At 62.1% G+C, this 57553-nt stretch carries 49 protein-coding genes, 1 tRNA gene, 1 pseudogene and 1 riboswitch (1 of these 52 cut by a window edge); of the genes and pseudogenes, 35 read left to right on the plus strand and 16 right to left on the minus strand.

Annotation, left to right across the window (positions count from 1 at the left end; genetic code table 11):
• Positions 1–322 precede the first annotated feature (322 nt).
• A complete protein-coding gene (locus ACLRGI_RS15255) occupies positions 323–823 on the plus strand; it encodes a hypothetical protein (protein WP_419202468.1) in 501 nt (166 codons plus the stop codon).
• An 85-nt stretch (positions 824–908) separates the two neighbouring features.
• On the opposite strand, the gene ACLRGI_RS15260 is transcribed toward ACLRGI_RS15255, so the two are convergent.
• On the minus strand, positions 909–1511 hold the full coding sequence (locus ACLRGI_RS15260) for a hypothetical protein (protein WP_419202469.1): 603 nt from the start codon (positions 1509–1511) through the stop codon (positions 909–911).
• A 220-nt stretch (positions 1512–1731) separates the two neighbouring features.
• On the opposite strand from ACLRGI_RS15260, the gene ACLRGI_RS15265 reads away from it, so the two are divergent.
• Positions 1732–2274: a hypothetical protein gene (locus ACLRGI_RS15265; protein WP_419202470.1), complete on the plus strand. Its 543-nt coding sequence runs from the start codon at positions 1732–1734 to the stop codon at positions 2272–2274.
• 172 nt (positions 2275–2446) lie between these two features.
• A pseudogene (locus tag ACLRGI_RS15270) lies at positions 2447–2857 on the plus strand (suppressor of fused domain protein); the annotation flags it as partial.
• Positions 2858–2974: 117 nt separating this feature from the next.
• On the opposite strand, the gene ACLRGI_RS15275 reads toward ACLRGI_RS15270, so the two are convergent.
• Complete coding sequence (locus tag ACLRGI_RS15275) at positions 2975–4048, minus strand: IS110 family RNA-guided transposase (RefSeq protein ID WP_419202471.1); 1074 nt, start codon at positions 4046–4048, stop codon at positions 2975–2977.
• A gap of 278 nt (positions 4049–4326) precedes the next feature.
• On the opposite strand from ACLRGI_RS15275, the gene ACLRGI_RS15280 reads away from it, so the two are divergent.
• Complete coding sequence (locus ACLRGI_RS15280; protein WP_419202472.1) at positions 4327–4995, plus strand: ferritin-like fold-containing protein; 669 nt, start codon at positions 4327–4329, stop codon at positions 4993–4995.
• Positions 4996–5009: 14 nt separating this feature from the next.
• Here the strand turns inward: ACLRGI_RS15280 and thiE are convergent, their stop codons facing one another.
• Entirely contained in the window at positions 5010–5681 is a 672-nt protein-coding gene (gene thiE / locus ACLRGI_RS15285) for a thiamine phosphate synthase (protein ID WP_419202473.1), read from the minus strand.
• A 27-nt stretch (positions 5682–5708) separates the two neighbouring features.
• A riboswitch (TPP riboswitch) is annotated at positions 5709–5828 on the plus strand.
• On the opposite strand from thiE, the gene thiO reads away from it, so the two are divergent.
• The 4 genes from thiO (at position 5820) to ACLRGI_RS15305 (ending at position 8508) form a co-directional block, all read left to right on the plus strand.
• Positions 5820–7091 carry a glycine oxidase ThiO gene (gene thiO, locus ACLRGI_RS15290; RefSeq protein WP_419202474.1) on the plus strand — a complete coding sequence of 424 codons (1272 nt, stop codon included), beginning with the start codon at positions 5820–5822 and terminating at the stop codon, positions 7089–7091. It overlaps the preceding riboswitch by 9 nt.
• Positions 7088–7324, plus strand: a complete 237-nt coding sequence (thiS, locus tag ACLRGI_RS15295; protein WP_419202475.1) for a sulfur carrier protein ThiS — start codon at positions 7088–7090, stop codon at positions 7322–7324. Before thiO ends, thiS begins: the two co-directional genes overlap by 4 nt.
• A gap of 3 nt (positions 7325–7327) precedes the next feature.
• Positions 7328–8140: a thiazole synthase gene (locus ACLRGI_RS15300; RefSeq protein ID WP_419202476.1), complete on the plus strand. Its 813-nt coding sequence runs from the start codon at positions 7328–7330 to the stop codon at positions 8138–8140.
• Between the two features lie 29 nt (positions 8141–8169).
• The gene (locus ACLRGI_RS15305; protein WP_419202477.1) at positions 8170–8508 is read left to right on the plus strand and encodes a 4a-hydroxytetrahydrobiopterin dehydratase; all 339 of its coding nucleotides are present in this window, start codon (positions 8170–8172) and stop codon (positions 8506–8508) included.
• A gap of 109 nt (positions 8509–8617) precedes the next feature.
• Here ACLRGI_RS15305 and ACLRGI_RS15310 read toward each other — a convergent pair whose 3' ends face one another.
• The 3 genes from ACLRGI_RS15310 to ACLRGI_RS15320 are packed head-to-tail and all read right to left on the minus strand — an operon-like array spanning position 8618 to position 9967.
• The gene (locus tag ACLRGI_RS15310; protein ID WP_419202478.1) at positions 8618–8920 is read right to left on the minus strand and encodes a hypothetical protein; all 303 of its coding nucleotides are present in this window, start codon (positions 8918–8920) and stop codon (positions 8618–8620) included.
• A 37-nt stretch (positions 8921–8957) separates the two neighbouring features.
• Positions 8958–9182, minus strand: a complete 225-nt coding sequence (locus ACLRGI_RS15315) for a DUF3107 domain-containing protein (protein WP_011775412.1) — start codon at positions 9180–9182, stop codon at positions 8958–8960.
• A gap of 50 nt (positions 9183–9232) precedes the next feature.
• Positions 9233–9967 carry a TetR/AcrR family transcriptional regulator gene (locus ACLRGI_RS15320; RefSeq protein WP_419202479.1) on the minus strand — a complete coding sequence of 245 codons (735 nt, stop codon included), beginning with the start codon at positions 9965–9967 and terminating at the stop codon, positions 9233–9235.
• 6 nt (positions 9968–9973) lie between these two features.
• On the opposite strand from ACLRGI_RS15320, the gene moeB reads away from it, so the two are divergent.
• Positions 9974–11176: a molybdopterin-synthase adenylyltransferase MoeB gene (gene moeB, locus ACLRGI_RS15325; protein ID WP_419202480.1), complete on the plus strand. Its 1203-nt coding sequence runs from the start codon at positions 9974–9976 to the stop codon at positions 11174–11176.
• Positions 11177–11190: 14 nt separating this feature from the next.
• Here moeB and ACLRGI_RS15330 read toward each other — a convergent pair whose 3' ends face one another.
• Positions 11191–12513, minus strand: coding sequence for a glutamyl-tRNA reductase (locus tag ACLRGI_RS15330; protein ID WP_419202481.1), 1323 nt, complete (start codon positions 12511–12513; stop codon positions 11191–11193).
• Between the two features lie 158 nt (positions 12514–12671).
• On the opposite strand from ACLRGI_RS15330, the gene hemE reads away from it, so the two are divergent.
• The 10 genes from hemE (at position 12672) to ACLRGI_RS15380 (ending at position 23991) form a co-directional block, all read left to right on the plus strand.
• Positions 12672–13787, plus strand: coding sequence for a uroporphyrinogen decarboxylase (gene hemE / locus ACLRGI_RS15335; RefSeq protein WP_419202482.1), 1116 nt, complete (start codon positions 12672–12674; stop codon positions 13785–13787).
• Between the two features lie 5 nt (positions 13788–13792).
• Positions 13793–15262: a protoporphyrinogen oxidase gene (gene hemG / locus ACLRGI_RS15340; RefSeq protein ID WP_419202483.1), complete on the plus strand. Its 1470-nt coding sequence runs from the start codon at positions 13793–13795 to the stop codon at positions 15260–15262.
• Positions 15263–15346: 84 nt separating this feature from the next.
• Positions 15347–16048, plus strand: a complete 702-nt coding sequence (hemQ, locus tag ACLRGI_RS15345; RefSeq protein WP_419202484.1) for a hydrogen peroxide-dependent heme synthase — start codon at positions 15347–15349, stop codon at positions 16046–16048.
• The gene (locus ACLRGI_RS15350; protein ID WP_419202485.1) at positions 16045–17268 is read left to right on the plus strand and encodes a ferrochelatase; all 1224 of its coding nucleotides are present in this window, start codon (positions 16045–16047) and stop codon (positions 17266–17268) included. Before hemQ ends, ACLRGI_RS15350 begins: the two co-directional genes overlap by 4 nt.
• Positions 17265–18263 carry a hydroxymethylbilane synthase gene (gene hemC / locus ACLRGI_RS15355; protein ID WP_419202486.1) on the plus strand — a complete coding sequence of 333 codons (999 nt, stop codon included), beginning with the start codon at positions 17265–17267 and terminating at the stop codon, positions 18261–18263. The genes ACLRGI_RS15350 and hemC overlap by 4 nt, the downstream gene beginning before the upstream one ends.
• A complete protein-coding gene (locus tag ACLRGI_RS15360; protein ID WP_419202487.1) occupies positions 18250–19128 on the plus strand; it encodes a uroporphyrinogen-III synthase in 879 nt (292 codons plus the stop codon). The genes hemC and ACLRGI_RS15360 overlap by 14 nt, the downstream gene beginning before the upstream one ends.
• The gene (gene hemB, locus ACLRGI_RS15365; protein WP_419202488.1) at positions 19125–20105 is read left to right on the plus strand and encodes a porphobilinogen synthase; all 981 of its coding nucleotides are present in this window, start codon (positions 19125–19127) and stop codon (positions 20103–20105) included. Before ACLRGI_RS15360 ends, hemB begins: the two co-directional genes overlap by 4 nt.
• On the plus strand, positions 20105–21220 hold the full coding sequence (locus tag ACLRGI_RS15370; RefSeq protein ID WP_419202489.1) for an LLM class flavin-dependent oxidoreductase: 1116 nt from the start codon (positions 20105–20107) through the stop codon (positions 21218–21220). Before hemB ends, ACLRGI_RS15370 begins: the two co-directional genes overlap by 1 nt.
• 43 nt (positions 21221–21263) lie before the next feature.
• A complete protein-coding gene (gene hemL / locus ACLRGI_RS15375; RefSeq protein WP_419202490.1) occupies positions 21264–22583 on the plus strand; it encodes a glutamate-1-semialdehyde 2,1-aminomutase in 1320 nt (439 codons plus the stop codon).
• Positions 22584–22962: 379 nt separating this feature from the next.
• Positions 22963–23991, plus strand: coding sequence for a glycoside hydrolase family 3 N-terminal domain-containing protein (locus tag ACLRGI_RS15380; RefSeq protein WP_419202491.1), 1029 nt, complete (start codon positions 22963–22965; stop codon positions 23989–23991).
• Positions 23992–24086: 95 nt separating this feature from the next.
• Here the strand turns inward: ACLRGI_RS15380 and ACLRGI_RS15385 are convergent, their stop codons facing one another.
• The 4 genes from ACLRGI_RS15385 to ACLRGI_RS15400 all read right to left on the minus strand — a co-directional run bounded on the left by ACLRGI_RS15385 (position 24087) and on the right by ACLRGI_RS15400 (position 27571).
• A complete protein-coding gene (locus tag ACLRGI_RS15385) occupies positions 24087–24824 on the minus strand; it encodes an amino acid ABC transporter ATP-binding protein (RefSeq protein WP_419202492.1) in 738 nt (245 codons plus the stop codon).
• A complete protein-coding gene (locus tag ACLRGI_RS15390) occupies positions 24821–25585 on the minus strand; it encodes an amino acid ABC transporter permease (protein ID WP_091468678.1) in 765 nt (254 codons plus the stop codon). Before ACLRGI_RS15390 ends, ACLRGI_RS15385 begins: the two co-directional genes overlap by 4 nt.
• 12 nt (positions 25586–25597) lie before the next feature.
• Positions 25598–26548 (minus strand): ABC transporter substrate-binding protein, encoded by a 951-nt coding sequence (locus ACLRGI_RS15395; RefSeq protein ID WP_419202493.1) that lies wholly within the window; start codon positions 26546–26548, stop codon positions 25598–25600.
• A 312-nt stretch (positions 26549–26860) separates the two neighbouring features.
• Positions 26861–27571, minus strand: a complete 711-nt coding sequence (locus ACLRGI_RS15400) for a 3'-5' exonuclease (RefSeq protein ID WP_014922274.1) — start codon at positions 27569–27571, stop codon at positions 26861–26863.
• Positions 27572–27637: 66 nt separating this feature from the next.
• On the opposite strand from ACLRGI_RS15400, the gene ACLRGI_RS15405 reads away from it, so the two are divergent.
• From ACLRGI_RS15405 to ACLRGI_RS15415, 3 genes are read left to right on the plus strand one after another with little or no spacing between them, the layout of a single operon-like run.
• Positions 27638–28054, plus strand: coding sequence for an MGMT family protein (locus tag ACLRGI_RS15405; RefSeq protein WP_419202494.1), 417 nt, complete (start codon positions 27638–27640; stop codon positions 28052–28054).
• Entirely contained in the window at positions 28051–31404 is a 3354-nt protein-coding gene (locus ACLRGI_RS15410) for an ATP-dependent helicase (protein WP_419202495.1), read from the plus strand. Before ACLRGI_RS15405 ends, ACLRGI_RS15410 begins: the two co-directional genes overlap by 4 nt.
• Entirely contained in the window at positions 31401–34934 is a 3534-nt protein-coding gene (locus ACLRGI_RS15415; protein ID WP_419202496.1) for an ATP-dependent helicase, read from the plus strand. Before ACLRGI_RS15410 ends, ACLRGI_RS15415 begins: the two co-directional genes overlap by 4 nt.
• An 18-nt stretch (positions 34935–34952) precedes the next feature.
• Here the strand turns inward: ACLRGI_RS15415 and ACLRGI_RS15420 are convergent, their stop codons facing one another.
• Positions 34953–36125 (minus strand): macrolide 2'-phosphotransferase, encoded by a 1173-nt coding sequence (locus tag ACLRGI_RS15420; protein ID WP_419202497.1) that lies wholly within the window; start codon positions 36123–36125, stop codon positions 34953–34955.
• A 193-nt stretch (positions 36126–36318) separates the two neighbouring features.
• Here ACLRGI_RS15420 and nudC point away from each other — a divergent pair, with 193 nt between their 5' ends.
• From nudC to ACLRGI_RS15435, 3 genes are read left to right on the plus strand one after another with little or no spacing between them, the layout of a single operon-like run.
• Positions 36319–37308, plus strand: coding sequence for an NAD(+) diphosphatase (nudC, locus tag ACLRGI_RS15425; RefSeq protein WP_419202498.1), 990 nt, complete (start codon positions 36319–36321; stop codon positions 37306–37308).
• Positions 37305–39437 carry an ATP-dependent DNA helicase UvrD2 gene (locus tag ACLRGI_RS15430; protein WP_419202499.1) on the plus strand — a complete coding sequence of 711 codons (2133 nt, stop codon included), beginning with the start codon at positions 37305–37307 and terminating at the stop codon, positions 39435–39437. The genes nudC and ACLRGI_RS15430 overlap by 4 nt, the downstream gene beginning before the upstream one ends.
• Complete coding sequence (locus ACLRGI_RS15435; protein WP_419202500.1) at positions 39437–40063, plus strand: M48 metallopeptidase family protein; 627 nt, start codon at positions 39437–39439, stop codon at positions 40061–40063. The genes ACLRGI_RS15430 and ACLRGI_RS15435 overlap by 1 nt, the downstream gene beginning before the upstream one ends.
• A 109-nt stretch (positions 40064–40172) precedes the next feature.
• On the opposite strand, the gene ACLRGI_RS15440 is transcribed toward ACLRGI_RS15435, so the two are convergent.
• Complete coding sequence (locus ACLRGI_RS15440; protein ID WP_419202501.1) at positions 40173–41636, minus strand: zinc-dependent metalloprotease; 1464 nt, start codon at positions 41634–41636, stop codon at positions 40173–40175.
• A 211-nt stretch (positions 41637–41847) separates the two neighbouring features.
• Between ACLRGI_RS15440 and ACLRGI_RS15445 the strand changes: the two genes are divergently transcribed.
• From ACLRGI_RS15445 to ACLRGI_RS15460, 4 genes are all read left to right on the plus strand, one after another.
• Positions 41848–42984: a YlbL family protein gene (locus ACLRGI_RS15445; RefSeq protein WP_419202502.1), complete on the plus strand. Its 1137-nt coding sequence runs from the start codon at positions 41848–41850 to the stop codon at positions 42982–42984.
• Between the two features lie 124 nt (positions 42985–43108).
• Entirely contained in the window at positions 43109–46105 is a 2997-nt protein-coding gene (locus ACLRGI_RS15450; RefSeq protein ID WP_419202616.1) for a UPF0182 family membrane protein, read from the plus strand.
• 131 nt (positions 46106–46236) lie between these two features.
• Positions 46237–46310: transfer RNA gene (locus ACLRGI_RS15455), tRNA-Met, on the plus strand.
• A 427-nt stretch (positions 46311–46737) separates the two neighbouring features.
• The gene (locus ACLRGI_RS15460; RefSeq protein ID WP_419202503.1) at positions 46738–47535 is read left to right on the plus strand and encodes a GntR family transcriptional regulator; all 798 of its coding nucleotides are present in this window, start codon (positions 46738–46740) and stop codon (positions 47533–47535) included.
• A gap of 152 nt (positions 47536–47687) precedes the next feature.
• On the opposite strand, the gene ACLRGI_RS15465 is transcribed toward ACLRGI_RS15460, so the two are convergent.
• Together ACLRGI_RS15465 and ACLRGI_RS15470 are read right to left on the minus strand one after the other, a co-directional pair.
• Positions 47688–48476, minus strand: a complete 789-nt coding sequence (locus ACLRGI_RS15465; RefSeq protein ID WP_419202504.1) for a PspA/IM30 family protein — start codon at positions 48474–48476, stop codon at positions 47688–47690.
• Positions 48477–48574: 98 nt separating this feature from the next.
• A complete protein-coding gene (locus ACLRGI_RS15470) occupies positions 48575–50629 on the minus strand; it encodes a TPM domain-containing protein (RefSeq protein ID WP_419202505.1) in 2055 nt (684 codons plus the stop codon).
• Between the two features lie 320 nt (positions 50630–50949).
• Between ACLRGI_RS15470 and ACLRGI_RS15475 the strand changes: the two genes are divergently transcribed.
• From ACLRGI_RS15475 to ACLRGI_RS15500, 6 genes are all read left to right on the plus strand, one after another.
• Entirely contained in the window at positions 50950–52587 is a 1638-nt protein-coding gene (locus ACLRGI_RS15475) for a S1C family serine protease (RefSeq protein WP_419202506.1), read from the plus strand.
• A gap of 245 nt (positions 52588–52832) precedes the next feature.
• The gene (locus ACLRGI_RS15480; RefSeq protein WP_419202507.1) at positions 52833–53636 is read left to right on the plus strand and encodes an electron transfer flavoprotein subunit beta/FixA family protein; all 804 of its coding nucleotides are present in this window, start codon (positions 52833–52835) and stop codon (positions 53634–53636) included.
• A gap of 14 nt (positions 53637–53650) precedes the next feature.
• Positions 53651–54604, plus strand: coding sequence for an electron transfer flavoprotein subunit alpha/FixB family protein (locus tag ACLRGI_RS15485; RefSeq protein ID WP_419202508.1), 954 nt, complete (start codon positions 53651–53653; stop codon positions 54602–54604).
• Between the two features lie 4 nt (positions 54605–54608).
• Positions 54609–55388 (plus strand): PIG-L deacetylase family protein, encoded by a 780-nt coding sequence (locus ACLRGI_RS15490; RefSeq protein WP_419202509.1) that lies wholly within the window; start codon positions 54609–54611, stop codon positions 55386–55388.
• A gap of 74 nt (positions 55389–55462) precedes the next feature.
• On the plus strand, positions 55463–56008 hold the full coding sequence (locus ACLRGI_RS15495; RefSeq protein ID WP_419202510.1) for a gluconokinase: 546 nt from the start codon (positions 55463–55465) through the stop codon (positions 56006–56008).
• Positions 56005–57408 carry a GntT/GntP/DsdX family permease gene (locus tag ACLRGI_RS15500; RefSeq protein WP_419202511.1) on the plus strand — a complete coding sequence of 468 codons (1404 nt, stop codon included), beginning with the start codon at positions 56005–56007 and terminating at the stop codon, positions 57406–57408. The genes ACLRGI_RS15495 and ACLRGI_RS15500 overlap by 4 nt, the downstream gene beginning before the upstream one ends.
• A gap of 80 nt (positions 57409–57488) precedes the next feature.
• Here ACLRGI_RS15500 and ACLRGI_RS15505 read toward each other — a convergent pair whose 3' ends face one another.
• Positions 57489–57553, minus strand: the final stretch of a protein-coding gene (locus tag ACLRGI_RS15505; protein WP_419202512.1) for an anti-sigma factor. The gene runs 769 nt beyond the window's last position; 65 of the gene's 834 nt are visible here — the last part of the coding sequence; its start codon lies off the right edge, out of view — the gene reads right to left on this strand; its stop codon occupies positions 57489–57491.

A 57553-nucleotide genomic window follows, 5' to 3' on the forward strand; every position in this document is an offset into this window, starting at 1 on the left:
CAACGGAGGATTAGAACACCGCCGCGGATCCGCTCTCGGCTTCCGGAACCTCACCAACTACATAGCCCGCTCGCTCCTGGAATCCGGCGGATTCAGACCGGAACTACACCCTCAATTCTGAAGAGCCGGATTAGTGCGTAGCATTTCACCTAGTTGTCAGGGGGACAGCTACTTACCTTGGGGGTAATAATTGAAAACTTCACATCTCCGTCGGGGCCTCTGCGCCATTGTTGCCGCGGGAACACTTTTAGTCGGTGCCGGCCTAACTCCCGCTTCCGCCGAGCCAAACAACCCCGACATCCTGGAGACATCAACTAAACCGATGAACGTCATTGGTTTTGACAAGAAGATTGCCAAACAGAATGGATACGACATCCGAAAGGATGATCGAGGCGTGGAATATACGATTCCTGAGGACACACCCCAAGGCTCCATGGAAGGGGCACGGTTTATGCCGGGGCAAGAACCGTCAGGTGAGGCTTCCAGTGGTGTCACGCCCTTCAATACGACGTATGGCGATTGTGGTACAGCCACACTGACTGGGGCAGGAAAGAGCTTCAGCACCGCTTACGCCATCACCAACACGTGGCTAGGTTTCGCAACTTCGCACACGTGGAGGGTGCCGGTCGCATCAAGCCAGGGGTACCAAATTTACAATCTGGACGGCCTTGCCCCTGCGTTCTCGTATAGCTGGACCGCCAGCCGCAGCATTTCGTTCCGTGGTTGGCCATACAACAGCTATGTCTCTAACGGGCAAGTAGTTACTGCTCTCGGCTTTGTCTGTTCGTCGATGTCGCCTTCGGATTCTTGGTACGGCGAGTGATTTGAACCATGGGCCCCGCTTCCACTATTAGGTGGTAGCGGGGCCCGCTTTATGCCCCCAAAGGTGCCAGGGTTCGAATATGTCTCTACGGTTGCTCGTCTAGAGCTTTCAGGAAAAGTTTCGGGTCGAGCATTGTCTCATCGGAAACAACTAAGTGAGTCGAATTTCGACGCGTTGCAAAGTAGCCTGAGTATGGAAGAACGGTAATCGCATTGATCCCGGCCTTCCAGGCATCGACAAGTGGAAGCTTCGGATAATGAGTGGGAGCAACGGCCGTCGTTAGTCGATCCCATTTCATAAAAGCATCCTTATCAATTCCTGCCCAGCCATATTCTGTCACCCAGAATGGCGGAATGACGGGATGTAATTGCTGCCCCGAGCTGGAAATCCGGATCATTTCTTCCTGGGAGACAGAGGCTTCCTGCGCCTCTCGGGAGTCGTACCACGCCCAAACCCGGCGCCACTCTCTCTCCCAGCGGTCTTCCCAAATCTGTTTGGATTCATCGTCAGGCAGGGCCGACGATCCCGTCTTGGGAACGGGAGAGAGGTCCGGAAGGTTCGCCTCGGTGGACAGTGACCAAGCAAAATGGATGAATAAGAGCATCTTTACCGGTTGAGCATGGTTTTCTACACTCAAACGCATGTCATGCGGTAACTTTCCGAGATGTCTGGATCCAGTTCCGAGCATTGCTTCCCCCTCTGCATCTTCGCTATCGTTCCGTATCGCTAAGCATGCCACTCACCCGTATCGAGTGCTAGCCATACACCAGTTCCAAGCTTTAAGTGGGCGCGTCAAGCCATTCTCTAGGCCGTGTGCATTCTGACCCATTTTTCGATGTTGAGGCTTGGTGACGATCGCCGAGGCTCCCTTTAGGCGGAGTCTTTGCTAGTCGTGGAGAATGTCCCTTATGGGTGTGCTCTTTGACTATTTCTCCGCTGGGACTGATGAGGAAGCCGCGGCCGTGATTGATCGGCCAGGCCGTCCTGAAACTGAGGAGGTGGTCGTTCCGGAGGCCGAACCGAAACGGGGTATTTTCGACCGCAAACGTCGGCCGGCTGCACCTGTTACTGACGCCGTAGCTGAGCAATTTCGTTACGACGTTGTCTCCGTGACAGATATCGATCCTGTCGTGCAGCTGGGGACGCTGGAGGAGCTGCTGACGGGCCGCCCATACGACGACATCGTTGACGACCCTCGGAGCGGACATGCTGTCGCGGTTCGGAGCGGCGGTGAGCGCCTGGTGCTGACGCTGACCGATTCCGTCTGCGCGGGGCTAGCCAACGCCAGCGACGACTTTCTTGTGCAAGTGGCGGGTCCGTGGTCGGAGACGGGAGAATTTTGGGGCGCAGCGGATCCCAAGGTTCTCGCGGACTTCCTGAAAGAGCTGTCGGGCTTGGCTCGACGGGCAGAGGCTTCAGGAAAACGTCTCTACTGCTGGGCGTCTGTGTAGCCTGTGGCCGATTTTCCCCCTTGCGACGATGTCTGCGGAGTCCTTGAGCAGCATGTGAGGAACTTCTTCGATGGACGCGAGATTCAAGCCTTCACCTGGCCGTCAGGTCCGATCCTGGAGCAGAACCCACACTTCCGAGTCTTGCGAGTAGCCCCGTCGACCCCCCCAAGAACTATGGACCTACGTTTCTGTTGGTGGGTGGGCTGCAACAGAACCACAGAACGTTGGGACTGAATTCATACTCTGCACGGCCGCCGAAGACATTCGTGCCGTCGAACTGCTCGCGATGACTGTCTTCTACCACCGTGGGGGCAAGCTGGGCCTTGGGCATACCCTCCCTTTGGGTGAGCCGTGGATGGAGGGCTCCATGTGTGACCACTTTTTGGTGTCCTTGCCATACCCATTCGGCCCCGACTTGGAGATCGTTCACGTCGGCGACCGTCACGTGGAGTTCCTTTGGCTGCTACCGATAACGGAAGCAGAACGCGATCTCAAAGTAGCCGGCGGTCTTGAAACGCTGGAGTCACGCTTTGAAGAAGTCGGTCTTCACTATTGGGAGATCGATCGAACTTCAGTCGTGTAGCTCTGCGGCCAAGCCTGACCAAGTGTCCTGTTACCGGCGTTCGCTCACTAATCCCGGATCGTCATTCCCGCGTACGCCAGTTCATGAAGGGGTGTGAGGTTGTCAGCACCCTGAAATTCAAAGAAGTACTACAGCCTCTGGGCTGACCCCGGAAGTACTGAGCTGTCGGTAAATCTGGCGGGTGATGTATCGCTTGAGACTGCGGATGATTTCTTTCTTAGTGCGGCCTTGGCTTGTTCGTTTGGCGACATAGTCTTTGGTGGCTGGGTCGCGGTTCATTCTGATGAGTGCGATGGTGTAGATCGCTTTGTTGAGTTGGCGGTCACCTCCGCGGTTTAGCCGAAATCTTGTGGTGCCGCCTGATGAGGCTGGGACGGGACAGGTGCCGGCGAGGGCTGCGAACGCGGCTTCGGAACGCACTCTGCCGGTATGTGACCAGGCTGTGAGGATGATCGCCGCCAGAACGGGACCGATGCCGTAGACCTGCAGGAGTGACGGTTGCACTTGCTGCACGAGTGTTTCGAGCTCTGAGTGGTTCTTGGCCATTTGTTCCTGCAGGGTCACGATTTGCTTGGCTAATCTGACCGCTTCGCGGCGGCAGGTCTGGACACCGAATTCCTCGTCCCGTTCCCGCCAGGCTGCAATGGTGTTGATTTGGGTGACCGATAGCGGTTTACGGGCGTCCATGCCGAGGTCCACGACGCGAAGGAGGGCCGTGAGAGCGTTGATCGCTGCGGTGCGTTCGCGGGCCATTGTCCGGCGAGCATTGGAGAGGATCCGCAGTGCCATGTGGTTCTGGCCGGAGCGTGGTTCCAGAAGACGGTCCATCGGGATACTCAGGGTCGCGCGTGCTGCACGGGCGGCGTCGAGGGAATCGGATTTACCTTGGTACCTGCCCAACCGCTGGTTGGGGACAGGCGCTTCAGTGACTTGGAAGCCGATGTCGCAGGCCTGTTGCCGCAGTTTGGCGCCGTACGATCCTGTGCCCTCCATAGACAGTAGAACTTGTTCAGGAGAAGCATCTGTACGGCGCAGGATCCAGGCCAGGGCGCGGTTGCCTCCGGTTGCGTTGGCCGGGAATGTTTCGTTGGCTATTTCCCCGCCGTTCGCGGTGTCGATGATGGCCAGGGTGTGGGTTTTGGCGTGTGTGTCAATGCCGACGACGAAGGGGAAGTGCTCTGCAACGATCATCTTTTTCCTCCTTGTTGCTGGGAATGGAATCGCATCGTTGGGTTACGGCGTGGCAGGTCTGTAATGGGCCACACCCGCTGCGCGGGTGGGCATGCTTCTAATCAGGCCAGCGCTGTAGACAGAACCGATGCCGGGCCGACAAGAGTGGACATATCCAAGCAAGCGCACTCCGGAAAGCTCAGTTCGGAGGCAAACCCATGGGTGAGTCACACCCCAGCCAGGCCACAGCACCAGACTGCCAGCCGCTCACAGAGCAACCGGGTAAAGACTTACAGATCATGGGTATTACCCGGGACGCCGCAGCCTCTGCCGGGCAACTCTCCGCGGAGTTGCTCGGGGCCATGGCTTATGGCGAGTTGTCCGCTTTCGGACGGCTGGCCCTGGATTCCCGCTATGCCCCCACGCTTCATGACAGGTCGGTGCTTTCGAAGATCGCCGTAGGGGCCTACGGGAACTTTGCCCTCCTCAGCGACCGGTTGGCCGAGATGGGTGTCAACCCCGAAGAAGCCATGCTGCCGTTTCAGCGCTCCTTCGATCATTTCCATGAGCGCACCAAGCCTGGGGACTGGTTCGAATCCGTCATGAAGGCCTATGTCATCGATACGGTTTCATCGGATTTCTACAAGGCTCTCTCGATGTTCCTCGATCCAACTACACAGCATTTCGTGGAGCGCGTTGCTTCCCCGGATCAGGCCACCGAAGTCCTTCGAGTCCTACTGAGGCGGTCGCTGGCAGATGACCCGCGACTGGCCTCGCGCCTCGCCCTGTGGGGCCGCCGCCTGGTGGGCGAGGCGTTAACGCAGGCGCAGCGCGTCGGCATGGAGCACCCACTGCTGGGCCCCACGCTGAAAAGCGGCGGGGACGCGCGTGCTGCGGTCAAAAGGCTGACGACCGAACTCGCCGATAAGCATGCACGCAGGATGACGGGGCTGGGCCTGACGGCGTAGCTGCCTGGCTTCCGCTAGACGCTGTCCAAAGCCTCCAGCAGCGACTTGGCTGCCGCCGTCGGATCCGTTGCCTCGGTGATGGCGCGGACCACCACGATCCGGCTGGCTCCGGCGGCCACCACCTTTTCAACGTTGCCGTGGTCGATGCCACCAATGGCGAACCAGGGGAGGGTTACGTCGTCGCCTGAGCGCTTCTCCGTTTCTGCGGCATATGTGACCAAGTCCAGGCCAACGGCCGCCCGGCCGGGTTTGGTGGGTGTTGCCCAGACCGGACCCACGCAGAAATAGTCCAGTCCCAAGGGGCCTTGGGAGGTGGTCACTGCTGCATCGACTTGTTCCGGTGTGTGGGTGGAAAGCCCGATGCCGGTGACGTTCGGCAAGAGGGTCCGGGCGGCCGTCAAAGGCAGGTCCTTCTGCCCTATGTGGAACACAGGAGCCCCGGAAATACTGGCAACATCGGCCCGGTCGTTGACGGCCCACAGCCGTCCATGCCGTTGTGCGACGCTCCGCAGGACGGCCAACATCTCAAGTTCCTCGCCAGCTTCAAGGGTCTTGTCCCGGAGCTGGATGATGTCCACTCCGCCTTCAAAAGCGGCGTCCACAAAGTCTTCAAAATCGCCCTGCCGTTGACGCGCATCGGTGCACAGGTAGAGGCGGGCGGAGGCGAGGGCATCAGGCTGGGTCATGGAAACCAGCGTAGTTCCTCTAAACTGGGCACGTACTGCGGGAGCCGCGACGTTCGTTATATGACTGTCCGGCTGAGAGGGCTTCAGCGCCGACCGCTTGACCTGATCCGGCTAGTACCGGCGTAGGGAAGGAACCGAGTGGCAGATCCCCGCCATACCCCTCTCCAGGCAGATGTCGCCGTCATTGGTGGCGGCGTCATAGGCCTCGGCATCGCTCACGAAGCCCGACGACTGGGCCGTTCAGTTGCGCTGATCGACCCGGCACCCGGCTCGGGCGCATCGTTCGCGGCGGCCGGCATGCTTGCGCCCGTCAGCGAACTTCATTACCAGGAGGAAGACCTTCTTGAGTTAATGCTCGAGGCTTCGCTGCTGTGGCCGTCCTTTGTGGCCAGCCTGGACCAAGGCGCGGAGGACAGCGGATACCTCACCACGCCTACCCTCGCCGTGGGTGCCGACGCAGCCGACCGCAGGGCACTCGCAGATTTACGCTCGGTCCAGCTTGCGGCGGGCTTGGGAGTGGAACCTCTCGCCCTGCGGGACGCGAGGCAACGCGAGCCGCTCCTCAGCCCTCAGATTTCCTGCGCTTTCGACATTCCCGCCGACCACCAGGTCGATCCCAGAAAACTGACGGCATGCCTCCTGGCTGGATTGGCAAACCACTCGCCACGGGACCCCTCCTGGGTGTCGGGAGCCGATGACGGATTTGCACTTGCTTCCCCGGCACGCCGTTTGCTGTGGGATGGCGGCCAGGTTTCGGGAGTCGAGCTTGGGTCCGGAGCTGCTGTCCTCGCCGGAGAGACCGTGGTGGCCAACGGACTCGGGGCGTCGCAACTGTCCGGACTCCCTGATGGCCTGAGCCTGCCGCTGAGGCCGGTTTACGGTGACATTCTCAGGCTTCGGGTCCCCGAACACCTAAGGCCCTTGCTCACCTCAACACTTCGCGGATTGGTTCGTGGAGTGCCGGTTTACATCGTGCCCCGGGACGATGGAACCGTGGTGATCGGAGCCACGCAACGCGAGGATGGGTTGTCTGCTTCTTCCAACGCGGTCTCGGCGGGCGGTGTCTACCAACTGCTGAGGGACGCCCAAGTATTGGTGCCGGCAGTGGCGGAACTGGAACTCCTTGAATCAACAGCGCGCGCACGCCCCGGAACCCCGGACAACGCTCCACTGCTCGGCAGGGTCCGTGGATCCGACCGCGTCATAGACGGCTTGGTCATCGCCACAGGATTCTTCCGCCACGGAGTACTCCTGACTCCGGTGGCAGCCAGGATCGTGGGGGAACTCATCAGCAGCGGCTCGGCGGACCCCCGCTGGGCTCCCTTCCTGCCCGATCGTTTCGCGGGCAATACCTCCATTCCCCGCGCGCTCACACCAGCAGCACAAACCCCCACCGAGGAAACAGCATGAACATCAAACTCAACGGAACCGATCACGCCGTCGCTGATGACGCCTCCGTCAGCACCCTCGTCACCGCCGTCACCGGCCGCGTCCTGGATCAACGGGGACAAGCGGCCGACGGCGGCAAGCTGGGAGTCGCCGTCGCGCGTAATTCCGAGGTGGTGCCCCGCAGCCAATGGGCCGTCACAGCGCTTGCCGACGGAGACGAACTCGAACTCGTAACAGCAGTCCAAGGAGGCTGAAGAATGACAACAACAAATGCTGACGTTCGCACCACTGAGATTGACGCCGACGCTCTGGTGATCGACGGCGTCGAATTCGGTTCCCGCCTCATCATGGGGACGGGTGGCGCCCCGAGTTTGGATGGCTTGGGAGCCGCGCTCCTCGCTTCGGGGACCGAGCTCACCACGGTTGCCCTGCGCCGCTATTCACCCGCGGAAACGGGATCGCTGTTCCAACTTCTGGTGGACCACAACATCCGCGTGCTGCCGAATACCGCGGGTTGTTTCACTGCCAAGGACGCCGTGATGACTGCTGAACTGGCGCGGGAAGCCCTTGAGACCGATTGGGTGAAACTGGAAGTCATCGCGGACGAACACACGCTCCTTCCCGACGCCGTGGAACTGGTGGAGGCAACGGAACAACTGGTGAACCGCGGCTTCAAAGTTTTCGCCTACACCAATGACGATCCCGTGCTGGCGCTCAGGCTCGAGAACCTCGGTGCCACAGCCGTCATGCCCTTGGGCTCACCGATCGGGACGGGCTTGGGCATCCTGAATCCGCACAACATTGAACTCATCGTGTCCCGGGCCTCCGTACCTGTTGTACTCGACGCGGGGATCGGGACGGCCTCCGATGCTGCCCTCGCCATGGAGCTGGGCTGCGACGCCGTCCTGCTCGCCACCGCTGTGACCCGGGCACAGAACCCCGTGCAAATGGGCCAAGCCTTCAAACACGCTGTGATCGCCGGTAGGCTGGCCAAGCAGGCAGGCCGGATTCCGCGGCGGGAGCATGCGCTCGCATCCTCGGCAATGGAAGGCCGTGCAGAGTTTCTCTAAATGCGGGTTCCTCTCATGAAGGAGCAGTCATGGCAGGCAAGGAAGAGCAGCTGACTAAAGCAGCCATTGATGCTGCCTTGCGCGATCTTCCCGACTGGAAGTACCAAGCGGCGGGCCTTGTGACTGTTTACAAAACCTCGACGGCGGCAGACGCGCTTGCGCTTATCGCCGCGGTGGGGCGGATCGCGGAGGAACAAAATCATCATCCGGATCTGGAATGGCGCTACAACAGGGTCTTCCTACGGTACGTCTCTCACGACGCTGGTGGGCAGGTGACTCAACGTGACGTTGCCGCTGCCACCGCTGTCAGCGAAGCGGCAGTAGGGATAGGTGCCGCTGGGCAGCCCGAGCGGTATCCGGCAGGTTGAGCGGTATCCGGGGCAGAGCGGTATCCGGGGCGTGAGGTGGGCTTAAAGAAGTGGCGTTAAAGCACTAGTGACCGTCACCCGTGGGTGACGGTCACTGGTGCTTTAGTCCTTAAAGTCGCAGCGCCTTGGTGAGCGCCGCAGTATCGTGCTTAGTCCGGCTCCGGCCCAGGAAGAGCACCACAGCAACCGCCGAAGCGGTGCCGAGCACAATCGGCAGCACCCACGGAATCCAGGTTGCGCCGGGTTGGTAGCCCAGGCCGGCGCTGATGAAGGCGATCCAGCTCAGGGTGCCGACAGCTGCTGAGACGCCGGCCGGCAGCGCGATTCCGTATTTGCCGTGCCGCTTGTCGTTGGCCCACACGATGAAACCGGTGGCAATGGTGGCCAGCACCACCACGACGAGAGAAAGCATGAAATCTCCTTAGCGGACGACGGGACGTGGGAATGGTCTAGAGGGCGCCGAAACCTACGCGACGAACTTCCTCGGCGCCGATTTCCACGTAGCCCAGCACGTTGCCCGGGACGATGATCTGGCGGCCTTTCTCGTCAGTAAGGCGAAGCTCGGAGCCCTTGGTCACGGCCTCGGCCACGATCTTGGCGACGGCGTCGGCATCCAAGGCGGATTCGAGCACGATCTCACGGCCAACGTTCTGAATGCCGATCTTTACTTCCACAGCAAGGCCTCCAAGCCAATCAAGGGTTAAGTCAGTCCTCTATTTGTAGCCTAGGACTCTTTGGGGAATCGACTGATTCCGCGCCAAGCTAAACGATAGATCAGATCACTGGCCACATCGAGGTCCAGGTTTCCATCAGTTTCAAGCCAATATCGGGCGCTGACCTGCGCCATTCCGGCCAAACCACGCCCAAGGAGCTGCGCTTCAAGCGGGGGCAGCTTGGTGTCCTCGGCAATGACATGGGCCACGGCGTCCGCGAACGTTTTGTTGAAAGTCTCCAAGCGTGAGCTGACATCGGGGTCGTTAATGAGGTCGGACTCGAACACCAGGCGGTGGGCTTGGTCGTCGTCGGCGATGAACCTGTAATAGGCGCGCATGACGGCCTTGACTCGTTCCTTGTTGTCCGTGGTGGAGTTCAAGGCATTGAGCATCAGCTGGGTCAGGGTTGCCAGGTGGCTGTCCAACAGGGCCATGTAGAGCTCTCGCTTGGACGGGAAGTGCTGATAAAGCACCGGTTTGCTCACATGGGCGGCCTCAGCGATTTCATCCATGGCCGCCCCATGGAAGCCGTTGGAGACGAAAACTTCCAATGCCGCGTTCAGCAACTGTGCGCGGCGCTCGTCCCGCGGCAACCTTGGTGAACGCGTTGTACCTGCCCGTTCCTGCTTGGCCGGTGCCCCATCGTTTGCCCGTGTGCCGTCAGCCACAGTCTGCCGCCTTTCCTTTGCAGTTATGACTACTCTACCGGGGGGTAATATGACCGGGCGGCATCTGCAGGCATACATTGGGGTATGGCCTCAATTGTTGCTGCCCAATCCGCTGCGCCCGCTGTCCTGCCGCCACTGGTGGAACCCGCCGCCGAACTCTCGCCGGCCGAGGTGGAGCGATACTCCCGGCACCTCATCATTCCCGAAATCGGCGCCTTGGGCCAACGCAGGCTTAAGAATGCCAAAGTCCTCGTCATCGGCGCCGGAGGGCTCGGGTCCCCGGCTCTGCTGTACCTGGCTGCCGCCGGCGTAGGCACTCTAGGCATCGTGGACGACGACGTTGTGGACCTGAGCAACCTTCAGCGTCAGGTCATCCATGGAGTGAAGGACGTGGGTACCCCCAAGATTGAATCCGCGCGCAACGCCATTGCCGAGCTCAACCCCTTGGTCAACGTTGTCCTGCACGATGTTCGCCTCGACTCGTCCAATGCCCTGGAGTTGTTCGCGCAGTATGACCTCATTCTGGATGGCGCCGACAACTTCGCTACCCGCTACCTGGTGAATGACGCCGCCGCCATCCTCGGCAAGCCCTATGTTTGGGGCTCCATCTTCCGCTTTGACGGCCAAGTGAGCGTCTTCTGGGCCGAGCACGGACCCACGTACAGGGATCTGTATCCTGAAGCGCCTCCAGCAGGGTCCGTGCCGTCCTGTGGCGAGGGCGGGGTCTTCGGGATGCTGTGCGCGGCGGTCGGCTCGCTCATGGTGACCGAGGCCGTGAAGCTGATCACCGGCGTCGGGCGTTCACTGCTGGGCCGTGTGGCCCTCTTTGACGCTCTGGGCGGAAGCTGGCGGGAGATCAAGGTCTCCAGGGATCCGGAAGCCGAACCCATCACGGAGCTGACCGACTATGAAGCCTTCTGCGGTGTGACGCCACTGGCGGCAACGGACCAGGACCACACGCTTTCGGCCAAGGACCTTGCCCGGATGCTCGCGGAACGTGAGCTGGGGGAGCGGGACTTCGAACTGGTGGACGTCCGTGAGTCCGGTGAGCACAGCATTGTGAACATCGACGGCTCTGTCCTCATTCCGCAGGGCCGCATTCTTTCCGGCGAGGCGTGGGTTGAGCTGCCGCAGGATAAGGACATCGTCTTCCACTGCAAGGCAGGGACACGTTCGGCTGCTGTCCTTGAAGCGGCACAAAAGGCGGGTTACACCCGCGTTAGCCATCTCGACGGCGGAATTCTCGCCTGGGTGCGGGATGTGGAGCCGCAGAAGCCCGTGTACTAGAAGGCGCGGTTGGCTTAGGCGCTTTCGGAGCGGAGTTGCTGGTGATCCACCGGGCATTCGGCGGCCGGGGCAACAGCCGGTGGCTGCTCCACTTGGATGCCGTACAGGGCCTCGAGTGCGGCAACGTAGTTGTCCTGCTGGCCGTTGGCTGCGAGTTCACGCGCCCTGACGGTGGGGATGTGCAGGAGCTGCTTGACCATCCGGCGCAAGGCGAACTCCACCTCTTCGGCAGCGGCAGTACAACCATGCCGGGCGCGGACTTTTTCCATTTCCGCGTCCAGGACGTTCATGGTGTGCCGGCGAAGCGCCACGATGGCGGTGTCCACGGAGCGGGCTTCGCGCTCGGACTCGAAGGACGTGGCGGCACCGTTGACGATTGCGCTGGCCTGGGAGAGTGACTCTGCCTGTTCCTGGGGGGCAGCGAGCCGGACGGATTCAAGCGTCAGGAGTTCGACGCCGTCGAGTTCGCCTACTGCGGGATCGAAATCATGGGTGAGGGCGAGGTCGATCGCGATCAAGGGTTTACCCGAATTGGCCCGGACGCGGGCAAGGTCTGCCGCCTCAACGCGGTTGTCGGATCCGCTGCAGCCGATCATGACGTCTGCAGCGGCAACAGCAGCGGGAAGAGTGTCGGCGTCGAGCGCTGTTCCGCCGCGGGTGGCGACGAAGCCTTCGGCGCGGCCGGATGAGGAATAAACGGAAACTTCCGTGCAGCCGCGCTCACGGAGAAGCGACATGGTAGCGCCGGCGTAGGCCCCGGTCCCGAAGACAACCACTTTTTTGGTGGACCAGTCATCGTTTTCGGCGAGGTCGGTGGCCAGGTCCAGTGCGACGGAAACGATGGAAAGCCCGCGCGAGCCCAGGGCGGTTTGGGCTCCAACATCCTTGGCGGTCTTCGACGCTGCCTGGAAGAGGCGCACCAAGCCGGAGCTGGCAGTGCCTTCCTGCTGCGCGGTGATCAGTGCCCGCCTCACCTGGCCTGCAATTTCGCGCTCACCCACTACGGCAGAATCCAAGCCGGCGCTCACGGCGAAGAGGTGCCTGGTGACGTCCGGGCCGGTGTGGGTGGCAAAGGAGCGGGAGACGAGTTGCTCGTTGAGGCCACTGAGTTCGCTGATCCGGGAAACGAGGGCGGAACGGGCTGCCTCAAGGTCGGCGCCGTTGGCAGTTTCGCCGTAAACCTCATAGCGGTTGCACGTAGCCAGGACCACCGCGCCGGAGACAACGGAAGAGTCTGTCAGGGCTGCCGAGGCAAGCTCAGAGGAACCGTTGCTCAACTGAGCGACAGTTTCGAGGTCGATGTCGGCGTGTGTAGCCACCAATGAGAAAAGAACCACAGCACCCCAATCATAGCTTTTTCGTAGCCCGGTAGAACAATGTGGCGCCGTGGTGATCCACACGCAGGCGAGTGATCCCGGCCACAACGGCCCGGGCGGGGCGCGACGTGACAGCTTGTCGTTATCTTTTGCCCCGGATTTTCGGCACAATCGAAGGCATGACTTCTAGCGCGGCAGCATCCAACAGTACGGCCTCCAACGCCCCGACGGGAACCCTCGGCGCCAACCACCCTCTGAAGGACGGTCGCACCTCGGACTCACCGCTGATCACGGCATACCGCGGTGGCACGCCGTCCCGCAGGCCTGTCTGGTTCATGCGCCAAGCCGGCCGTTCCCTGCCGGAGTACCTGAAGGTTCGCGAGGGCGTGGCCATGCTGGACTCGTGCCTTCGCCCGGAACTGGCAGCCGAGATTACGCTCCAGCCTGTTCGACGCCATGACGTGGACGCCGCGATCTTCTTCTCGGACATCGTCATCCCGCTGAAGCTTGCGGGTGTTGGAGTGGATATTGTTCCTGGCGTGGGACCTGTCTTGGATAAGCCGGTCCGGACAGCAGCTGACGTTGCCGCCCTGCCGAAGCTCACTTGGGAGGCCCTCGAGCCCATCCGTGAAGCTGTTCGCCTGACGGTTGCCGAGCTGGGAAAGACGCCCCTTATCGGCTTTGCCGGTGCACCATTCACCCTTGCTGCCTACATGGTTGAAGGGAAGCCCTCGCGTGACCACCTCGGCCCCCGGACCATGATGCACGCGGATCCCGAGACCTGGGCCGCGCTGGCGAACTGGGCTGCCGATACTTCCGGCATGTTCCTTCAGGCCCAGCTTGAGGCAGGCGCTTCGGCAGCACAGCTCTTTGACTCATGGGCCGGATCCCTGGGCTTGGCCGACTACGCCAAGTACGTGGCGCCGGCATCCAAGCGCGCGCTTGACCATGTCCGCGGACTCGGGGCGCCGTTGATCCATTTTGGAACCGGCACCTCCGAACTTCTGGTTGCCATGCGCGACGTCGGCGTGGACGTTGTGGGCGTCGACTACCGGCTGCCTTTGGACGAGGCCAATCGTCGGCTGGGTGGCACCGTGCCGCTGCAGGGAAACATTGACCCCGCTCTTCTGTCTGCACCGTGGGAGGTCCTGGAAGCCCATGTGCGGGAAGTCATCGCAGCCGGCTCGCACGCCCCCGGCCACGTATTGAACCTTGGCCACGGAGTTCCTCCTGAAACGGATCCCACTGTTTTGACGCGAGTCGTGGAACTCATCCATTCCATCCCTGGGGAGTAGGTACAGTGCGCGGGGGGCACGCAACGCCCAGTTCGGACCCCAAAGCAACAGTTTCCGGGCCAGCCGCCGTCGTAGTAGGCGGCGGTATCTCGGGCCTGATCGCAGCCCGGGAGCTGGCCCAAGGCGGTTTGACGGTCACTGTCCTTGAGGCAAGCAACGCCTGGGGCGGTTGCGTGGGAAGCCACACTGTTGCCGGGCTCCGGTTGGACAGCGGGGCGGAGTCGTTTGCCACCCGTTCCACAGCTGTCCCGGACCTCGCGCGCGAGCTTGGACTGGGGGACCGTATTGTTGCCCCGCACCCCGGTGGTGCCTGGGTGCAGTTGCCGGATGGCCCGCAGGAGCTTCCCAAGACGGGAGTGCTGGGAATTCCTGCCAACCCGTGGGACCCCGAGGTGCGGCGATCCTTGGGTCTGGCCGGCGCCATCCGGGCGTCCCTGGACCGGTGGCTCCCGGCTTCTGTCGGAACGTCCTCGGACGTCACCAGTGTGTCTTCCTTGGTTCGGACCCGCATGGGCAAGAGAGTCCTTGAACGTCTTGTTTCGCCAGTGGTCGGTGGCGTGCATTCGGCCGATCCGGCGCTCTTGGACGTTGACATGGTGGCCCCGGGGCTGCGCCGGGGGATCCGTGCCCATGGTTCACTCGCTGCTGCTGTGGGGGCTCAGCGCCGGGCCGCCGCGGGCTCGTCGGTCGGAGGTCCATCCGGTCCCGCGAAAGCCGGTTCCGCCGTCGCGGGCTTGAAGGGCGGCATGAACACCTTGGTGGATGCCCTCGTGGCGGACCTGCGGCAACGCGGTGTTGCGTTGCTCAACGGCCAGCATGCAGATGAGGTCGTCAAGACGCAGGAGGGCTGGCGGGTCACCGCCGCGAAAACCACGTACGACGCCGGCCGCCTGGTGGTCGCGCTTGACGGCCCGGGCGCTGTAGGGCTGCTGGAGAAGTCCCTGCCTGAACTGTCCGGCCTGCGTCCCGCTGCGGGGCCCTTGGTGAGCCTGGTGACCATGGTGGTGGACTTGCCGCAGCTTGATGGCAGGCCCCGCGGAACCGGGATCCTGGTAGCGCCTCAAACCCCGGGGATCAAGGCCAAAGCCCTGACGCATGCAACGGCGAAGTGGGATTGGCTGGCCGACGAAGCGGGTCCGGGTACCCACGTTTTGCGCCTCTCCTATGGTCGGCGCGAAGACGCTGGTGGGGGAGCGGACCTTGTCCTTGACGACGAATCGCTCCTGGCTGCAGCTTTGGAAGACGCTTCCGCACTGCTGACCGTGCCGGTTTCTCGGACGGACATGGTGGACTGGGATGTGGTGCGGTGGGCCGGCGCCTTGCCGTTCGCCGCCGTCGGTCATAAACAGCGCGTGGAGCAGGTGCGCCAGGTTTGCGCTGCTGTGGACGGACTCACTGTGGTGGGCGGCTGGTTGGCTGGAAACGGCCTGGCTGCAGTAGTGGCTGATACGCGGGCACAACTCGCCGCCGGATGACCTGGTTTGTGATTTGCGTCACTTCTACGCCTTGTAGAACTAATCCGTTTCGACTTAGCGGCTGGCACGGGGCAAACTTGAAGCATGAGCCACACTTCTGCCGAATCTGTCACTAAAACTGCTGAAACCGAAGAACAGTTCTACACGCTGTGGACGGTCTTCAAGCGCTCGGCCGACGTCCTGCGCAGCGGCGATGCTGCCCAGGAATTCGAAGCCCTTGAAGGGAAGCTCGCGGAGGGCGGCGTGATCCTCCGGGGAAGCTATGACGTCTCGGCCATGCGCTCGGACGCTGACATCATGGTGTGGCTCCACGGCCCAAAGCCCGAAGACCTGCAGGCAGCTGTCCGATCCATCCGCCGCAGCAAGCTCTTCGCAGGAACGGACATCGTCTGGTCCGCCATGGGCGTGCACCGCGAAGCTGAATTTTCCAAGAGCCATGTTCCCGCTTATGCCCGTGGCGTCGAGCCCAGCACCTGGCTCTGCGTCTACCCGTTCGTGCGCTCCTACGAGTGGTACCTGCTCCCGACGGACGAGCGCGGCAAGATGCTCCGCGACCACGGGCTGCTTGGACGCGAATTCCCGCAGGTCATCTCCAACACCGTGTCCTCATTTGCCCTGGGCGACTGGGAATGGATTCTCGGCTTGGAAGCACCCGAACTTGTTGACCTCGTGGACTTGATGCGCCACCTTCGGTCCACCGAAGCGCGCCACCACGTCCGCGAAGAAATCCCCTTCTACACCGGCCGCCGAGTCACGGCTGCCGAGATTGCCGAGGTCCTCGCATGACCCAGCCTGTTGTCTCCACAGCACCGAACGCCGTCACTGAGCGTGGGCGCCAGGAACCCAAGCGATACGACGCCGTGCTGCTCGCGTCCTTCGGCGGTCCTGAAGGCCAGGACGACGTCATTCCCTTCCTGCGAAACGTCACCCGTGGCCGCGGCATCCCGGACGAGCGCCTCGAAGAGGTCTCGCACCATTACCGCGCTTTTGGTGGGATCAGCCCCATCAACCAGCAGAACCGTGAGCTGAAGGCCGCCATCGAGGCGGAATTGGCGCAGCGCGGCATCGATCTGCCGGTCCTCTGGGGCAACCGGAACTGGGACCCGTACATCGCCCCGGTCCTGCAGGACGCCTACGACGCCGGACACCGCCGGATCCTGATGCTCACCACCAGCATCTACTCCTGCTACTCCAGCTGCCGCCAGTACCGCGAAGACATCGGCATTGCGCTCACCGAGACCGGTTTGGACGGCAAGCTTGAAGTGGACAAGATCCGCCAGTACTTCGACCACCCGGGCGTAGTCCAGCCCTTCCTTGAGGGAACGGCCGCCGGCCTGGAAGAGATCCGTGGGAAGCTCGCCGAGGCAGGCGAAGCAGACCCCGACTCGAAGATTCGTGTCCTGTTCGCCACCCACTCCATTCCCACCCGGGATGCGGAGGCCGCAGGCCGGTCCGAGGATGAACCGCGTGAATTCGCGGAGGGCTCGGCGTACGCAGCACAGCACCTGGCCAACGCCCAAGCCATCATGGACGTTGTGGCACCGAACGTTGCCTGGGATCTCGTTTACCAGTCCCGCTCCGGAGCCCCTCACATTCCGTGGCTTGAACCGGACATCAATGACCACCTGGAGGAGATCGCCCCAGCAGGCGTCCGCGGCGTGGTGATCGTTCCCCTTGGCTTTGTCAGCGACCACATGGAAGTTGCCTGGGACCTCGACACCGAGGCACTGGAAACCTGCAAGAACCTGAACATCGAGGCCACCCGTGTTCCAACCCCGGGCACGCACGCCGCTTTCGTTTCCGGCCTGGTGGACCTGATCTGCGAACGCACTGTGGAAAACAACATTGCCGCTCGTCCCCACGTCACGGACCTTGGCCCTTGGTACGACGTCTGCCGTCCCAACTGCTGTGAGAACTTCCGCGGGGCGAAACCCGTCATCTCCGAAGTTGGCGCCGGCATCGGTATCGGCCACGATGCCTATCCTGCTCCGGAGGCCGCCAAGTGACTGTTCGCATCGGCACCAGGGCGAGCAAGCTTGCCTTGACGCAGACGCAGCAAACTGCGGATCAGTTGGCTGCTGTTGGCGGCTTCCCGGTGGAGCTCGTGCACATCAAGACCGAGGGCGACGTCAAAACCGGATCCCTTTCCCAAATGGGCGGCACAGGCGTGTTCGTTGCTGCCCTGCGCGATGCCCTGCTCGCTGAGACATGTGATGTCGCGGTGCACTCCCTGAAGGACCTGCCCACCGGTGCCGCTCCAGGCCTCAGCATTGCCGCAACACCCCAACGGGTGGATGTCCGCGACGTTCTCTGTGCACGCGACGGCATGACGCTGGCCGAACTGCCCGGCGGCGCCAAAGTGGGCACGGGCTCGCCACGGCGCGCCGCTCAGCTTCGGGCTGCACGCCCGGACATTGAAGTACTGGATATCCGTGGGAATGTGGACACACGCCTTGGCCGTGTCCCGGGATTGCCGGGAAACATCACCGATGAAGTTGTCCCGGGCAAGTCCTGCGACCTCGACGCCGTGGTGTTGGCCGCTGCGGGCTTGGAACGCATGGACCGCTTGGACACCGTCAGCGAGTTCTTCGAATCCGACGTCATGCTGCCCGCCCCCGGCCAAGGAGCACTGGCCATCGAATGCCGCACCGGCGACGCCCCCCGTTTGGCAGGCTCCACCGAAGGGTCCAACGGGGTACTGGCGCAAGCCCTTGCCGCGCTGAACCACGACGACACCCGCCTCGCCGTCACGGCCGAGCGCGCCGTGCTGGCCAGACTGGAAGCCGGCTGTGCAGCTCCCGTAGGTGCCTACGCCTTCCGCAAGGGCAGCATGCTGCACCTTGAAGCAGTCGTTTGTGCCGTGGATGGCACCAAGACCGTCCGGGAAAAGAAAGCCACCGACGGTCTCACGGAGGTCGGAGCAACGTTGCTCGGCATCGAAGTGGCGGAGCTCTTGCTTGCTGCAGGCGCCGCGGAGATTGCGGACCTTGCCGCGTCCTGAGCCGCATGTAATAAACGGGCTGACCGGTCGGCGTGTCCTGATCACCAGGACCGCCGACCGCGCGCGCCCGCTGGCGTCGCTCCTGCGTAGCTGTGGAGCCGAGCCGCTGCTACTGCCGCTTATCGACTTTGAGAGGGCGGGGGAGCAAGCTCCCCTTGACGCCGCCTTGGAGCGTTTGGTGGCCGGCGATTTCGATTGGCTGGTGCTCAGCAGCATCACCACGGTGCGGGTTCTGTTGGAGAAAGCTGCTCAGCTCGGCGCTGCCCTCGCGGCCCTGGTACCAGAGGGAACAAAGGTGGCCACGATCGGTTCGTCATCCCGGCAGGTCGTTGAATCCGTCGGCCTCACTGTCGCTTTGGCGCCCGCCGATGTTCAGTCTGCCGAAGGGTTGCTTGCTGTGTGGGAGCCAGCCGGCGGAAGGGTTTTCCTGCCACAAGCCGATATTGCGGCGCCCGCCCTGCGGGAGGGTTTGGTCGCGCGCGGTGCGGACGTGACATCCGTTGTCGCCTATCACACAGTCGATTACCCTGCCCGTGCGGAAGCCCGCCTGACAGCGGAACTTCCCTCCGGCGTCGTGGTTTCCGGCACGGACATGCCCGCAACGCTCAGCCCGGAAGAGGCGCGCGCCGCAATCGACGCCGAAACCTTGGACGCCGTAGTAGCGGCTTCGCCCAGCGCTGCGCGTCGCATCGCCCAAATCCTCCCGGCCTTGGGCAGCTGCCGCTTGATCGCCATTGGACGTCCGACGGCGGCAGAGGCCTCCCGTAGGGGCCTCACCGTGGCCGCAATCGCCACAGAACCAACCCCGGACGGTGTAGTGGCCGCCTTGGAATCAGTTTTCGCCAACGAAGGGAATTCGCCATGAGCTTTCCAAACCATCGTCCCCGCCGCCTGCGCACAACACCTGCCATGCGCAGGCTCACCGCCGAGAACCGCCTGGCGCCTGCGGACCTGATCCTTCCGGCATTCATCAGGGAAGGCCTCACTGAACCGAGCCCCATCAGCTCCATGCCGGGCGTCGTTCAACACACCACTGAGTCCCTGAAGCGGGCCGCCGCGGAAGCCGTGGAGTTGGGCGTCGGGGGCATCATGCTGTTCGGTGTGCCCGCTGTGCGTGATGCGCAGGGCACCGCTTCGCTGGATCCGGATGGCGTCCTGAACAAGGCCATCCGTGACGTCAAAGCGGAGGTGGGCGATGACCTGGTGATCATGGGTGACGTTTGCCTGGACGAATTCACGGACCACGGCCACTGCGGTGTCCTCGATTCCGATGGCTACGTGGACAACGACGCCACGCTGGAGATCTACGGCCGGATGGCTGTGGCCCAGGCCGACGCCGGAGCCCATGTCCTGGGGCCCTCCGGCATGATGGACGGCCAGATCGCGGTCATCCGTCAAGCACTCGAAGAGTCCGGCCACAAGAACACGGCAGTCCTTGCCTATGCCGCCAAGTACGCCTCAGCGTTCTACGGCCCGTTCCGTGAGGCCGTGGATTCCCAGCTCAAAGGTGATCGCCGTACCTACCAGATGGACGCGGCGAACCGTCGGGAAGCCATCCTGGAAGTTGAGCTGGACCTTGAAGAAGGCGCCGACATGGTCATGGTCAAGCCAGCCATGAGTTACCTGGACATCCTGGCTGATGTTGCGGCCATGAGCCCGGTGCCGGTCTCGGCCTACCAAATCTCGGGCGAGTACGCCATGATCGAAGCGGCTGCGGCCAACGGCTGGATTGACAGGCGCGGTGCCATCACAGAATCCGTCCTAGGCATCAAGCGTGCCGGAGCCGATACCGTCCTGACCTACTGGGCCTCCGAACTGGCAGGCTGGCTGAAGGAGTCCTGATGTCCTCTTTTCCCGCTGAATCCGCTGCAGCTTCAGAATCCGAAGCCCCGGCCGACCCCGCCGCGCCGGTGGCACCCAACGAGATCCTGCTCGGCCTGAACACTTTCGGCGACGCCGGGGTGGACGCCGACGGGAACCCGAAGGAACATGCCCGGGTCCTGCGCGAGCTGCTGCAGGAAGCGAAGCTGGCTGACGCCGTCGGAATCCATGCTTTTGGTGTGGGGGAGCATCACCGCCGCGATTTCGCGGTGTCTGCGCCCGAGGTCTTCCTTGCAGCGGCAGCCGCCGTGACCTCACGGATTCGCTTGGGATCCGCCGTTACGGTGCTCAGCTCCGATGATCCGATCCGGGTTTTCCAGCGTTTCGCCACGGTGGATGCAATATCAAATGGCAGGGCTGAGGTAATGCTCGGCCGGGGTTCGTTCGTGGAATCCTTTCCCCTGTTTGGTTTGGACCTGGCGGACTACGAAGTCCTGTTCGAGGAAAAGCTGGAGCTGTTCGATAAGGTTCGGGCACAGAAACCGGTCCATTGGGAGGGGCGCACGCGGCCCAACGTCAACGGGCTTCAGGTGTACCCCAAATTGCAGCACCATTTGCTGCCGGCCTGGATTGGCGTCGGAGGAACACCCGAGTCCGTGCTGCGCTGTGCCGAATATGGCTACCCCATCATCTTCGCCATTATCGGCGGAGAGCCCCGACGTTTCGCACCGCTGGTGAACCTGTACCGTGAGGCGATGGCCAAGTACGGCCATCCGATGCGGCAGATCGCAACGCACTCACCCGGTTTCATTGCTGACACGGACGAGGCCGCCCGCGAGGAACTTTTCCCGCATTGGCTGGAGCAGCGCAACAGGATCGGGTCCGAGCGTGGTTGGGGTCCAGGGAACCGCGGCGAGTTTGATGCAATGTGCGGCCCTGAAGGCGCGCTCTATGTTGGCTCCCCGGAAACCGTGGCTCAGAAGATCGCCTTGCTCAAGCGGAACCTTGGTGTGGACCGCTTCGACCTCAAATACAGCAACGGAACATTGCCGCATCAATCAATGATGCGCTGCATCGAGCTCTACGGCACCGAGGTGGCCCCGCGGGTTGCCGAGCTGCTCTCCGCAGCATCCTAGGCAGCGGCCATGCCGCTCCTGAATTACTGAAAGAATAGGAACCATGACCTCAAACACCCCCGTGTCCGACCAACTGTTCGACCGTGCCCGGTCCCTGATGCCCGGCGGCGTGAACTCGCCTGTGCGGGCCTTCGGGTCAGTTGGAGGCACCCCGAAATTCATGGTCTCCGCCAAGGGCGCCTACCTGACGGATGCCGATGGTAAGGAATACGTAGACCTCGTCTGCTCATGGGGGCCGGCGTTGCTGGGCCACGCCCACCCCGCCGTACTCGACGCCGTCCACGCAGCTGTGGACCGCGGCCTTTCCTTTGGAGCCTCCACTCCGGACGAGGCCAACCTTGCCGCGATCGTCAAGGACCGGGTGGCCGCCGTCGAACGCTTGCGGATGGTGTCAACCGGCACCGAAGCCACCATGACGGCCGTTCGCTTGGCCCGCGGTTTCACCGGCCGCAACCTGATCATCAAGTTCGCCGGTTGCTACCACGGGCACCTGGACGGGCTGCTCGCAGCAGCCGGATCCGGCGTCGCCACGTTGGCATTGCCCGGCTCGGCAGGCGTCACAGAGGCTACTGCAGCTGAAACGTTGGTTCTGCCCTACAACGATCTCGCCGCCGTGGAGGCTGCCTTCGCCGCACATGGCCAGAACATCGCTGCCGTCATCACAGAAGCGGCTCCGGCGAACATGGGCGTTGTCACTCCCGGCGAAGGCTTCAACGCCGGCCTGTCGCGCATCACCAAGGAACACGGTGCGCTCCTGATCCTCGACGAAGTCCTTACCGGCTTCCGCACCGGCTACGCCGGATACTGGGGACTGACCGGCCGCCAGGAAGGCTGGGCTCCGGACCTGCTCACCTTCGGCAAGGTCATCGGCGGCGGGATGCCGACGGCGGCCCTGGGCGGGCGTGCCGACGTCATGGACTACCTCGCCCCGATCGGCCCGGTTTACCAAGCGGGTACGCTGTCCGGAAACCCCGTGGCCATGGCCGCAGGTGTGGCAACGCTGACCAACGCAACCCCTGAGGTCTACGCGTACGTTGATGCCCGTTCACTGGAACTCTCTGCCGCGCTCTCCTCAGCCCTTGATGACGCCGGCGTGGACCACTCCATCCAACGGGCGGGCAACCTGTTCTCCGTGGCCTTCGGTACCTCTGCCCACGGCGTGCACAATTACGATGACGCCCAGCGGCAGGAAAGCTTCCGATACGCCCCGTTCTTCCACTCCATGCTGGACTCCGGCGTTTACCTCCCGCCGTCCGTCTTCGAAGCCTGGTTCCTCTCCGCCGCCCATGACGACGCAGCGATGAACCGGATTATCGACGCCCTCCCGGCAGCAGCGAAAGCCGCAGCCGGCGCTACGGCCTAGCCATTGGTGATGCCCCGGAGGGCTGCTTGAAAGCAGTTGCCCGGGGCATCGTCGCTTCTCCCGGGGTAGGCTCGTAGATGGAAACCCACCCCCAACGAATTCACGGTTTACCATGCGCAAGTCACCATCCAATGCATCATTGAGTGTCAGCATCGCCGCTGCCGGAGTCCTTCTGCTTGGGGCTTCCGGTTGTTCCGGTGGCATAGCGGACTCCGGCCAAAGCCCGGCGGAAGGTCAGCCTTCAGTGGCTCCTTCTTCGCCATCAGGAACGCCATTTCCCACATCCGCGCCAGCAGTGTCAACCGCTCCGTCGGCGGTTCCTTCCCCGCCTGCCTCCGCCGCGCCTGCACCTGCACCAGCGCCGAGCACGCCGTCGGCCGTGGAGCAGCAACTCTCGGCACTCAGCCTTGAGCAGCGGGTGGGGCAACTCTTCATGGTGGCGGCCAAGGCCAGTGGTGCCGAACCGGGAACCATGGAGGCGCTGACCAAGTATCACGCCGGCAACGTTTACCTCAGCGGACGCAGCAAGGCCGGAGCTGCCCCGACGGCGGCAATTGTTTCTTCATTGACAGGCACTGTCTCTGCCGCTACAACCGGCGGGATACCCCTTTTTGTGGCCACAGACCAAGAGGGCGGATACGTCCAGGTCCTCTCCGGTCCTGGGTTCTCCACGATTCCCACGGCCTTGGTCCAGGCGTCTTTCGGTGCTGAAAAACTTCGCGTGGATGCTGCAACATGGGGGAAGGAACTCAGCAGCGTAGGCATCAACGTCAACCTGGCGCCGGTTTTGGACACAGTGACCAGCCCGCAGTTTGCACCCTCCAATGCCCCCATCGGCCAGTTTCAGCGGGAATACGGCTATGACCCGGCCACCGTCTCGCTGCTGGGCAACGCTTTTGCCGATGGGATGAAGGACGCGGGCGTTGCTCCAGTGGTGAAGCACTTCCCGGGCCTGGGCAGAGTGGTTCCCAACACTGACGTCAGCAAAGATGTCCGCGACACCTCCACTACACGGAACGATCCCGCGCTGGAGCCGTTTCATGCGGCCATCACATCCGGCACTCAGTGGGTGATGGTCTCGAATGCCTACTATGACAAAATCGACCCCGCAAACATCGCACCGTTCTCGCCGACAGTTATGGACACCATGCTGCGTGCTGACGCCAACTTCAAAGGCATTGTCCTATCCGATGACCTGTGCAGCGCCGCCCAATTGGAAGCGTGGTCCGATGCCGAGCGGGCTCTGAACTTCTTTAATGCCGGCGGAACCATGCTGGTATGCGCCGATCCCACGAGCATTCCGGCCATGCACCAGGCCGTGGTGCAGAAGGCTTCAGCAGATCCTGCCTTCCTGGCAAAGGTGGACGCCGCCGCGCTCACGGTGTTGCGGGTGAAAGCCGGTCAATAGCGGCTCCGCGTCACTGCGGACAGCAAAGAACCCCGACTTCCATTTCGGAAGGCGGGGTTCTTTGCAACGGGAACAACCGCGTTTGGAAGAAGTCCTTAGAGAACGTCCGAAAGGAAGCCCTGAAGGCGATCCGTTTGCGGGTTGGTGAACAGCTGCTCCGGAGGTCCGGATTCAACCACCACGCCGGCATCCATGAAGGTGACCTTGTCAGAGACGTTGCGGGAGAAGCCCATTTCGTGGGTCACCACCACCATGGTCATTCCTCCCTGGGCCAGATCCGCCATGAGGGCCAGGACGCCCTTAACGAGCTCCGGGTCCAGCGCGGACGTAGCTTCGTCAAAGAACATCACTTCAGGCTTCATGGCGAGTGCGCGGGCAATCGCCACACGCTGCTGCTGGCCACCGGAAAGATTTGCCGGACGTGAGTCAGCTTTGTGCTTCAAACCCACCAAGTCCAATTGGGCCAGGGCTTCGTCGCGCGCCTGCTCCTTGGACATGCCGCGGAGCTTGCGCAGTGCCAGCGAGATGTTCTCAGCCACCGTCTTGTGCGGAAACAGGTTGAACTGCTGGAAGACCATGCCGATGCGGCGGCGCAGTTCGTCCGGATTGTCCTTGAGTACCGAACGTCCATCCAGCAGGATGTCGCCCTGGTCCGGCTCGATGAGTCGGTTCATGACACGGAGGAGCGTTGACTTGCCCGAGCCTGACGGGCCGATCACGGAGGCCGTGGTGCCCTTCTCGACGTGCAGGTCGATGCCCCGGAGCACGTGGTTGCTGCCGAAGGACAGGTGGATATTTTTCGCCGTCAAGGTCCCTGATACGAATTCACTCATGCCTGCGCTCCTTTTCCAACGACGGCCGCTGCCTCGTCCGGTTCTTTCTTCTCAGGGCGCCCGGCGCGCATGCGGGCGTCAATGAAGTTCACGAAGTGCGTGAGCGGAATGGTCAGGGCCAGGTAGAAGATGGCTGCTGCCACGTACGGGGACAGGTTGCCGCTGTTGGCAGCTGCGTCCTTACCGATCTGGAAGATCTCACGCTCTGTTGCCAGGAGGCCAAGCATGAAGACCAGCGACGATTCCTTGATCAACGCGATGAACTGGTTGACCAACGCAGGAAGTACGCGCCGGATGCCCTGTGGCACCACCACGAGGCGCATGGACGAGCCGTAGCTGAAACCCAGGGCGCGGGTGGCCTCGAGCTGGCCTTTATCCACGCTTTGAATGCCGGAACGGAAGATCTCACCGATGTACGCGCCGGACATCAAAGACAAGGCGGCAATGGCCATGGGGTACGGGCTCGTGGATCCCGTCAGTTCTCGAATGATCGGGCCGAAGCCGAAACCGATTACCAGAATGGTCAGCACCGGTGGTAGCCCGCGGAGAATGTCCGTGTAAATTCGGGCTACCCACCGTGCTGCCGCGTTCCGGGAAATCCCCATCAAGGCGAGCAGCATCCCGAGAGCGGTCCCGATGATGCCCGAGACGACAGCCAGGACGATGGTGTTGGGCAGGCCGACGGCGAACATCTTGGGGATGACTTCGCCCATCGCCTCCCAGTCAAAGAAGGTGTCGGCTAGTTGATTGAGGATATCCATGGAACGCCTTGGTTACTTGGTGGGGAGCTGGACGGCCTTGCTGCCCGGCTTCCAGCCCTGGGGGGTCTGCTCGGCGGCTGTCGGACGGTCCTTGTACCACTCGGCCGTGAGCTTGGCCCAGGTGCCATCAGCGATGACAGCGTCCAAGCCGGAGTTCAGCGCGTCGATCAGCGGCTGGTTGTCCTTGTTCACGGCATAAGCGGTGAAGTTCTGGGTGTTCACGACCTTTTCGGCGATCTTGGTGTTGTCGCCTTCCTTGACCTGGCCGTCGGCCTGCTGGGAAGGAGCAACCCAAGCGTCGATCTGGCCGTTCTTCACGTTCCCGTAAACCGTGTTGTAGTCAGGGAAACGGACAGGCTCGATCTTGAGCGTGTTGGTCATGTAGTCGTCCTGGACGGTGCCTTGGACAACGCCGATGCGGAGGCCTTCCTTGACGTCGGCGAAGCCGGTGACCTTGGAGTCGCTCTTGGTCACGATTGCCATGTAACCGAAGTCGTAGCCATTGGTAAAGCCGACCGTCTTGCGGCGGGCGTCCGTGGTGGAGATCGAGGAAGATCCGACGTCGAACTGCTTGTTGCCCACCTGGGACAGGAGCGCTGAGAAGTCAGTGGAAGCGAACTCGACCTTGAGGCCCAGCTTGTCGCCAATGGCGCGCAGGAGCTCGTTGTCGTAACCGGTGAAGTTGCCGGAAGGATCGATGAAGATGTTCGGCGGGGCGTCGGAGAGGGTGCCCACGCGCAGGGTGCCGTCGGTGATGAGGCCCAGCTTGGACTTGTCGATCTGGTCCAGCGGCGTCACCTCAGCCGTGGTGAACGTGTCCAGCGACTTCTGGTCGCTACCGGCGAGGGCGTCAGTGGGGGAGCCGCTGGGCTCGGAGGTACCTCCGCCGCATGCTGCCAGGGAAATCACCAGGGCTGCGGCCACGGGGGCAACAGACAGCCACTTAGGGGCTTTGAATTTCATGAAGAAATCACTTTCATCGAGTCACGGAGACGTTATGCAGTGGGCGGGGAATGCGGCAGCAAAACGAAGGTTGGCTGTCCTAGCAGACTTCAACCCGCCAAACTTAATTATGTCACCAGCCCACGAAGGCGTGGTGAATCGAAGAAACGGTTGCCAGCACTCGCTTTATCCGAACAATGTTCCCATCAAGTACCGCTCTGGCTGTGCTCTGTACCGGCTGAGGAGCTTCAGGTGGAATCCGCGCGCGGCCAACCCGGACTTGGAGGTTCCCGGTAATTGATGTGACTTGTGTCGCACACAGGTAGCGGCGAGCTAGAAGCCGCCCCGGCTTGCATCCTCAGGCGGAAGAACCGGCCACTCGCCCTCGATGACGGCTGTGGGCTTGCTGCGGCGCAAATACTGTTGGAAATCAGCAGCTTGGGATGCTGCCCAGTCTACTTGCAGCTGATGCAGCGTTGACGCCGGCATCTGTAGCTTGGGGAACTTGCCGGCCATGGCATCCAACACGCGCAGCGTGGCAAGGGCGTCCGCGGCGGAGGTGTGGGCGTTGGTCAGGTCAACGCCATATTCCTCGCACAGAGCTGTAAGGGTGCGCTTTCCCTTGCGGTAACGGTCCACTTGCTTGTTCATTACGTATGGATCCAGCACGGGGAAGCGGCTGAGTTGGGGAACGCCATAGCGTGCGGACTCTGCGGCCAACACCGTGAAATCGTAGCTGGCGTTGAAAGCAATAACGGGAGTGCCGTCGTCGAACAGTCCTTGGAGTACCCCGGCGACCTCACGGGTGACCTCTGCTGCGGGGCGACCTTCTGCGCGGGCCTTCTCTGTGGTGACCCCGTGCACCTCGCTGGCTTCGAGGGGGATCTCAACGCCGGGATCGGCCAACCATTCGTGCTCTGCGATGAGCTCCCCGTGGGCATCCACAACAGTGATGGAAGCGGTGACGATCCGCGCTGACCGTGAGTTTTTCCCGGTGGTCTCGAGGTCGAATGCGGCACGGGAGAGGGTGTTCCAGGAGCTCATGTCTTCAAGCTACCGGCTGGGTCGGACAGTATTCGGGCACGACACTCCTGCCGTTACGCTGAACACATGCGGATGGAATATGTGACGGCAGTTCTTGCCGTCGTGGACCTTGTTCCATCGGGTTCGGCGGTCGCCTACGGTGATGTCGCCGAGCTCTTGGGGTCCGGCGGGCCGCGGCAGGTGGGCGCCGTGATGAGCCACTACGGAAGTGCCGTCGCCTGGTGGCGTGTTCTTCGAGCCAGTGGCGAAGCACCTCCCGGCCATGAAGCAGACGCCCTGCGGCACTACTTGGAAGAATCCACCCCGCTGCATGGCGCTTACGATGCCTTTTTGAGGACGGGCGAAGGCCGTTGGCGCGTGGACCTGACAGCCGCCCGATGGGCGCCTACCGACTCGGATTTCGACCAACTTGATGTGATCTCGGACCAGTTGGAGCGTCAACTCCATAAATTGTCGGTGCCCGATGATGAAATGACTGTGTGACCGCCACTCCTGCCAAAACCCGCCAAGCACCGGCAGCCCTCCGCCTGCTCCCGCCGCGTGAGACCCACTACGCGGCCCCTGTTTTGTCTCCGGACCAAAGTGCCGTCGTTTCCCTGCGGCAGGGGAGCGGGCCCGTCCTTGTGCCCGGAGGGCCGGGCACGGGCAAATCAACGGTGCTGGTGGAATCCGCGGTCCGCCGCGTCCGTGAGGACGGCTTGGATCCGGAACAGATTCTCGTTCTCGCTCCCGGGCGCCACGCCGCAGCGGCCTTGCGCGACACCTTCACCGGCCGGCTGGACCGCAGCCTCAGTACGACGCCGGCACGCACTTGGGCGTCCTACGCGTTTGACGTCATCCGGCGGGCGAAAGCTGAAGGCATCCTGCCGCTGGCACGGCCACCGAAGCTTCTCTCGGGCCCGGAGCAGGACCTCATCATCAAGGAGTTGCTGGAGGGCCACTCCCGTCCCGGATTCCAGCTCCCTTGGCCGGAGGATCTTGCCGCTGCACTTCCTACCCGAGGCTTCCGTCACGAGATCCGGCAGCTGTTCGACCGCATCATCGAATCAGGGCGCACCGCAGATGACTTGGTCGGGCTGGCCTACGAGTGCGGACGGCCTGATTGGATGGCGGCAGCCGAGCTCTACAGCGAGTACCGGGACGTCCTGGACCTCCGCATGCCCGAGGCCTTTGACCCTGCCGGAATCATCACCACCGCCCGGCAGATTTTCCAGGATTCGCCGGCATTCCTGGCCGCCGAGCGGGAACGTCTCCAACTGATCCTGGTGGATGATGCCCAGGAATCGAATCCTGCAGTTTTCGAGCTTCTTGCGGATATCGGGGAAGGCAAAGACGCTGTAGTGACTTACTCACCGGATACCGTTGTGCAAGGTTTCCGCGGCGCACGCCCGGACCTGGTCGCAGAGTTGCCAACGCTGCTGGGCGGCAGGCAGGAAAAGGTTCTGGAACGTCCGCTCTCGGTGACGCACAGGCACAAGCCCGAGGTAGCTGAAGCGTGGTTGCGGGTCGCGGACCGTATATCGCAGCGCTCCGGTGGTCAGTTGGCCAGGCAAATGGAACAACCCCACCGTCCGGAAGGCACGCTCGCGGCAACTGCCCGGGATGGCCGGGTGGAGGGCCACGTGCTGCCGTCAGCCGTTCACGAACTGAGATATGTTGCGCAGCGCATCCTCGAAGCGCAGTTGAGGGAGGCACGGGAATTCAGCGATATCGCAGTGATCGTCCGGAACGGCGGGCAAATTTCCCGGTTGCAGCGTTATCTGAGTGGCCAGGGGATCCCGGTGCGTGTTCCCGTGGCCGACTCCGCTGTCCGTGACGAGGTAGCGGTTCGTCCGCTGTTGGAGGCCTTTGCCATTGTCCTGGATCCGGCGAAGCTGACGCCGGAAACGGCAGTTTCGCTCCTGACGTCCCGCATCGGCGGAGCCACGGCAATCGAACTACGCAGGCTCCGGCAATCCCTGCGCCGTGAGGAACTCTTGGGCGGCGGTGGCCGCTCCAGCGACGCTTTGCTGGTTGAGGCCCTGCTACAGCCGGGGGCTCTGGCCTCGCTGGGTATTGAAGGCAGTTCTGCCCGTCGCCTTGCCCGCATGATCGCGGCGGGCACCGCGGCTGCAGAGGAACCCGGCGCGAACGCGGAATCTGTTCTCTGGGCTTTGTGGCACGCCACCGGGCTGTCTTCGCGCTGGGCAGAAATGGCGCTTGAAGGCGGCAACGCCGGGGCACGCGCAGATCGCGACCTCGACGCCATGATGGCCCTGTTCCACACCGCTGAACGCTTCGTGGACCAGTTGCCCGGCTCTGGTCCCGAACAGTTCCTGGACTATTTGTTGAACCAGGAGCTTCCCATGGACACCCTTGCTGCACGGGCGCAGCTGGAGGCCTGCGTGGAGATCATGACTCCCGCCAGTGCAGCCGGGCGGGAATGGCCGGTGGTGATCGTGGCCGGTCTCCAGGAAGGTGTATGGCCAAACACGCGTTTACGTGGAGAGCTGCTGGGCAGCACCGTCTACGCCGACGCAGTGGAACATGGAGTGGACTACGCCCTTAAGCGGGGGCCCCTGAGCAGGCTCAGGGACATTCGTTACGACGAACTCAGGAGCTTCTCAACGGCAGTATCCCGAGCCCGCGAAGTATTGATCTGCACGGCTGTGTCATCTGAGGATGAGCAACCCTCGGCTTTCCTGGACTACGTGGCGCCGCTGGGTTCCGGCGAGTACAGGCGCGATTACACCCCTGTTGACCGTCCCATGACCTTGCGGGCACTCGTCGCGGAACTGCGGCAGCACGTCCAGTCCGAAGAGGCTGCTGGCGGAGACCCGCGAGCCTCGCATGAGGCCGCCCGGATATTGGCACGGCTCGCCAGCACGGAGCCACCCGTTCCAGGTGCCCATCCGGACTCCTGGTGGGGTTTGGCAGCGCTGAGCTCCCAGGAGGCTGTGGTGCCTCCTGGCGGCACGGTCTCCGTGTCGCCGTCCAAGGTGGAAGCTGTCCATAAGTCCCCTCTGGACTGGTTCGTCCAAGCAGCGGGAGGGGAAGCCGCCACGGATTTCGCGCGCAGTCTGGGCACCTTGGTCCACAGCATTGCGCAGGAACTTCCCGATGCTTCAGGATCCGAGTATGTGGCTGAACTCGTACGCCGCTGGCCCGCCTTGGGCATGAAGGACAACTGGGAAGGAAAGCTTGATTTCCAGCGGGCGGAACTGATGGTTCGTAAGTTGGCCCAGTATGTGCTCATCATGCGCAGCGACGGCAGAAGCCTGCTGGCCGTAGAGCACGACTTTGAAGTCGAGCTTCCTGAGGTCTCCGTGGATGCCGGCGGCGTTAACGGCTCTCCGGCTCCGGAAGATCAGGCCACACGCCACGCCGTCCTCCGGGGTCAAGTGGACCGCCTTGAGATCGATTCGGAGGGCAGGCTCGTCATCGTGGACCTCAAGACCGGCAAACGGCAACCCGGCAAAGCCGAGGTTGCCAAGCACCCGCAACTAGGTGCCTACCAGGCCGCAGTCCTCAGGGGTGCCTTCCAGGACGCCGGGACGGGGGACAACAACCCCGACGCCGGTTCCCTTACCGCATCCGCCGGCGGCTTCATCCCAGGAGGGGCCGTGTTGGCCCAACTTGGGACAAAGACCAAGAGTCCCGCAGTACAGCAGCAGGACCCGTTGGATCCGACGGACAACTGGGCCGAGGGCCTGGTGAATGAGGCCGCTGCGCTGATGGCCGGCGCGACGTTTGAAGCCCGGCACGATCCCGGCAAGGGAGGGCATGGCGGCCATGGATGCCGGCTTCCGGATATTTGCCCGTTGTGCGCCAGAGGAAAGCAGGTCACCGAATGACAACCGAACTCCTGGACGGCTTTGCCTCCAGCGCCCTGGGCGTTGAGGCAGTTCCCGAGCCAAGGTTCTCACCCTCTGAACTTGCACACATCCTTGGCGAGAAGAACCACCCGACTCCTGAGCAGGCAGCCATTATTGCCTCGCCTCTCTCACCGCGCCTGGTCATCGCCGGAGCAGGTTCGGGAAAGACGGCCACTATGGCAGACCGTGTGGTCTGGCTGGTGGCGAACGGCTGGGTTCGTCCTGAAGAAGTGCTCGGCGTGACGTTCACCCGCAAGGCGGCCGGAGAGTTGGCAAGCCGGATACGGTCCAAGCTGGCCACGCTCCAGAGGATAGCGGCGGCGGACGACGGCGGCATAGGCTTCCCGGAGGGACTCCTCGGCGCCGACGACCTCGAACCTAAGGTGTCCACTTACCACTCCTATGCAAGCAGCATCGTTTCGGACTACGGCTTGCGCCTGGGTATCGAGCGGGATGTGGTCTTGCTGGGCGGGGCGCAGTCCTGGCAGCTGGCCAGCGAAGTGGTGGAAGCCTATGACGGTGACTACGAGCACTTCACTGCCGCCAAATCCACCCTCGTTAATGCAGTGATCCAACTTGCGGGGGAGTGCGCCGAGCACCTTCAGGATCCGGGGGAAGTGAGGGACTGGGTCCTGGAACGCGTTCGGACCTTTGAGCAGCTTCCCTATGTGTCCGGAGCCAGGAAGAATCCCACCCAGGCGGCTGCGGAACTTGCGGCGATGCTCCGAACGCGCGCCAGCATTGGCGACATGGTGGTCCGCTACCAGGAAGCGAAGCGCCAGCGCGGCGTCCTTGATTTTGGTGACCTGGTGGCGCTCGCAGCACGCATCGCAAGCGACATTCCCCTTGCTGCAACCACTGAACGTGCCCGTTACAAAGTGGTGCTGCTGGATGAGTTCCAGGACACCTCACACGCACAGCTTGTTTTGTTCTCGCGTCTTTTCGGGCAAGGCCATGCCGTCACCGCGGTAGGTGATCCCAACCAGTCGATCTATGGCTTCCGTGGCGCCTCTGCAGGCCAACTTTTCCACTTTGTGCAGGAGTTTCCCGTTCGGCAGGCGGACCGCTCCGGCCAGGTTGAGTCTTATTCCGTTGCCCCAACCTCCTATTTGACCACTGCCTGGCGGAACGGAAGGAACATCCTCCAAGCCGCCAACACCATCGCGGCGCCCTTGAACAGGGCGGCAGCGTCCGAGGGGCCGGCCGGGGAGAGGGATACCGCCGGCAATGTCTCAGTGCCCCCGCTGGTACCAAGCCCTGCGGCAGTTGATGGACAAGTGGTGATCGGTCGCTTTGCCACAGATGAAGACGAGGCCGCCGTGATAGGCCGCGACGTGCGTCGGTACCAGCGGACTGTATTCGAGGAGGAAAAGGACGGCACGCCCGTCAAACCCACCGTGGCGGTACTCTGCCGCCGACGCGCGCAGATGGAGTGCCTTCGCCGCGAGTTCGAGCTCCAAGGAACTCCGTACGAGATCGTTGGGCTTGGTGGCTTGCTGGACACCCCTGAGATCGTGGATCTTGTAGCGACGTTGCGGGTCCTTGCCGATCCAGGACGTTCCGATGCGCTGATGAGATTGTTGGCCGGGGCGCGGTGGCGGATAGGTCCGGCAGACTTGATGGCTTTCAGTGACTGGTCCCGCTTCCTGGCACGCCGACGGTCGGCGCCGGAAGCCCAAACAGAATCCTTTGACCGCAATGAAGAACCCGAAGGGGCAGTGGTTGAAAGCGACATCACCGATGCCGCAAGCCTCGTGGAGGCCCTGGATTTCCTGCCTCGGCCAGGTTGGACTTCCGGCCATGGGAGGAGCCTGAGCGCTGCTGCCCTGGACCGGCTGACGCGCCTCGCTTCAGAGTTGCGTTCACTGAGGAGCTACATCGGAGACGACCTCACCACACTTCTTGGCGAAGTGGAACGTGCCATGCTGCTGGATATCGAGGTGGCGGCCAAGCCGGGAATCAGCATTCACCAGGCGCGCCGCAATCTGGATGCTTTCCAGGATGCCGCGGCCGGTTTCCTGCAGACATCCCAGCGCGTTGATCTGCTGGCGTTCTTGTCGTGGTTGGAGGCAGCGGCCTCCGAGGAAGGCGGCTTGGATGTGGCCCCCGTTGAGACTAACCGGGAAGCAGTGCAATTGCTGACCGTCCACGCCTCCAAGGGCTTGGAATGGGACGTGGTCTTTGTCCCGGGCCTCAACGCAGGTTCTTTCCCCAGCAACAGGGATTCGCGGTGGAGCACCGGCGCCGCGGCTCTGCCATGGCCCTTGCGGGGTGATCGCGCAGATCTTCCCCAGTGGGACTTCGATCAGCCTGACCAAAAGGGATGGCTGGATGCAGAAAAAGACTTCAAATCGGAGGTCCAGCACCACGGTGAAGCCGAGGAGAGAAGGCTCGCCTACGTCGCTTACACGCGAGCGAAGTTCGTCCTATGGGCATCCAGCGCCGCCTGGAACGGTTCGCGGTCGGGAATGGCTGGCATGTCAACATTCCTCTCCGAATTGGCGCCGCTTGCCGGAGTTGCCGTGGAGGAAGCCGGCTCCGGCCGGATGCAGTCAGCGGGCAGTACGCTGTCGCCCGGCAGTGCTGTGGTCAGTGCGGTGGTCCATGCGGAATCGGTGGCGGAGGAGGCCTTGCCCGAAGAAAGCCCGTTGACGGCGGCGCTCGAGGTTGCCCTGTTCCCCTATGATCCCTTGGAGGGGCCTTCAGATCCGCGGACCGGCGCGCGCCTGAGGCTGACTCCGGGCAGACGGCTCGCCATGGATCAGGCTGCAGCCATGGTCCGCCAGTATTTGGAGGAACCCGGCGACTCACCTTTGAATGACTTCGCTGGTGCCGCCGGCAAATGGTCCCAGGAGGCAGAACTACTCCTGGATCGCCAGCGCCAGCTGAAGACTGTTCAGGACGTTCACCTTCCCAGCCACATTTCTGCCTCACTCTTCGTTGACCTCAATGCCGACCCTGCCGCTGTCTTGTCGCAGCTGCGCAGGCCGGTTCCCCGCGAACCGGGGATCTCGGCGCGAAAAGGCACGGCCTTCCATGCTTGGGTCGAGGAGTATTTCGGGACGACGGGGATGCTGGACCTTGATGAGGCGCCGGGTTCGGACTCCCACATCGACGAGGCCTACGGCTTGGATGAGATGGTGGCCGCATTCAAGCAGTCCGAGTGGGCCCAGCGCGCTCCTGCCTTCGTGGAAGTACCAGTGGAAACCAGGATTGGCGATCTCGTGGTCCGTGGGCGCATCGACGCCGTGTTCCGTGATGCCGACGGCCGCTGGCAACTCATTGACTGGAAAACCGGTCGACGCCCCGCAGGTCAACAACTGGCGACCAGGGCGGTGCAGCTGGCTGTTTACCGGCTAGCGTGGGCGCGACTCAAGGACGTCCCTTTGGACGATGTCAGTGCCGCTTTCTACTACGTTGCGGATGACGCCGTCGTTCGTCCACACGATCTCGGCAGCGCAGAGGAACTTGAGCTGATCGTTGCGAAGGCTTTGAAGAACAACCCCTGAAATTCAGGGGGCCAGGTATTAGTGACGTTCGGCCGCGTGAAGCGGCGTCACAGTGACCACGCTGATGGCGGCGGTGGAGGTGTCGTCTTGGACCGATGTCCTGCCGGAGTCGCCTTCCGCGGAGCTCTCTGACTCCGCGTCTGGAATGGCAGCGACACTGACGGCGGGTTTGTCATCCGAGGAGTCCGATGTCTTCAACTCAACGACCTCGTACTTAGCGGCATTGTCCTCTTCAGCTGCTTCCGCTGCGGCCTGTGCAGCTTCTTGGTCACGGCGCACCTGCTCGTCAATGTCATCGGCGAGTGTCTGGAGCATGGACTCTGCTTCTGTCGTCATGCTTTGGTGCCCGGCTGCCATGGCCTTGACCAGATACTGGGCAAGGGCAAACTCGGCCAGAAGTGCGGCGCGGCGGAGAAGATGGGCGTCAGGGAGCTCGCGGCGTGCCTGGGTGTAGTGGCTCAGGACGGCCTCGACAAACGAGGCTTCGTTGGATGCCACCAACCAAGCGAAATCGTCCGCGGGATCGCCGATCCGGAGATCGGTCCAGCCGGTGAGGGCCGTCACGGTATCGTCCTGCACCATCAGGTTGTCTTCATGGAGATCCCCATGGACCACTGAGGGATTGAAACGCCAAAGGGCAACGTCTTCCAGGGCGTGTTCCCACCGGCGGAGCAGTGTCGCCGGAATTTTGCCCGTGGTTGCCGCTTGGTCGAGCTCGTTGAGTTTACGCTGCCGGAACTCATTGGCAGAGTAACTGGGAAGGTCGGCATTGGTGACCAAGGCTAGTGGCAAGTCATGAACGGCGGCCAGGGCGGTGCCGACTTCCCGGGCCAAGGCTGGGCTACCGGCTGAAAGTTCTTCAATGGAGAGGGTGGAACCCTGCATGTGGGCGTAGACGAAGGTCGTCAGGGCACCTTGCCGGACCGTGCCTGCGATGGTGGGCACATGGAAAGGCAGTTCAGCGCGGATGGCCGGGGCGAAGGCCCGCAATACCATGTACTCGGTTTCCAGCCGTGTACTGGCTTCCGGATGGCGCGGTGAACGCACCCTCCAGCGCTTGCCGTCCTCGTCCAGCAGCAACGCCGAGTCGAAGTCGGCGTCGTCATCAGGGGAGTGGGCTGCGGCCGTCGGCGACAGGCCTGGCACCGCCGCGGTTGCTATGGCGGCCAGTTCGAGCGGTGTTCTTCTCACGTTCTCCACGGTAGATTGAGTGCGGCCTGTGGCCATGATGCAGCGCGGCGAGTCTTCAGATCCGCAGAAAATGCGCAGGAAATGTGGAGAAAAACACGGCATTAGTCCACAACCGGACAACCCCTTGGCAGGTGTCCACAACAGGGGGCCTCTCCAAATGTTTTTTGTCGGTGCGAATCAGTACGGTAGATACATGAGTCATACGGAGTCGCCGGCGCTTGCCAACCACCTGATGGAGACCGTTCTTCCAGTCCGACCTGCCGTGGTGGATCGCGGCTCGGCCGTCCGTATGAAGCCGGGAATGGTGGAGGATCTCATCGCCTCCGGTGGGGCCAAGGCCATGGTCATTTCCCAGCGCACGGCGCTGGTGACTACTGACGGTCTCTGGTTCGGAGACGCCGCTCCCCTCTGGAACGCTCTCAATGGCTCGGACGCCGGTGCTGTTGCGGCCATTTACCTCGGCACCACCCTGACGTCATCCTCGTTGCCCGAAGGCACGCCCGTTGTGCTGTTCACCGTCGCGGAACCTCCGGCGCCGGGCGCCGCAACGGTGCCCTTGGGCGCTGAGTGGGCCGGCTTCCGGGATGTCGCGGCACGTCTGGACCCGAACGACACCGCTTTGTTCATCGAGGCCAGTGCAATCTCCAACTGGCATGCAACACACACGCATTGCCCGCAGTGCGGTGCGCCCACGGACATCGAGGCCGGGGGCTGGGTTCGGCGTTGTCCCAGGGACAGCTCTGAGCATTACCCACGGACGGATCCGGCCATCATCGTCACCGTGGTAGGCCCTGATGGTCGGCTCCTGCTCGGAGGAGGGGGGCCCGTCGATGCCAAAAATTACTCGACGCTTGCAGGATTCGTTGAGCCCGGTGAATCGCTGGAGCAGGCTGTCGTGCGGGAAATCGGCGAAGAGGTGGGCGTCCGCGTGACGGCCTGCCAATATCTTGGTTCGCAGTCCTGGCCGTTCCCCGCCTCCCTCATGCTGGGATTCACCGCCAGAACCGACGACGCCGTTGCCCGGCCCGACGGCGTAGAGGTCACCCGGGCACGGTGGTTCAGTCGTGAGGAGTTGCAGGCAGCGGTGTTGAGCGGTGAAATCACCATTTCAACGCGACTGTCCATCGCACGTTCCTTGATTGAGCACTGGTATGGCGGCGTCATCGAAGACCTCCAGCCGTGACCGAAGGAATTTTCGACGGTGGTGGCTCACTGGAGGAGCGCATCCTCGGCGGCTTGGATGAAGAGCAGCGAGAAGTAGCCGGTACCTTGACTGGACCCATGTGCGTCCTTGCCGGGGCCGGTACGGGAAAGACACGCGCCATCACCCATCGCATTGCTTATGGGGTTCACTCCGGGGTCTACAGCCCTCAAAGGCTGCTGGCTGTGACCTTTACTGCCCGTGCCGCAGCTGAGATGCGCAGCAGGCTTCGGGATCTTGGCGTTGCCAACGTTCAAGCCCGCACGTTCCACGCCGCGGCATTACGGCAGTTGCAATTCTTTTGGCCACAGGCAATTGGCGGCACTTTGCCCAATTTGCTGGACCATAAGGCCAATATGATCGCCGAGGCCTCGCGCAGGCTTCGCCTCAGCACTGACCGCGCATCCATCAGGGACCTCGCGGCCGAGATTGAGTGGGCCAAGGTGTCCATGCTGACGCCGGCCAATTACCTGGAGAACGCGCAAGGCCGTGGAACTCCCGGAGGTTTCGACCTCACCGCGGTCTCGAGGGTTTTCCAGGCCTATGAAGACATCAAGACCGACCGCAATGTCATTGACTTTGAAGACGTCCTGCTCATAACAGTGGGGATCCTCCAGGAGGATCCAAAAGTAGCCGCGACAGTCCGGGAACAATACCGCCATTTCGTGGTGGATGAGTACCAGGACGTTTCGCCCCTGCAACAGCGGCTTCTGGATTTGTGGCTCGGAGGCCGGAACGAGTTGTGTGTGGTGGGCGATGCCAGCCAGACCATTTACTCCTTTACCGGCGCATCACCCAAGCATCTTTTGGGGTTCAAAGCGCAGTTCCCCGGAGCAACCGTCGTTAAGCTTATTCGCGACTACCGTTCCACCCCGCAAGTGGTGAAGTTGGCCAACGACCTCCTGGGCTCGCGACGAAGCGGTGGCCCGGTGGCAGACGCCGCGTGGGCGCCACCCCTCAAGCTCGTGGCCCAGCGGCCTTCCGGTCCGGAACCGCGGTTCATGGAGTGCCCGGATGACGAGGCCGAGGCAGCTGTGGTGGCAGGCAGAATTCAGGAACTGCTCAACACAGGTGTCAAGGCCAGCGAGATCGCGATCCTGTTCCGAACCAACGGCCAGTCTGAAGCGTACGAGCAAGCCCTGGCCTCCGCCGGGATTGGCTACCAACTCAGGGGAGGCGAACGGTTCTTCGCGCGAAAGGAAGTCCGCGATGCGATTCTCCAGTTGCGCGCGGCAACCCGCGCCGTAGCGGAGGGCCCCCAGGAAGCACTGGCCCAAATAGTGCGGGACATCGTTGCATCACTTGGATATACGGAGGCCGCCCCACACAGTGGCGGAGCGCTGCGTGAGCGTTGGGAGTCCTTGGCAGCCCTGGTCGCCCTGGCTGATGAGCTTGCCGTCAGCCGCGGTGAGTCCTTCACCTTGGCTGAGTTCGTCAACGAGCTACAAGAACGCTCGGTAGCGCAACACGCACCTACCGTCCAGGGTGTCACCCTTGCTTCCCTGCACGCGGCCAAGGGCTTGGAATGGGATGCGGTGTTCCTGGTGGGCCTTAGCGAAGGCCTCATGCCCATTTCCTTCGCAGACACCCCCGAGGACGTGGACGAGGAACGCAGGTTGCTTTACGTCGGTATCACCAGGGCCAGGGAGCACCTCAATCTCTCGTGGTCCACAGCCCGAACACCCGGTGGCCGAGCCAACCGCAAGCCGTCCCGGTTCCTGGACGGACTTCGCCCCAATTCGGTGGCTTCTGCCAACGCACGCAGCAAAACAGGGCCCACACGTCGAAAAGCTGCTGTCCCGGCGTCGTGCAAGGTGTGCGGAAGCATGCTCGCCAGCGGAGCCGAGAGGAAGGTGGGCCGTTGTAACCAGTGCCCGCCCACATATGAGGAACAAACCTTTGATGCGTTGAGGCAGTGGCGCAGGGACGAGGCCCAGTCGGCCGATGTTCCGGCGTATGTCGTTTTCACGGACGCTACACTGACGGCCATCGCCGAGGCCAAGCCGTCATCACTGGAGGAACTGGCTGGCCTGGCTGGGATTGGCCCGTCCAAGCTCGAACGCTACGGCGAAGCTGTCCTGGCGGTACTCGCCGAGAGTAGTGAACTTTGATGACCCGCCCCTCCGCCTCCGATACCGGCGTTCCGCACACCACCGACGACGGCGCTCCGGTTGTGGTGCGCCGGTCAGCCAGGCGGCGGCGAACCGTCGCCGCATTTTGGGAAGACGGCAAAGCCGTGGTTGCCATCCCTGCCAGCTTCACTAAAAGCCAGGAGCGGGAGTGGGTCCGGCGAATGCTGGTCAAGCTCAAGAAACAGGGGGAGCGGCAAACAGGTTCCGGCAGGCGCCGTCCCGCCACGGACCAAGCCCTCGCCAAGCACGCCGAGCACCTTTCCAGGACGTACCTCGGTGGGCGCGCGGTCCCGACGTCGGTCCGCTGGGTAGCCAACCAGAATTCCCGGTGGGGTTCGGCGACTCCTGCGGACGGCACTATCCGGTTGTCCAACAAGCTTCAGCCCATGCCGCAATGGGTCATTGACTACGTGCTGGTCCACGAGCTCGCGCACCTGCTGGTTGCGGGGCATAATGCCGAATTCTGGAAGTTGGTTGAGGCATATCCTGAGACTCAGCGGGCAAAGGCCTTCCTGGAAGGAGTTGCCTTCGCTACGTCCCGGGGACTCCCGGCAGATCCAGGGTCCGAGGATCCCGGCGATTCGGCTGTGGAACCGGCCAGCTAAGACGACGCAGCCTTAACTAATACAACGCAGTCTTAACGCGAGTCTTTAACGGTCAACGGCCGCCATGGAGATGGCGGCCGTTGTGCACATGTTTCTTGCGGGGTCTTGCTTACTTGCCCGGCGTCCCGGGGTCGGTGTCATCCGTTGCCGCCTCATCGCCGGACTCGTCCTTCGCGGGCTTGCCCTTCGAATCCGAATCCGAGGATTCTGCATCTTCAGCCTCGGCGGAGTCGTAACCGCCGCTCAGGAGCTTCTGCAGGGCGTCGTCAACCTCGCTGTCACTTGCCTCGGCAAGGCGCCGACGTTCGGAGAAACCCTTGGGATCGTCGAGGTCCTCACCGGTGGGCAAGAGATCCGGGTGGTGCCAGATTGCGTCACGTCCGGCGATGCCGCGTTCTTCCTTCAGGGTTGCCCATAGCGTCGCGGCTTCCCGGAGCCTGCGGGGGCGTAGTTCCAAGCCAACGAGGGACGAGAAGGCGTGCTCGGCCGGTCCGCCTGTGGCGCGACGACGACGCACGGTCTCGCGCAGGGCAGTGGCTGACGGCAGTACCTTGTCCGTAGCTTCCGCGGTCAGTTCGTCCACCCACCCCTCCACCAGGGCAAGAGCGGTTTCGAGTTTCTCCAGTGCAGCCGTTTGGACCGGCGTGCGTTCCGGTGTGAAGACCCCCTGGGACAGTGCTTCCTGGATGCCTTCGGGATTGCTGGGATCAAGGTCGCGGGCGAGGTCCTCAATGCGGGACATGTCAATGTGAATGCCGCGGGCGTATGCCTCAATGGCTCCAAGGAGGTGGCCGCGAAGCCACGGAACCTGGACGAACAGCCGCGCGTGGGCAGCTTCACGGACGGCAAGGAAGAGCCGAACATCGTTCTCCGGGAGGCTGAGGCCTTCCCCGAACTTGGCAACGTTGGCCGGCAGCAGGGCCATTTCCAGGTCTGCCAACGGAACGCCGATATCAGTGGAGCTGACAACCTCGGCCGAAAGCGCGCCGATTGCTTGTCCTAACTGCATGCCGAAGATCGCTCCGCCCATGTTCTGCAGCATGGACGAGGCACCGCCCATCATGGATTTCATTTCTTCGGGCATTTGCTGGGTAAGGGCGTTGGACAGCGCGTTGGCGATGCTGTTGGCCACCGGTTCGGTGAGGCGTTTCCATGTCCCCAGGGTCGCTTCAACCCATTCGGCCCTTGACCACGCCCTGCCGATCAGGCCCGTGGCGGAGAGATCAGTCACCGGGTCCAGCCAAAGTTCCGCAAGCCTAAGCGCTTCGTCGATCTCCCTTGCCTGCTGTGCGTTGACAGAGGGATCGCTGCCGGCGGCGGCGACGCGTCGTGCATTCTCGTGGGCGAGCTGCCAGTTCACGGGACCTTCGGACGTTGAGCTCATCATTGCCTGCACCTGCGCAAACATCTGCTGGAGGAGGTGGGGATCGTTGGGGAGCCCCGCGGCCTTGGCCAACTCGGCGGGATCGATGTTGCCCATACCCTGGCCGCCCATCAGGTTCTGGAGCATTTCTGCCAGCGGATCCTTGGGAGTGTCGTCGTCGTTGGACGGATTGTTGGGGTTGGAAGTCATGGTGCCGCCGATCGTCGAACTGGCTGGTGATCTCTTTCACCGTACCGCGCGGCCGGAAGGCTGTCTGCCCGGAGCAGGTCCCGTTCGCTGTAGGCAAAGCAGTCCTGCAACGTCAGACCGCGTAGTGTTGATGTTTGGTATGTGCCGTCGCCGCTATTGGCGGCAGGAGCCATGGATTCCGGTCATGCAATGCCGGCATAGAGAGGCCTCAATGCTTACTTCGCCCAGCCCCGAGGGCTCACTGGACCCGCGTCAAACGCCCGACGCCGAATCCTCCTCCGTGCCTCCGGCACCGCCCCGTGACGGTCGGTACATGATCATGGTGATTTCCGGTCTCCTCGCACTGGGACTTGGTATCGGGGCGGCAGCGTTGCCGGTTCCGTATGTCATAGAGTCCGCCGGTCCCACCTTCAATACTTTGGGCAAGGACGGCGACAAGCCTGTCATCAGCATCTCCGGCCGAGAGGCTTTTCCAGCGAACGGCAACCTTGACCTGACTACCGTGGTCATGACCGGCGGTCCGAAGAGTCCGGCCACCATCTTCGATGTCTTCCGGGCCTGGTTGGATCCTTCCAAGGCCATCTATCCGGAGGAACTCATATACCCCAAGGGCACCACAGCCGAGCAGACGGTCCAGCAAGGCGAAATTGCTATGGAAACCTCGCAGGAGAACGCAGTGGCAGCAGCATTGCGTGAGCTTGAGATTCCGTTTGAGCAGCGGCTGAACGTCGCAGGCCTGTCAGACCCCTCGCCGTCCACCGGAAAGATCCAGGAAGGTGATCGGCTGGCCTCCATCAACGGAAAGGCGATTACGTCCATGAGCGTGGTCCAAGCCGAACTGGCCGCCGGCGCCGGCGCCCCGGTCGTTGTTGGGCTGGACAGGAAAGGCACTGTAGTTTCCGAAACGATCACCCCCGCCAAGAACCAGACGGACCGCTATGTCCTGGGTGTTCTGCTGTCCAGTGATTTCACTTTCCCGTTCGACGTCAGTATTTCCTTGGATAACGTTGGCGGACCCAGTGCCGGAATGATGTTTGCTTTGGGGATCGTGGACAACCTCACTCCGGGGGACCTCACTGGGGGCAAGCATGTGGCAGGCACCGGCACGATCACTGCAGATGGCGCTGTGGGCCCCATCGGGGGCATCGCCCAGAAGATGATAGGGGCCCGTCAACAGGGTGCCACCATGTTCCTTGCGCCGGCATCCAATTGTGCCGACGTCGTAGGGCATGTTCCGGACGGGCTTCAGGTTGTCAAAGTGGAAACTCTGGCCGATGCCACCTCTGCCGTCGAGCGGCTCGGATCCGGTCAGGACACGGGGAGCCTTCCCACCTGCACAAACAACTAGACTGACGGTGGAACTTAGCTTCACCGCCACTCGTGGCATAGATGACGGCACCTGCCACCCCCAGCGGCAGGGAAAGTCAGCACGCGCACACCGACTGTTCACTGACACCAATGAGGTACAGAGTTTGTCCCGTCCCGCCAGCTCCAACCCGCCCGGAAGATCACCGCTGAGACGAGGTGCCCTGACGCCGACGCTCATTGTCGTGGCAGTGGCCGTCGTCGGGTTCATTTTCTTCGCCAATGTGTGGACTGACGTCCTGTGGTACCAGCAGCTTGGCTTCTTCGAAGTGTATATCCGCGAAAACCTTGCAAGGATCATTACGTTCCTCATCGGTTTCGCCATGATGTTTGCTGCTGTTTTCTTCGCCATAAGGATCGCCTACCGCTCCCGGCCCGTCTATGCTCCTGATGCCGAGGCCCGGGACAATCTCAACCGTTACCAGGCACAGCTTGAGCCGGTTCGCAGGGTGGTCATGATCGGCCTCCCCATCCTGTTCGGCCTCTTTGCCGGCAGTGCGGCAGCCAGCCAGTGGCAGAAGGCCCTGTTGTTCTTCAACCAGGAGCCTTTCGGGCAGACCGACCCGTTGTTCAACATGGACATCAGCTTCTACCTGATGACGCTGCCGTTCCTCGGTTTCGTTACGGGGTTCCTGATCAGCATCGCCGTTGTTGCCGGTATTGCAGGCATTCTGACGCACTACCTTTACGGCAGCATCCGGCTCATGGAGCGGGGGATCTTCACGAGCCGGGCAGCGCAGATCCACATCGCCGTTACGGGCGCTCTTTTCCTTGTCCTGCTGGGCATCAACTTCTGGCTGGACAGGTACACCACTGTCCAGAGCAACTCGGGCCGTTGGGCCGGCGCTCTCTACACGGATGTCAACGCCGTTGTCCCCACCAAAGCGATCCTTGCTGTTGCAGCAGGCCTCGTGGCGATCCTGTTCATCATTGCCGCGATCATTGGCCGCTGGCGCCTTCCGGTGATCGGCACCGCGATGCTGGTCATCACGGCCATTCTGGCCGGCGGTGTTTACCCGTGGGTTATTCAGCAGTTCCAGGTTCGTCCGTCGGAGAACACCTTGGAAAAGGAGTTCATTGATAGAAATATCAAGATGACGCGGGCCGCGTACGGTCTGGACAAGATTGATGTGTCTGCTTACAACGCCACCACCACGGCGACTACCGGTGCCTTGGCGGCGGACGCGCAGACCACTGCCAACATTCGCCTCCTTGACCCGAACCTGATTTCGTCGGCGTTCGCCCAGCTTGAGCAATACCGGCCGTACTACCAGTTCCCGCAAACCTTGAATGTTGACCGTTACATGGTTGACGGCAAAGTCCAGGACACCGTCATCGCCGTTCGCGAGCTCAATCCGGATGGCTTGAGCGCCAACCAGCAGACATGGGTCAACAGGCACATTGTCTACACCCACGGCTACGGCGTCGTCGCTGCCAAGGGCAATAAGTTCACTGCCGACGGCAAGCCGGAGTTCCTGCAGTCGGGCATTCCGTCCAATGGAGTCCTGGGCAACGACACTTCGTACGAGCCCCGCATCTACTTCGGTGAGAACTCTCCCGAATACTCCATCGTGGGAGCGCCGGATGGTGCCCCGAACCGCGAGCAGGACCGACCGGCAGGCCGTGAAGGTGGCGGCGAGACGCAGTACACCTTCAGCGGCAACGGTGGGCCAAACGTCGGTAACTGGCTTAACAGGATCCTTTACTCCATCAAGTTCCAGTCCTCTGACCTGTTGCTCTCGGACGGCGTTAACGCGGAATCCCAAATTCTCTACGAACGCAATCCCCGCGAACGCGTTGAGAAGCTTGCCCCGTACTTGACTGTCGATGGCAATGCATACCCGGCAGTCGTAGACGGCCGAGTCAAGTGGATTGTTGACGGTTACACCACCAGCCAGTACTTCCCGTACTCCCAGCCACAGCAACTGCAGAACGCCACTGTGGATTCGCAAACCAGCGCCGGTCGTACCGTTGCCCTGCCGAACAGCTCGGTGAACTACATCCGCAACTCTGTCAAAGCAACAGTGGATGCCTACGACGGCTCCGTTAATCTTTACGCTTGGGATGATCAGGACCCCATCTTGAAGGCATGGCAAAAGGTCTTCCCGACGGTCATCAAGCCGTACTCGGAGATGTCGGGTGAGCTCATGAGCCACGTCCGTTACCCTGAAGACCTCTTCAAGGTCCAGCGTGAACTGCTCGGCCGCTACCACGTGACCGATCCGGACAGCTTCTACCAGAACAACGACGCTTGGAGCGTACCGAACGATCCCACCGTTTCGGAAGCCGTCAAGCAGCCGCCGTTCTACATGTCCCTGCAGATGCCGGACCAGGACAAGCCGGCGTTCCAGCTGACCTCGTCCTTCATTCCGCAAACGGTCAACGGCAGCGCCCGGAACATCCTGTATGGCTTCCTTGCCGCTGATTCGGACGCCGGAAACGTCAAGGGCGTCAAGGGGGAGAGCTATGGAAAGCTGAGGCTCCTTGAACTCCCCACCGATACCCAGGTCCCGGGTCCCGGGCAGGCGCAAAACAAGTTCAACTCTGATCCCACGGTGTCCCAAGCGCTGAACCTCCTGCGCCAGGGTGCATCAGATGTGCTGAACGGTAACCTGTTGACTCTTCCTGTGGGTGGCGGCCTGCTCTACGTGCAGCCTGTCTACCTGAAGTCCACAGGTGAGACGTCGTACCCCACATTGCAGCGCGTGCTGGTTGCCTTCGGTGACAAGATCGGCTTCGCGCCCACCCTTGACGAGGCACTGAACCAGTTGTTCGGCGGAGACTCCGGCGCTTCTGCAGGGGATGTCGCCAACAATGGCCAGACGCCAACGGCCCCTCCTGGCACCACTACACCGCCTGCTGGTCCCACTGATGCGAAGGCCGAGCTCAAGGCAGCCCTGGATGAGGCCAACAAGGCCATCCAGGACGGCCAGGCGGCATTGGCCAAGGGGGACTTCGCCGGCTATGGTGCGCAGCAAACCAAGTTGTCTGAGGCACTGAAGAAGGCGATCGACGCCCAGAACCGCTTGGATGCCGCGCCGGCTCCAACGACGACGCCGGGAGCTACTCCCAGCGCGACGCCCTCGCCTACGCCCAGCAGCTAGTTATCTAGGTGGTTGAAGGCCGGTGCCTGCTCCTTTAGGGGGCCGGGCGCCGGCCTTTCCATTGGCGAGACGCACATCACGTCGCCGCGATTTGGTCTGGCATTCACCGGGCGGTAATGTTGTTCTTGCGACGCGGGGTGGAGCAGTTCGGTAGCTCGCTGGGCTCATAACCCAGAGGTCACAGGTTCAAATCCTGTCCCCGCAACTGGAAAAAGGGTCCGGATCAGTTCACACTGATCCGGACCTTTTGCTTTGCCTCGGATACCTTCGATGCCATCCTCGCGAGTACGACGCTCGCTCACTCCCCTCGTCTATGGCGCCCAGGTCCACGAGCGGTTGAGACAGGGTGGTCCGGCAGGAAGCCGGGTGCAAACCAGAACTTACGGCCATCTAGGGTCATCCAGAAATGGGGGAGTGATCTGCGGCACCTTATGTGCCGTATGGTCAGAAGCACTCCGGAGGGTGCGGTAGAGTTGTTCTTGCGACGCGGGGTGNNAATCCTGTCCCCGCAACTGGAGAAAAGATCCGGATCAGTAATGACTGATCCGGATCTTTTGTTTAACTGGTCATCCGGATACCGGTGCTAGCATCAAACCCGGATTTGCTGCGGTAAGAAACGGATGGGACGCCCAATGGTCAACGAAGACTACAAAGTAGGTCTCGAGCGTGAAGTCCTCCAGAGGGACAGTCCGGTTGCCGTATACCAGCAGGTGGCAGACGTACTAACTGACCAGGTCAGCCGCTTGGAGCCTGGGTCGAGGATACCCACTGAAGAGTCCCTGATGGATGCCTACGGCATTAGCCGGACAACGGTGAGGAAGGCGATCGAAACACTGGTTGTGAAGGGCCTGTTGGTCCGTAGGCAGGGCAAAGGGACTTTCGTGATGGCCCAGCGTCCTGTCAGGATGTTGAATCGTTTGGCACCGTTCATGGAGACATTTACGGCGGCTGGTATGAAAACAGTCAAAGGACTCATTGAGTACAAGTGGATGGAGAAGGATAAGTCCGTGCCGGCCAAGCTGGTCTCTGACGACAACCTTGTTCTGGTCATCCGTCGCTCCTACTCAAGCGCAGGATGGCCCTACGCCATTGCGGAGATTTTCATCCCGTCGCAGATTGGTCGCCACATCAGCCTCGCGGATGCCGAACGAAACTCCATTTACCAGGTCATTCAAGACAGGACGCTGAAGCCCCTCCATCGGGCGGAAATCACCGTGACCATGCATGCGCCCCCGGAACACCTTGCAGATGCCCTCAACGTTCGCGGATTCGCCATGGTGCCACGCCTGGAGCGGACTACCTTGGGCCCTCATGGAGAGGTCCTGGAGTGCACGGTGACCTACTTCCACCCCAAGGGATTCGAAATCCGTGCCGAAGTGGCAACCGATGTCAGCCCCGGGCAGGATGCGCCGGTTACTTCCGCAGAATAGGCCTGAAACCCGCTGTCCGCTGCAGCACGCAAAATCATCATTGGACGCCAACAAGAAATGGGCCGGGTCCCTGTGAGGATCCGGCCCATTTTTTGTACCGCGTTACGTTCTTGGGCGGTCTGCCCGGTTGGCGTCTACGGCCTGGTGTGTTTTTAGAGCTTGTCGAAGTCAGCTTCGTCCACGGTAGCGCCCGTTGATGCAGGGGCTCCCGCGCCGATGGCAGGCTTGGAACCGCCCGACTTCAAGGCCGCAAGACGGGCCTCAATTTCGGTCTGCTCTCCGAGGTCTTCGAGCTGGTTGAACTGTGCATCGAGGCTGGAGCTCGCAAGTTCCTGCTGGCCCATGACCTTCGCCTCTTCGCGGCGGATCTTCTCTTCGAAGCGGCCCACCTCGCTGGTGGGATCCATGATGTCGATGCTCTTGAGCGCATCGTGAACCTGGGACTGCGCTGCAGCTGTCTTGGAGCGTGCCACCAACTCGTTGCGCTTGGCGGTGAGCTGGTTCAGCTTGTTCTTCATCTGGTCGAGCCCGGTCTTGAGCTTGTCCACTACCTCGGTCTGGGAAGCGATGCTCGGTTCTGCTGCCTTTGCCTCGGACTCCGCGGTCATCTGGCGCTGGATGGCCACCTTGGCAAGGTTGTCGAACTTCTGTGCGTCAACAGGATCACCGGCGGCACGGTACTCATCGGCTTTACGTGAGGCTGCCAGGGCCTTGTTACCCCAGTCCTGCGCGTTCTTGACGTCTTCGTTGTAGTCCGCCTGCAGCATCCGGAGGTTGCCGATGGTCTGGGCCACGGCTGATTCGGCCTCGGCAATGTTGTTTGTGTAGTCGCGGACCATCTGGTCCAGCATCTTCTGCGGGTCCTCAGCCTGGTCCAGCAAGGCGTTGATGTTCGCCTTGGCGAGCTGTGAGATCCGACCGAAAATGGACTGCTTAACCATGGTGTTGCCTTTCGTCCTGCTCAGTGGTGACACTGAAATCAGTGATCAGTTGTTGTATCGCTTCTATGCGGGGCATGGACCTCGCCTAGTCTGTCTGGCTAGAAGCTGCCGGAGTCTCCGCCGCCAAAGTCCCCTCCGCCGCCGCCAAAGTCGCCTCCGCCGCCACCGGAGTCACCGCCGAAGAAGCCGCCGCCACCGCCGTCGTTGCCGCCGCCCCAGCCGCCTCCTCCGCCGTTCAGGATGGAGTTGATGAGAATGCCGCCGAGGATGGCACCTCCAAGACCGCCTCCGCCGCCACCCCCGCTGAACATTCCGCCCCGTCCGTATCCTTGGTCGGCGTAGCCGAACTGGTCGACGTCGGACTGCGCGAGTTGCGCGGCCTGCGCGGCCAGCGAATGCGCCTGCTGGGCGTAGGTCAGTGCAGTGACGGGATCATTGCGGGAGATGGAGAGCGCATAGTCAAGGTTGCGCTGAGCCTCCGCCAACCTCGTCCTGGCTTCTGTACCCACCCCGCCGCGACGTGCCGTGATGTAATCCGAGGTGGCGCTGATCTGTGCCTGTGCGGCCATGATTGTCTGCTGTAGCGAGGCCTGGGCCCGGCGGGCCTGTTCCTGCTGATCGCGGATGCCGGACAATGACTGATCGAGCGCCTGATGGGCTGACTCAACGCGGCTCAACGTCGCAATGGGATCGATCTTTCCGCCTTGTATCTCAGTCTTCACCTGCGCCAAGGCGGCTTCCACACCGGCTACGGGACCGGCGAGCTCAGGGTGGTCACCGGACTGGATCATCGCCCGGGCTTGAGCAAGGTCCTGGCTGGTCTCTGCCACGGCGCCTTCCAGGGAGGTGCGGGCCTCATCAAGGCTGCCCGCAGTCTTGGAGATGGCATCGATCAGCACATTGGTCTGGTGCAGGCTTTCCTCTGCAGCACGGACTGCCACGGCAGCCAGGCTGTTCTCGCCGGTTGCCAACTTCTCCTGCGCGGCGGTGACGGCGTTCTGCACGAATGCAAGCCGCTCCTTGGCTTGGAGAATGTTGTCTGAGACCTGTGTCAACGCGGATTCGGCGTACTTGACGCGCAAACCTTCGAGGGACTGCTCTGCGCTGGCGATTTTTGCATCGGCATCCTTCGCTCCCGCAGTTACGGCTGCCAAGGCTTGCGGAGCATTCTTTTCAAGCTCGCGCAACGAGTCGAAATCAGCCTTCTGGTCGCGCAGTGATGCCAGGGCCGCTTCAGAGCGGCGGATGATTTCGCCAAGCCAGCTCCGCTGCTGCTCTTCGGTATCAGGAATATGGTCATCCAGCTGCTGCTGCAGCTTGAAGGACTCCGTCATGTGGGCCTTGGCTTCTTCCAAGGCCTTGGTGAAGTTGCCAATCGCAGAATCGCCATACTGCGCCTGGGCAAAGCCGAGCTCCTGCTCGCTGGACTTGATGGCGTCGTCCGCCTCGATCAACAGCGAACCGCTCTTCTGGCGTAGTTCCGGAATGCTAAGACCTGCCAAAGGATCAAGTTGCTCCCCCTGCGGTCCGTAGCTGGCGCTGACGGCCTTGGTGCTGCCCTTCTTGCGGCGGTTTCGGAGATAGAGGTACGTGCCGGCCCCTCCGGCTGCTACGACGCCAACCCCGACGAGGACTCCGACGCCGGCGTTCCCACTTGGCACTGTTCCGCTGCCTCCACCGGCGGCGTCACCGATAGCAGCGGCCGTATCAATGGCTGCTTGCGCAAAGTCCTTCTTGCCACCCGCTACGTTGGCCGTCACAGCGTTTTGCATGATGCTTGACTGCTTGGAGTAGATCGAACTCCCGGAATTCAAGGCAAAGGTGTATTGGCCGGAAGCAGCAATTGCCAAAATGGCATCTGCCTTACCCATTCGCTTATTGTTGGCGACGGCCTCAGCCCAATCGGCAGGATCGGTAGGATTCTCGAACTTGTCCACCGTAACCACGTACAAGTTGTACTTGTGATCCTTGAGGGTCTTTTGGATGGCTTCCTGGACTTCGCCTTTTCGGCCACCCAGGAGGTTGGCGTCGTCCACGATGTTCTGGCCGGACGGAATGGTCACCGGGTCGGCGGCCCAAGCGGCGGTGGCCGGAAGGGCCAACATTCCGGCAAGGCCGATCACGGCGAGTACGCGTTTAACTATTGACCGCATGTGCAACCCTTCAGCACGTCTGCGACTGGAACAAGGCGTACCAATCGTTACAGAATGCTCAGCGCCCCCACGCATGATGTAAAGCCGCAGGTCGCTGTGGCAATTCCTCTTGATTCTATGGTGCACCCCTTGGACCGTCCACAGGGGTGAATATGCCACCAGCGAAATATAGGAGAGCGCTGCATTGTTGTCCCGTTGAGGCCTTCTTGAAGCGTCGGCGAAAAGGGGCGACCACCTTTCAGGAAGCTCCCAGCGAACGTCCGCTTTTGTTCCAGTAATTGGGTACATAGTTGTTGGAGACGAGGACGAAAGGAAGACCCATGACGGAGAACCCAGCGCAGGGCACCGCACCAGAGAACCGCGAGCCATCCGAGCCGCGGAAAGCCACTGGCGAGCAGGCCGCCGCTACCCAGCAGCAGCCCGCCTGGACGTCAGGGCAAGAAGGTGAAGCTGCAAAAGCTGAACACCCCACCACTCCTCTGCCGGCCTACCGGACGCCAACAGCGTCACAGCAGCCGCCAGCGGCCCGGCCGCAGCAGCCCCAGTACTATGGCGCCCCCCAGCAGCATGATCCCGGTCACCGTCCCAGCTACCCTCAGCACCAGCCGTTCTATGGTGGCTCAAGCCAGGGGGCAAATGGACCGGGGGCCAATGGGCATGGCGGTTCCGGGTTTCAGAACGGACCCCACGACGCCCAAGGCCACAACAGCCCCGGTATGCAGCAGGCGCCCGGTCATTCGTCAGCGGTAACCACCAAGCGCAAGCCGGCATTCGGTGTTGGGACCCTGGTGGCGAGCATGCTCGCGGCCGGCCTGATTGGCGGGGGTGTAGTGGCGGGGAGTAACGCGCTGTGGGAAGGTCCCGAACCTGCTGCTTCATCGGGCGGGCAGTCCAGCACGCTCATCGTGAACAACAAAGACGACGTCAACGTGATTACCGCCGCGGCAGCCAAGGCGTCGCCCAGTGTGGTGACCATTAAGGCGACCAACGGCAATGAGGGCGGCACGGGTTCGGGCATCATCCTCAACGACCAAGGTCACATCCTCACCAACAACCACGTCGTAACGCTGGACGGTGCCACCGCCAACGCCGCCATCGAGGTCCGCACCAACGATGGACGGGTCCTCAAGGCCACGGTGGTTGGCACTGACCCGTTGTCTGACCTTGCCGTCATCAAGGTGAGCGACGCATCGGGCCTCGTTCCGGCAACGCTCGGTGACTCGTCCAAAATCAACGTGGGGGACACCGCCGTCGCCATCGGCTCTCCACTGGGCCTCACCGGCACTGTGACGGACGGCATCGTCTCCACCCTCAACCGCACTATCAGCGTCGCGTCATCTGCGGTGCCGGAAGGTACGCCGGATGAGAGTCAAGGGGGCGACGAGGGATTCCAGTTTGCACCACCGAACGGTGGCCAGAACCAAAGAGCAGCCAACGAAGGCTCGATCGCAATTAACGTCATCCAGACCGATGCCGCTATCAATCCGGGCAACTCCGGTGGTGCGCTGGTGAACAGCAAGGGCGAAGTTGTAGGCGTCAATGTTGCTATCGCTTCCGCGGGCAGCGGAACCTCCGACTCGTCCAGCGGCAACATCGGCGTTGGATTCAGTGTCCCCATCAACCATGCCAAGCGCGTTGCACAGGAGATCATCGACACCGGCAAGGCAAGCCACGGACAGTTCGGTGTGTCCGTTCGTTCGAAGTCCTCGACGGGCAATGATTCAGGCTTCTCCGTTGGTGCCGAGGTCGCCTCTGTGACATCGGGCTCGGCGGCTGCCAAAGCCGGACTCAAAGTTGGCGATGTCGTCACCAAGTTCGGCAACTATACGGTGAGCGACCCCAACCAGCTGACTGCGGCAGTTCGCGAACAGCCCGCCGGCGCCAAGGTTAAGGTCACCATTCAGCGCGGTGGCCAGACGCAAGAGGTCGAGGTCACCCTCGACGCAGCGCAGCAGTAGGCAAGAACAACGCACGACGGCGGGTGGCACCTCACGGGTGTCGCCCGCCGTTTGCTGTCCCATCACGTGAACGGCAAACGAGAAGCATCGCGCGTAGCTGAAACAGGGCTTAACGCTGGGACTGGTTTTCTGCGGGCAATATGCTTAGCTAGGACGAGCCCACGCGCTGGGCAATTCACGGCCACGCTGCTGCGTTTGGCCGTCCACAAGCATGGAAGGCTGCTTCGAAGACAGTGGAAGAGACATTGAAGATTGTCGTTCTGGTCAAGCACGTCCCGGACGCCCAGTTCGACCGGCACATCACCGGCCCTGGCAACACAACCGACCGTGACGAGAGCATCTTGTCCGAACTGGACGAGTACGCCCTCGAGGCAGCGCTCCAACTGGCGGAGGAGCGTGGCGGCCCGAAAGCCGGAAATGAGGTCATTGCCTTGAGCATGGGCCCGTCGGGTGCGGTCAATGCTGTGAAGAAGTCACTCCAGATCGGCGCGTATTCCGGTGTCCACCTCAGCGACGATGCTTTGGCTGGTTCCGATGCCGCCGCCACATCACTGGCACTTGCCGCAGCCATTCGCTACATCTCGGCTGATGGTCGTCCGGTGGACCTGGTCCTGACAGGCATGGCCTCCACCGACGGTGAGACCTCGCTCATCCCGGCTCAGCTTGCCGAGCGTTTATCGTTCCCGCAGGTCACCTTTGCTTCCAGCCTCGAGATTGCGGGCAACCAGGTCACGGCCCGCCGTGATGCCGGCGCTTTCTCTGAGACGGTCGAAGCGCAGCTGCCCGCAGTTGTATCGGTTACCGACCAGATCAACGAGCCGCGCTACCCCAACTTCAAGGGCATCCTGGCGGCCAAAAAGAAGAAGATCGCATCCTTGTCCCTGGCCGATATCGGTGTAGACGCCTCCCAGGTGGGCTTGGCCGGCTCTTGGACTGTAGTGGAGTCCGCCGAGGCTCGCCCGCCGCGGACAGCAGGGACCATCATCACCGACGACGGCGACGCCGGCATCAAGCTGGTCGATTTCCTCGCCGCACAGAAGCTGCTCTAAAGGGGACTGCAACCATGGCAAATGCACTTGTTTTCATTGACAACCCGGGAGCCGCTCTGAAGAAGAGCAGCCTGGAGCTCCTGACCATCGCCCGATCACTGGGGGAGACCGCCGTCGCGTTCACCGGGGAGCTGCACGACGACGTCGCCGCCACCTTGGGTGCGTACGGCGCCAGTATCGTCTACCGGCCGTCGGTGGACGACCTCGACAACTACCTGGTGGGGCCGAAGGCTGCCTACCTGGCTGCTGCTGCGGCATCGTCCGGAGCTAAGGCAGTCCTCCTGGACAACTCACCTGAGGGCAAGGAAATCGCGGGGCGGTTGGGGATCAAGCTCAATGCCGGTGTGATCACCGACGTCGTGGGTGTCGAAGCTGACGGTACTGCGCATAAGTCGGTCCTTGCAGGTTCCTACAACACCACTGCGAAGGCCACTACTCCGGTGACGGTTCTTTCGGTCAAAGCCAACAATGTAGAACCTGCGCCCGCTGGTGCTCCCGTTGCACCGGCCACCGCCACTGTTGAGGTTCCCGCCGAGGGCTTGGCGAACTCCGCACGGATCGCGGCTCGCGCGGAGAAGCCGGTCAGCGGGCGGCCTGACCTCAGCGAAGCAAGGATCGTCGTCGCCGGCGGCCGCGGCGTGGACGGCGACTTCGGCCCTCTCGAAGAGCTTGCCGACGCCTTGGGCGCGGCAGTTGGCGCATCACGAGCTGCAACGGACGCTGGTTGGATTGGCCACGACGCGCAGGTGGGCCAGACCGGGGTCACAGTATCACCGCAGTTGTACATTTCTGCCGGCATCTCCGGAGCCATCCAGCAGAAGGCTGGAATGCAGACCTCCAAGGTCATTGTGGCCATCAACAAGGACGCAGAATCGCCGGTGTTCGAGATCGCGGATTACGGCATCATCGGTGACCTGTTCAAGGTTCTCCCGCAGGCCACCGCGGAGATCAAGAAGCGGAAAGGCTGATCCCTTGTCCACTGACGCTACGTCAGCAAAGAGCCCGTTCGACGCCTCCAAAGAGCGCGTTGAGCGGGTGCTTTGTTTTACTGCCCACCCTGACGACATCGACTTTGGCGCTGCCGGGACCATCGCGGCTTGGACGGCAGCAGGCGTCGAGGTCAGCTATTGCATCATGACGGACGGCGACGCCGGCGGCTTTGATCCGGTGGACAGGGAACGGATCACCGAACTCCGCACGGAGGAGCAACAGCGGGCAGCGGCGCTCGTGGGAGTCACGGACATCCATTACCTGCATGAGCTTGATGGCTATCTTGAGCCGACACATGGCGTCATCAAGCAGGTTGTGAAGCTCATTCGCGAAATCCGCCCGGACATCGTGCTGACCATGCACCCGGAAAGGAACTGGGATCGCCTCCAGAAAAGCCACCCTGACCATCTCGCCGCCGGTGAAGCAGTAACCCGTGCGGTCTATCCCGCAGTGGAAAATCCCTTCGCCTACCCGGAGTTGGCCGCCCAGGGACTTGCCGCCTATAAGCTGCCGTGGTTGTGGTTTATCTCCAGCCCGGAGGCCAGGGAGAACCACTTTGTGGATGTCTCGGGTCAGGTGGACTCAAAGCTTGACGCCATCGGCGTCCATGCGAGCCAACATCCGGATATCCAGAGCATGGAGCGTGTGGTCCGAAGCATGATGTTGACCAATGGAGAACGTGCCGGCCTGCCTGCCGGGAGCAGTGCTGAGGCCTTCCACGTGGTGTCCGTCAACGGCTCAAGCACCATCGCCGGCTTCTGACATTGCCGACGTGTAACCCGTGTCATATGCTTGATCTCGGTTAAATCATATTTATTCGAGGAAGGCAGACTTTGATGGCGAAGACTGCGCAGCAACCTGTACTGGTGATTATGGGAGTCTCCGGTTCGGGCAAATCAACTGTAGCCGGCGTACTGGCAGGAAAACTTGGGTGGGATCTAGCCGAAGGCGATGACCTCCATCCTGAAGCGAACGTGGCAAAGATGCACTCGGGACAGGCCCTCAGCGATGAGGACCGCTGGCCTTGGCTGGGTATCATCTCGGATTGGATCCGAGCACGCGTGGACGCCGGAACCCCGGCGATCATCACCTGCTCTGCACTGAAAAAGAAGTACCGCGATGTGCTGCGAGGGGAAGGCGTTGTCTTCGTCTTCCTGCAGGGCAGCAAGGACAAGATCTCGGATCGACTTGCCTCCAGGCATGGACACTTCATGCCGCCGTCGCTCTTGGAATCGCAGTTCGATGCCCTTGAGGAACCAACCGAGGACGAGAACTACATCTCGTTGTGCGTTTCCGCGTCACCGGCCGAAGAAGCCGACGAAGTTATTGAACGCCTCGGTCTCCGGCCCCTCGGCGCCGGCCCCGAAGCGACCGCCTCGTGAAGGCCCTGGAAACAGCCACGCAGGTACAGGAGTGGACAGCGCACGACACGCAACTCCTTGTGGTGGCCGCGCTGGGCATTGCACTGATTGTGGTGCTGATCGCGAAGCTGAAGCTTCATCCGTTCCTGGCGCTGGTGCTGGGCTCGGCCTTTGTGGGCTTGGCGTCGGGCGTAGAACTGGGCAAGGTCATCACCAACTTCGAGGACGGCGTTGGAGGTGTCCTCAAGGAAGTCGGCTTGCTCATTGCTCTCGGAGCCATGCTCGGGAAACTGCTGGCTGATTCCGGAGGGGCAAACAGGGTGGTAGACACCCTCTTGGCCAAGGCCAGCGGCAACAAACTGGTGTGGATGATGACGCTCGTGGCTGTGATCATCGGCTTGCCGATGTTCTTCGAAATCGGGCTCGTCCTTTTGCTTCCGGTGATCGTCCTGGTAACGCAGCGGTCCAAGATGAAGCTGATGCGTATTGCCATCCCGGCGTTGGCTGGCCTGTCCGTGCTTCACGGGCTCGTACCACCCCACCCGGGTCCACTGATTGCCATCAGTGCAGTCAAAGCGGAACTGGGAACAACGCTCGGGCTGGGTATCCTGGTGGCTATCCCCACCGTCATTATCTGTGGCCCGCTCTTCTCGCGGTTGGCAGCCCGTTGGGTTCCTGTCGACGCGCCCGCCGTAGCCGGTGGCATCGACACCCGGCACGCAACTGACCTGAGCGAAGTCAAGCGCCAGCCGTCGTTCCTGGTGACACTGCTGACCATCATCTTCCCCGTGGTCCTCATGCTGTTGAAGGCCTTGGGCGGAATCATCTGGCCGGACCCTGAAACCGCACCCGCCATCCGGATCTTCTTCGACTTCGTGGGCCAGCCGCTGGTGGCCATGACCCTTGCCGTGCTCTTGGCCATAGTCACGTTCGGATACGCCGTAGGCTTCACGGGCAGCAGGATCACAGCCAAGTTGGGCGAAAGCCTGGGACCCATCGCGGCGATCCTCCTTATTGTGGGAGCCGGTGGCGGTTTCAAGCAGACCCTGATCGGTGCCGGAGTTGGCGATGCCGTCAAGAAATGGGCTGAAGGCGCCAACATGTCGGTCTTGGTGCTCGGTTTCATCGTGGCAGTGGCTCTCCGCCTGGCCACAGGCTCAGCCACCGTGGCGACCGTCACGGCGGCAGGCATTGTGGCACCTCTTGCCAGCAGCCTGAGCCCGACACACGCAGCTCTTCTGGCCTTGGCCATCGGTGCAGGATCCCTGTTCCTGTCCCACGTCAATGACGCCGGATTCTGGCTGGTCAAGGAGCTGTTCGGCCTTACCGTCGGGCAGACCTTCAAGACCTGGTCGGTGATGGAGACGCTGATTTCCCTGGTGGCCTTCGGCTTGGTGATGCTTCTATCGCTCGTGTTGTAGCTGCGGAAACAACCGTCAAAGGCGCGACGGCGGCCGTCCCCAAGGTGGGACGACCGCCGTCGCGCTTAAACTGATTGGAGTCAGGCGTTGAGCCCGACCACCAGGACAGGGTCCGTGGTGGGGGCGCGCGAACCGCCTGTGGGTT

It is taken from the genome of Paenarthrobacter sp. PPS72 (assembly GCF_048537125.1).
GTDB lineage: Bacteria > Actinomycetota > Actinomycetes > Actinomycetales > Micrococcaceae > Arthrobacter > Arthrobacter nitroguajacolicus_E.

Excerpts from the sequence above, each read along its gene's own strand:
- ACLRGI_RS15445 (WP_419202502.1), top strand. The coding sequence starts at position 41,848 with ATGCTTACTTCGCCCAGCCCCGAGGGCTCACTGGACCCGCGTCAAACG.
- ACLRGI_RS15440 (WP_419202501.1), bottom strand. The coding sequence starts at position 41,636 with ATGACTTCCAACCCCAACAATCCGTCCAACGACGACGACACTCCCAAG.
- ACLRGI_RS15260 (WP_419202469.1), bottom strand. The coding sequence starts at position 1,511 with ATGCTCGGAACTGGATCCAGACATCTCGGAAAGTTACCGCATGACATG.
- ACLRGI_RS15310 (WP_419202478.1), bottom strand. The coding sequence starts at position 8,920 with ATGCTTTCTCTCGTCGTGGTGGTGCTGGCCACCATTGCCACCGGTTTC.
- ACLRGI_RS15415 (WP_419202496.1), top strand. The coding sequence starts at position 31,401 with ATGACAACCGAACTCCTGGACGGCTTTGCCTCCAGCGCCCTGGGCGTT.
- nudC (WP_419202498.1), top strand. The coding sequence starts at position 36,319 with ATGAGTCATACGGAGTCGCCGGCGCTTGCCAACCACCTGATGGAGACC.
- ACLRGI_RS15305 (WP_419202477.1), top strand. The coding sequence starts at position 8,170 with ATGGCAGGCAAGGAAGAGCAGCTGACTAAAGCAGCCATTGATGCTGCC.
- ACLRGI_RS15255 (WP_419202468.1), top strand. The coding sequence starts at position 323 with ATGAACGTCATTGGTTTTGACAAGAAGATTGCCAAACAGAATGGATAC.
- hemL (WP_419202490.1), top strand. The coding sequence starts at position 21,264 with ATGACCTCAAACACCCCCGTGTCCGACCAACTGTTCGACCGTGCCCGG.
- ACLRGI_RS15465 (WP_419202504.1), bottom strand. The coding sequence starts at position 48,476 with ATGGTTAAGCAGTCCATTTTCGGTCGGATCTCACAGCTCGCCAAGGCG.
- ACLRGI_RS15280 (WP_419202472.1), top strand. The coding sequence starts at position 4,327 with ATGGGTATTACCCGGGACGCCGCAGCCTCTGCCGGGCAACTCTCCGCG.
- ACLRGI_RS15435 (WP_419202500.1), top strand. The coding sequence starts at position 39,437 with ATGACCCGCCCCTCCGCCTCCGATACCGGCGTTCCGCACACCACCGAC.
- hemQ (WP_419202484.1), top strand. The coding sequence starts at position 15,347 with ATGAGCCACACTTCTGCCGAATCTGTCACTAAAACTGCTGAAACCGAA.
- ACLRGI_RS15495 (WP_419202510.1), top strand. The coding sequence starts at position 55,463 with ATGGCGAAGACTGCGCAGCAACCTGTACTGGTGATTATGGGAGTCTCC.
- ACLRGI_RS15485 (WP_419202508.1), top strand. The coding sequence starts at position 53,651 with ATGGCAAATGCACTTGTTTTCATTGACAACCCGGGAGCCGCTCTGAAG.
- ACLRGI_RS15470 (WP_419202505.1), bottom strand. The coding sequence starts at position 50,629 with ATGCGGTCAATAGTTAAACGCGTACTCGCCGTGATCGGCCTTGCCGGA.
- ACLRGI_RS15300 (WP_419202476.1), top strand. The coding sequence starts at position 7,328 with ATGACAACAACAAATGCTGACGTTCGCACCACTGAGATTGACGCCGAC.
- ACLRGI_RS15475 (WP_419202506.1), top strand. The coding sequence starts at position 50,950 with ATGACGGAGAACCCAGCGCAGGGCACCGCACCAGAGAACCGCGAGCCA.
- moeB (WP_419202480.1), top strand. The coding sequence starts at position 9,974 with ATGGCCTCAATTGTTGCTGCCCAATCCGCTGCGCCCGCTGTCCTGCCG.
- ACLRGI_RS15350 (WP_419202485.1), top strand. The coding sequence starts at position 16,045 with ATGACCCAGCCTGTTGTCTCCACAGCACCGAACGCCGTCACTGAGCGT.
- thiE (WP_419202473.1), bottom strand. The coding sequence starts at position 5,681 with ATGACCCAGCCTGATGCCCTCGCCTCCGCCCGCCTCTACCTGTGCACC.
- ACLRGI_RS15400 (WP_014922274.1), bottom strand. The coding sequence starts at position 27,571 with ATGAGCTCCTGGAACACCCTCTCCCGTGCCGCATTCGACCTCGAGACC.
- ACLRGI_RS15320 (WP_419202479.1), bottom strand. The coding sequence starts at position 9,967 with ATGTATGCCTGCAGATGCCGCCCGGTCATATTACCCCCCGGTAGAGTA.
- ACLRGI_RS15370 (WP_419202489.1), top strand. The coding sequence starts at position 20,105 with ATGTCCTCTTTTCCCGCTGAATCCGCTGCAGCTTCAGAATCCGAAGCC.
- ACLRGI_RS15460 (WP_419202503.1), top strand. The coding sequence starts at position 46,738 with ATGGTCAACGAAGACTACAAAGTAGGTCTCGAGCGTGAAGTCCTCCAG.
- ACLRGI_RS15395 (WP_419202493.1), bottom strand. The coding sequence starts at position 26,548 with ATGAAATTCAAAGCCCCTAAGTGGCTGTCTGTTGCCCCCGTGGCCGCA.
- hemB (WP_419202488.1), top strand. The coding sequence starts at position 19,125 with ATGAGCTTTCCAAACCATCGTCCCCGCCGCCTGCGCACAACACCTGCC.
- ACLRGI_RS15275 (WP_419202471.1), bottom strand. The coding sequence starts at position 4,048 with ATGATCGTTGCAGAGCACTTCCCCTTCGTCGTCGGCATTGACACACAC.
- thiS (WP_419202475.1), top strand. The coding sequence starts at position 7,088 with ATGAACATCAAACTCAACGGAACCGATCACGCCGTCGCTGATGACGCC.
- ACLRGI_RS15385 (WP_419202492.1), bottom strand. The coding sequence starts at position 24,824 with ATGAGTGAATTCGTATCAGGGACCTTGACGGCGAAAAATATCCACCTG.
- ACLRGI_RS15265 (WP_419202470.1), top strand. The coding sequence starts at position 1,732 with ATGGGTGTGCTCTTTGACTATTTCTCCGCTGGGACTGATGAGGAAGCC.
- ACLRGI_RS15405 (WP_419202494.1), top strand. The coding sequence starts at position 27,638 with ATGCGGATGGAATATGTGACGGCAGTTCTTGCCGTCGTGGACCTTGTT.
- hemE (WP_419202482.1), top strand. The coding sequence starts at position 12,672 with ATGACTTCTAGCGCGGCAGCATCCAACAGTACGGCCTCCAACGCCCCG.
- ACLRGI_RS15390 (WP_091468678.1), bottom strand. The coding sequence starts at position 25,585 with ATGGATATCCTCAATCAACTAGCCGACACCTTCTTTGACTGGGAGGCG.